Annotated in this window: 58 protein-coding genes (2 of these 58 running past the window's edge); 23 read left to right on the top strand and 35 right to left on the bottom strand. The window is 56.6% G+C overall.

What is annotated here, in order from left to right:
• The 10 genes in view from V7Z75_RS07235 to V7Z75_RS07190 are tightly spaced (at most 35 nt apart) and all read right to left on the bottom strand, a layout consistent with a single transcriptional unit that may run on beyond the window.
• A protein-coding gene (locus V7Z75_RS07235) for a hypothetical protein (RefSeq protein ID WP_334107959.1) crosses the window boundary here: on the bottom strand, positions 1–725 show its 5' portion. The gene continues 367 nt to the left of window position 1, outside the view; 725 of the gene's 1,092 nt are visible here — the first part of the coding sequence; the start codon lies at positions 723–725; its stop codon lies beyond the left edge, outside the window.
• Positions 726–760: 35 nt separating this feature from the next.
• Positions 761–3,250: a methyltransferase domain-containing protein gene (locus V7Z75_RS07230; protein WP_334107958.1), complete on the bottom strand. Its 2,490-nt coding sequence runs from the start codon at positions 3,248–3,250 to the stop codon at positions 761–763.
• Positions 3,247–4,374, bottom strand: a complete 1,128-nt coding sequence (locus V7Z75_RS07225) for an aromatic ring-hydroxylating oxygenase subunit alpha (protein ID WP_334107957.1) — start codon at positions 4,372–4,374, stop codon at positions 3,247–3,249. Before V7Z75_RS07225 ends, V7Z75_RS07230 begins: the two co-directional genes overlap by 4 nt.
• Positions 4,375–4,386: 12 nt before the next feature.
• On the bottom strand, positions 4,387–5,697 hold the full coding sequence (locus tag V7Z75_RS07220) for an FkbM family methyltransferase (RefSeq protein ID WP_334107956.1): 1,311 nt from the start codon (positions 5,695–5,697) through the stop codon (positions 4,387–4,389).
• 17 nt (positions 5,698–5,714) lie between these two features.
• A complete protein-coding gene (locus V7Z75_RS07215) occupies positions 5,715–6,365 on the bottom strand; it encodes a NeuD/PglB/VioB family sugar acetyltransferase (protein ID WP_334107955.1) in 651 nt (216 codons plus the stop codon).
• Positions 6,366–6,367: 2 nt separating this feature from the next.
• Complete coding sequence (locus V7Z75_RS07210) at positions 6,368–7,126, bottom strand: SDR family NAD(P)-dependent oxidoreductase (RefSeq protein ID WP_334107954.1); 759 nt, start codon at positions 7,124–7,126, stop codon at positions 6,368–6,370.
• A gap of 4 nt (positions 7,127–7,130) precedes the next feature.
• A complete protein-coding gene (locus V7Z75_RS07205) occupies positions 7,131–8,183 on the bottom strand; it encodes a ketoacyl-ACP synthase III (protein ID WP_334107953.1) in 1,053 nt (350 codons plus the stop codon).
• Positions 8,184–8,201: 18 nt separating this feature from the next.
• A complete protein-coding gene (locus V7Z75_RS07200; RefSeq protein ID WP_334107952.1) occupies positions 8,202–8,426 on the bottom strand; it encodes an acyl carrier protein in 225 nt (74 codons plus the stop codon).
• A 17-nt stretch (positions 8,427–8,443) separates the two neighbouring features.
• On the bottom strand, positions 8,444–9,589 hold the full coding sequence (locus V7Z75_RS07195; RefSeq protein ID WP_334107951.1) for a DegT/DnrJ/EryC1/StrS family aminotransferase: 1,146 nt from the start codon (positions 9,587–9,589) through the stop codon (positions 8,444–8,446).
• Complete coding sequence (locus tag V7Z75_RS07190; protein ID WP_334107950.1) at positions 9,586–11,244, bottom strand: O-linked N-acetylglucosamine transferase, SPINDLY family protein; 1,659 nt, start codon at positions 11,242–11,244, stop codon at positions 9,586–9,588. Before V7Z75_RS07190 ends, V7Z75_RS07195 begins: the two co-directional genes overlap by 4 nt.
• 322 nt (positions 11,245–11,566) lie before the next feature.
• Between V7Z75_RS07190 and thiS the strand changes: the two genes are divergently transcribed.
• From thiS to mltA, 4 genes are read left to right on the top strand one after another with little or no spacing between them, the layout of a single operon-like run.
• Positions 11,567–11,773 carry a sulfur carrier protein ThiS gene (thiS, locus tag V7Z75_RS07185; RefSeq protein WP_334107949.1) on the top strand — a complete coding sequence of 69 codons (207 nt, stop codon included), beginning with the start codon at positions 11,567–11,569 and terminating at the stop codon, positions 11,771–11,773.
• Positions 11,773–12,555, top strand: a complete 783-nt coding sequence (locus tag V7Z75_RS07180; protein ID WP_334107948.1) for a thiazole synthase — start codon at positions 11,773–11,775, stop codon at positions 12,553–12,555. The genes thiS and V7Z75_RS07180 overlap by 1 nt, the downstream gene beginning before the upstream one ends.
• A gap of 15 nt (positions 12,556–12,570) precedes the next feature.
• Positions 12,571–12,954, top strand: coding sequence for a Co2+/Mg2+ efflux protein ApaG (gene apaG / locus V7Z75_RS07175; RefSeq protein ID WP_334107947.1), 384 nt, complete (start codon positions 12,571–12,573; stop codon positions 12,952–12,954).
• 4 nt (positions 12,955–12,958) lie between these two features.
• Positions 12,959–14,200: a murein transglycosylase A gene (gene mltA / locus V7Z75_RS07170; RefSeq protein WP_334107946.1), complete on the top strand. Its 1,242-nt coding sequence runs from the start codon at positions 12,959–12,961 to the stop codon at positions 14,198–14,200.
• 181 nt (positions 14,201–14,381) lie between these two features.
• Here the strand turns inward: mltA and pqqA are convergent, their stop codons facing one another.
• The 5 genes from pqqA to V7Z75_RS07145 all read right to left on the bottom strand — a co-directional run bounded on the left by pqqA (position 14,382) and on the right by V7Z75_RS07145 (position 18,496).
• Positions 14,382–14,453, bottom strand: a complete 72-nt coding sequence (gene pqqA, locus V7Z75_RS07165; protein WP_081774944.1) for a pyrroloquinoline quinone precursor peptide PqqA — start codon at positions 14,451–14,453, stop codon at positions 14,382–14,384.
• A 142-nt stretch (positions 14,454–14,595) separates the two neighbouring features.
• Positions 14,596–14,730, bottom strand: a complete 135-nt coding sequence (locus V7Z75_RS07160) for an entericidin A/B family lipoprotein (protein ID WP_334107945.1) — start codon at positions 14,728–14,730, stop codon at positions 14,596–14,598.
• A gap of 106 nt (positions 14,731–14,836) precedes the next feature.
• On the bottom strand, positions 14,837–16,051 hold the full coding sequence (lplT, locus tag V7Z75_RS07155) for a lysophospholipid transporter LplT (RefSeq protein WP_334107944.1): 1,215 nt from the start codon (positions 16,049–16,051) through the stop codon (positions 14,837–14,839).
• A 2-nt stretch (positions 16,052–16,053) separates the two neighbouring features.
• Complete coding sequence (aas, locus tag V7Z75_RS07150; RefSeq protein ID WP_334107943.1) at positions 16,054–18,177, bottom strand: bifunctional acyl-ACP--phospholipid O-acyltransferase/long-chain-fatty-acid--ACP ligase; 2,124 nt, start codon at positions 18,175–18,177, stop codon at positions 16,054–16,056.
• Between the two features lie 13 nt (positions 18,178–18,190).
• A complete protein-coding gene (locus V7Z75_RS07145; RefSeq protein WP_334107942.1) occupies positions 18,191–18,496 on the bottom strand; it encodes an ArsR/SmtB family transcription factor in 306 nt (101 codons plus the stop codon).
• Between the two features lie 168 nt (positions 18,497–18,664).
• Here V7Z75_RS07145 and V7Z75_RS07140 point away from each other — a divergent pair, with 168 nt between their 5' ends.
• The 6 genes from V7Z75_RS07140 to V7Z75_RS07115 all read left to right on the top strand — a co-directional run bounded on the left by V7Z75_RS07140 (position 18,665) and on the right by V7Z75_RS07115 (position 27,380).
• A complete protein-coding gene (locus V7Z75_RS07140; RefSeq protein WP_334107941.1) occupies positions 18,665–19,396 on the top strand; it encodes a 2OG-Fe dioxygenase family protein in 732 nt (243 codons plus the stop codon).
• An 89-nt stretch (positions 19,397–19,485) separates the two neighbouring features.
• Entirely contained in the window at positions 19,486–23,181 is a 3,696-nt protein-coding gene (locus V7Z75_RS07135; protein ID WP_334107940.1) for an EAL domain-containing protein, read from the top strand.
• 82 nt (positions 23,182–23,263) lie between these two features.
• Positions 23,264–23,548 (top strand): DUF5666 domain-containing protein, encoded by a 285-nt coding sequence (locus tag V7Z75_RS07130; protein WP_334107939.1) that lies wholly within the window; start codon positions 23,264–23,266, stop codon positions 23,546–23,548.
• 249 nt (positions 23,549–23,797) lie between these two features.
• On the top strand, positions 23,798–25,600 hold the full coding sequence (locus V7Z75_RS07125; RefSeq protein WP_334107938.1) for a GGDEF domain-containing protein: 1,803 nt from the start codon (positions 23,798–23,800) through the stop codon (positions 25,598–25,600).
• A 104-nt stretch (positions 25,601–25,704) separates the two neighbouring features.
• Positions 25,705–26,067 (top strand): VanZ family protein, encoded by a 363-nt coding sequence (locus tag V7Z75_RS07120; protein ID WP_334107937.1) that lies wholly within the window; start codon positions 25,705–25,707, stop codon positions 26,065–26,067.
• A gap of 77 nt (positions 26,068–26,144) precedes the next feature.
• The gene (locus V7Z75_RS07115) at positions 26,145–27,380 is read left to right on the top strand and encodes an MFS transporter (protein WP_334107936.1); all 1,236 of its coding nucleotides are present in this window, start codon (positions 26,145–26,147) and stop codon (positions 27,378–27,380) included.
• Positions 27,381–27,393: 13 nt separating this feature from the next.
• Here the strand turns inward: V7Z75_RS07115 and V7Z75_RS07110 are convergent, their stop codons facing one another.
• The gene (locus V7Z75_RS07110; protein ID WP_334107935.1) at positions 27,394–28,302 is read right to left on the bottom strand and encodes a LysR family transcriptional regulator; all 909 of its coding nucleotides are present in this window, start codon (positions 28,300–28,302) and stop codon (positions 27,394–27,396) included.
• 179 nt (positions 28,303–28,481) lie between these two features.
• Here V7Z75_RS07110 and V7Z75_RS07105 point away from each other — a divergent pair, with 179 nt between their 5' ends.
• The 3 genes from V7Z75_RS07105 to V7Z75_RS07095 are packed head-to-tail and all read left to right on the top strand — an operon-like array spanning position 28,482 to position 32,251.
• Positions 28,482–28,943, top strand: a complete 462-nt coding sequence (locus V7Z75_RS07105; RefSeq protein ID WP_334107934.1) for a (2Fe-2S)-binding protein — start codon at positions 28,482–28,484, stop codon at positions 28,941–28,943.
• On the top strand, positions 28,940–31,243 hold the full coding sequence (locus V7Z75_RS07100; protein ID WP_334107933.1) for a xanthine dehydrogenase family protein molybdopterin-binding subunit: 2,304 nt from the start codon (positions 28,940–28,942) through the stop codon (positions 31,241–31,243). Before V7Z75_RS07105 ends, V7Z75_RS07100 begins: the two co-directional genes overlap by 4 nt.
• A gap of 3 nt (positions 31,244–31,246) precedes the next feature.
• Positions 31,247–32,251, top strand: a complete 1,005-nt coding sequence (locus V7Z75_RS07095) for an XdhC family protein (protein WP_334107932.1) — start codon at positions 31,247–31,249, stop codon at positions 32,249–32,251.
• A 527-nt stretch (positions 32,252–32,778) separates the two neighbouring features.
• Here the strand turns inward: V7Z75_RS07095 and V7Z75_RS07090 are convergent.
• The 4 genes from V7Z75_RS07090 to V7Z75_RS07075 form a co-directional block, all read right to left on the bottom strand.
• A complete protein-coding gene (locus tag V7Z75_RS07090; RefSeq protein WP_334107931.1) occupies positions 32,779–33,255 on the bottom strand; it encodes a type II toxin-antitoxin system RelE/ParE family toxin in 477 nt (158 codons plus the stop codon).
• A 271-nt stretch (positions 33,256–33,526) separates the two neighbouring features.
• Entirely contained in the window at positions 33,527–34,123 is a 597-nt protein-coding gene (locus V7Z75_RS07085) for a nucleotidyltransferase family protein (RefSeq protein ID WP_334107930.1), read from the bottom strand.
• Positions 34,124–34,126: 3 nt separating this feature from the next.
• Positions 34,127–34,561: an NUDIX hydrolase gene (locus tag V7Z75_RS07080; RefSeq protein ID WP_334107929.1), complete on the bottom strand. Its 435-nt coding sequence runs from the start codon at positions 34,559–34,561 to the stop codon at positions 34,127–34,129.
• Between the two features lie 49 nt (positions 34,562–34,610).
• Positions 34,611–35,150 carry a ProQ/FinO family protein gene (locus V7Z75_RS07075; RefSeq protein ID WP_334107928.1) on the bottom strand — a complete coding sequence of 180 codons (540 nt, stop codon included), beginning with the start codon at positions 35,148–35,150 and terminating at the stop codon, positions 34,611–34,613.
• A 168-nt stretch (positions 35,151–35,318) separates the two neighbouring features.
• Between V7Z75_RS07075 and V7Z75_RS07070 the strand changes: the two genes are divergently transcribed.
• Together V7Z75_RS07070 and V7Z75_RS07065 are read left to right on the top strand one after the other, a co-directional pair.
• A complete protein-coding gene (locus V7Z75_RS07070) occupies positions 35,319–35,675 on the top strand; it encodes an ArsR/SmtB family transcription factor (protein ID WP_334107927.1) in 357 nt (118 codons plus the stop codon).
• Positions 35,676–35,707: 32 nt separating this feature from the next.
• On the top strand, positions 35,708–36,061 hold the full coding sequence (locus V7Z75_RS07065; RefSeq protein ID WP_334107926.1) for a hypothetical protein: 354 nt from the start codon (positions 35,708–35,710) through the stop codon (positions 36,059–36,061).
• 257 nt (positions 36,062–36,318) lie between these two features.
• Here V7Z75_RS07065 and V7Z75_RS07060 read toward each other — a convergent pair whose 3' ends face one another.
• From V7Z75_RS07060 to V7Z75_RS07025, 7 genes are all read right to left on the bottom strand, one after another.
• Positions 36,319–37,140 (bottom strand): mechanosensitive ion channel family protein, encoded by an 822-nt coding sequence (locus V7Z75_RS07060; RefSeq protein ID WP_334107925.1) that lies wholly within the window; start codon positions 37,138–37,140, stop codon positions 36,319–36,321.
• A 48-nt stretch (positions 37,141–37,188) separates the two neighbouring features.
• Positions 37,189–39,141, bottom strand: a complete 1,953-nt coding sequence (locus V7Z75_RS07055; protein ID WP_334107924.1) for an alpha-amylase family glycosyl hydrolase — start codon at positions 39,139–39,141, stop codon at positions 37,189–37,191.
• Positions 39,142–39,181: 40 nt separating this feature from the next.
• Entirely contained in the window at positions 39,182–41,356 is a 2,175-nt protein-coding gene (locus V7Z75_RS07050; protein WP_334107923.1) for an HAD-IIB family hydrolase, read from the bottom strand.
• Complete coding sequence (locus V7Z75_RS07045) at positions 41,353–42,291, bottom strand: carbohydrate kinase family protein (protein ID WP_334107922.1); 939 nt, start codon at positions 42,289–42,291, stop codon at positions 41,353–41,355. The genes V7Z75_RS07050 and V7Z75_RS07045 overlap by 4 nt, the downstream gene beginning before the upstream one ends.
• Positions 42,292–42,709: 418 nt before the next feature.
• Entirely contained in the window at positions 42,710–43,444 is a 735-nt protein-coding gene (locus tag V7Z75_RS07040) for a dienelactone hydrolase family protein (RefSeq protein WP_334107921.1), read from the bottom strand.
• A 136-nt stretch (positions 43,445–43,580) separates the two neighbouring features.
• Complete coding sequence (locus V7Z75_RS07030; protein ID WP_442919893.1) at positions 43,581–43,988, bottom strand: PsiF family protein; 408 nt, start codon at positions 43,986–43,988, stop codon at positions 43,581–43,583.
• A gap of 184 nt (positions 43,989–44,172) precedes the next feature.
• The gene (locus V7Z75_RS07025) at positions 44,173–46,044 is read right to left on the bottom strand and encodes a sulfatase-like hydrolase/transferase (protein WP_334107920.1); all 1,872 of its coding nucleotides are present in this window, start codon (positions 46,042–46,044) and stop codon (positions 44,173–44,175) included.
• A 207-nt stretch (positions 46,045–46,251) separates the two neighbouring features.
• On the opposite strand from V7Z75_RS07025, the gene V7Z75_RS07020 reads away from it, so the two are divergent.
• Positions 46,252–46,497, top strand: coding sequence for a hypothetical protein (locus tag V7Z75_RS07020; RefSeq protein WP_334107919.1), 246 nt, complete (start codon positions 46,252–46,254; stop codon positions 46,495–46,497).
• 32 nt (positions 46,498–46,529) lie between these two features.
• On the opposite strand, the gene gndA is transcribed toward V7Z75_RS07020, so the two are convergent.
• The 3 genes from gndA to V7Z75_RS07005 all read right to left on the bottom strand — a co-directional run bounded on the left by gndA (position 46,530) and on the right by V7Z75_RS07005 (position 49,379).
• Positions 46,530–48,041, bottom strand: coding sequence for an NADP-dependent phosphogluconate dehydrogenase (gene gndA, locus V7Z75_RS07015; RefSeq protein ID WP_334107918.1), 1,512 nt, complete (start codon positions 48,039–48,041; stop codon positions 46,530–46,532).
• A gap of 156 nt (positions 48,042–48,197) precedes the next feature.
• Positions 48,198–48,608, bottom strand: coding sequence for a MerC domain-containing protein (locus tag V7Z75_RS07010; protein WP_334107917.1), 411 nt, complete (start codon positions 48,606–48,608; stop codon positions 48,198–48,200).
• A 123-nt stretch (positions 48,609–48,731) separates the two neighbouring features.
• On the bottom strand, positions 48,732–49,379 hold the full coding sequence (locus V7Z75_RS07005; RefSeq protein WP_334107916.1) for a laminin B domain-containing protein: 648 nt from the start codon (positions 49,377–49,379) through the stop codon (positions 48,732–48,734).
• A gap of 204 nt (positions 49,380–49,583) precedes the next feature.
• Between V7Z75_RS07005 and V7Z75_RS07000 the strand changes: the two genes are divergently transcribed.
• From V7Z75_RS07000 to V7Z75_RS06990, 3 genes are all read left to right on the top strand, one after another.
• Complete coding sequence (locus V7Z75_RS07000) at positions 49,584–49,991, top strand: hypothetical protein (RefSeq protein ID WP_334107915.1); 408 nt, start codon at positions 49,584–49,586, stop codon at positions 49,989–49,991.
• A 15-nt stretch (positions 49,992–50,006) separates the two neighbouring features.
• A complete protein-coding gene (locus tag V7Z75_RS06995; RefSeq protein ID WP_334107914.1) occupies positions 50,007–50,543 on the top strand; it encodes a YMGG-like glycine zipper-containing protein in 537 nt (178 codons plus the stop codon).
• A gap of 83 nt (positions 50,544–50,626) precedes the next feature.
• Entirely contained in the window at positions 50,627–51,157 is a 531-nt protein-coding gene (locus V7Z75_RS06990) for a hypothetical protein (RefSeq protein ID WP_334107913.1), read from the top strand.
• A 21-nt stretch (positions 51,158–51,178) separates the two neighbouring features.
• Here the strand turns inward: V7Z75_RS06990 and V7Z75_RS06985 are convergent, their stop codons facing one another.
• The 5 genes from V7Z75_RS06985 to V7Z75_RS06965 form a co-directional block, all read right to left on the bottom strand.
• Positions 51,179–51,868 carry a uracil-DNA glycosylase gene (locus tag V7Z75_RS06985; protein WP_334107912.1) on the bottom strand — a complete coding sequence of 230 codons (690 nt, stop codon included), beginning with the start codon at positions 51,866–51,868 and terminating at the stop codon, positions 51,179–51,181.
• Between the two features lie 197 nt (positions 51,869–52,065).
• Complete coding sequence (locus tag V7Z75_RS06980) at positions 52,066–52,263, bottom strand: DUF3008 family protein (protein WP_334107911.1); 198 nt, start codon at positions 52,261–52,263, stop codon at positions 52,066–52,068.
• A gap of 154 nt (positions 52,264–52,417) precedes the next feature.
• On the bottom strand, positions 52,418–52,654 hold the full coding sequence (locus tag V7Z75_RS06975) for a hypothetical protein (RefSeq protein ID WP_334107910.1): 237 nt from the start codon (positions 52,652–52,654) through the stop codon (positions 52,418–52,420).
• Between the two features lie 20 nt (positions 52,655–52,674).
• Positions 52,675–53,178 (bottom strand): MarR family winged helix-turn-helix transcriptional regulator, encoded by a 504-nt coding sequence (locus tag V7Z75_RS06970; protein WP_334107909.1) that lies wholly within the window; start codon positions 53,176–53,178, stop codon positions 52,675–52,677.
• A gap of 95 nt (positions 53,179–53,273) precedes the next feature.
• On the bottom strand, positions 53,274–53,870 hold the full coding sequence (locus V7Z75_RS06965; protein ID WP_334107908.1) for a TetR/AcrR family transcriptional regulator: 597 nt from the start codon (positions 53,868–53,870) through the stop codon (positions 53,274–53,276).
• 119 nt (positions 53,871–53,989) lie between these two features.
• On the opposite strand from V7Z75_RS06965, the gene V7Z75_RS06960 reads away from it, so the two are divergent.
• The 4 genes in view from V7Z75_RS06960 to V7Z75_RS06945 are tightly spaced (at most 26 nt apart) and all read left to right on the top strand, a layout consistent with a single transcriptional unit that may run on beyond the window.
• Positions 53,990–54,778, top strand: a complete 789-nt coding sequence (locus V7Z75_RS06960) for a quinoprotein dehydrogenase-associated SoxYZ-like carrier (RefSeq protein WP_334107907.1) — start codon at positions 53,990–53,992, stop codon at positions 54,776–54,778.
• Between the two features lie 26 nt (positions 54,779–54,804).
• Positions 54,805–55,080 (top strand): DUF4242 domain-containing protein, encoded by a 276-nt coding sequence (locus tag V7Z75_RS06955; protein WP_334107906.1) that lies wholly within the window; start codon positions 54,805–54,807, stop codon positions 55,078–55,080.
• A complete protein-coding gene (locus V7Z75_RS06950) occupies positions 55,080–55,430 on the top strand; it encodes a c-type cytochrome (protein ID WP_334107905.1) in 351 nt (116 codons plus the stop codon). Before V7Z75_RS06955 ends, V7Z75_RS06950 begins: the two co-directional genes overlap by 1 nt.
• Positions 55,427–55,799: the beginning of an NAD(P)/FAD-dependent oxidoreductase gene (locus V7Z75_RS06945; RefSeq protein WP_334107904.1), read on the top strand. 887 nt of this gene lie beyond the right edge of the window; 373 of the gene's 1,260 nt are visible here — the first part of the coding sequence; it begins with the start codon at positions 55,427–55,429; its stop codon lies beyond the right edge, outside the window. Before V7Z75_RS06950 ends, V7Z75_RS06945 begins: the two co-directional genes overlap by 4 nt.

The raw sequence follows: 55,799 nt of genomic DNA, 5'->3' as shown, positions 1-55,799 counted from the left end.
CCCGAACCATCGTGTTCCATGATGAGTAGTCCGATCTGGTCAGGGTGTGCTTCAATCCAGAGCTGAAGCAAATGATTGATTTCAAAAGGGCTAAACCCATGGTGGAGAAACCAGGCCATACCCCACTCCAACCCTTCCCACGGTGCCGGCATACGTATGACCGGCACTGATTCAAGTCGTAGCGCCAAGGCGGCAGAGAGCCGGTGCGCGCCACCGAGGATTCTGCCCGACGCATCGACTGGAATGGCAAATTCATCCTTGAAGCCTTCCATTTTGATCGACTCGATCAGCTTCATGAAGCAGGTTTCGTAATCTTCCAGTGACGATTTGGCGAGTGTTTCCGGCTCTTTCCCTTTTGTGCGCTGGAGTATGTGCTTGCGATAAAGGGCATGTACATCTGCCCTTTCATCAGGGGATGAGCCAAGAAAATGCCGGGCAAGCAGCAATTTCACGCTGATATCCAGGCGGTCTGGACGCCATAGCGCATGCGGGGGAAGATGTTCAATATGGCTGGCCTCGGCATACAGGGAGGAGGCTTCCAATATGGCGTTGGGGCTGCCCAATGACTGCGCGGCATCATAGGCTGTTCGGGCCAGAGCCGTATTATATGTCCGTTGAAGACGCGCGAGCTCCAAGTGCCATTGCGCGTTAGCCGGATCAAGGGAAATTGCCTCGCCCAGGCATGCTTCCGCTTGCCGATGCAAACCCTGACGCAGCAGTTGCATGGCATGGTGCGCGTATGCCAGGGCTGGGTCTGTCATTACCCATCCTTGGCGAGAATATAAAACCCGCGCTCGATGATGCCGTCATCCTTCACCCTGCCGCAGAAGCGGATCGAAAATCCTGCATCAATGAAATGGCGCACATTCTGGAAGAAATCCGGGTCGTTGGTATCCAGCCGGTTGCTTTCCCATACCAGGATACCGCCAGGTTCAAGCAGCGCATGCAAGGTGCGCGCATAGTCGGCAAGCGGCATGTCGATCCAGACATGCACGGCGAAGGAAAGCACGGTATCGAATCTGGCCCCCTGGTTGCGCGCGATGAATTCCTGGAAGCTTTCACATGTGAACAGGCAGTTGTCAATCTGGCGAACATTGGCCATCTGCCGGGCAATGTCGATCAACAATGGGTTGTTGTCAAAGCCGCGGTAGTGTTTGATCCGCGAGGACAAGGCCAGCCCGAACATACCAATATTGCAGCCTATATCCAGCACCCTGGTTTGCGCGAGCAGCCATCTCTCCAGCTGGTATTCGCCGATACGCTGGAGCGTGGGCCTTTGTCCTGGCACTCCCCATGTTTCATGACCCTGATATAGCGCTCCCCGCCCGAACTGTTGCGGATGGGCCTGAATTTTCTGCTGAATATCGTCCAGACACTGTGACCAGCGTGTGGCGGATGCATCATCCAGCGATTGTGCCTTAATGTTTCTCGCACTGCTCAAGTGCTTCCAGGTGTCCAATTCTGCTTGGGTGAATACATCTTTGGCATCACGGTGCCAGGTGATTCCTTCCTTGATTATTTTTGCAGGATTGCCCGCGAGGATGATTTGCTCCTGCAGAAAAGCGCGGTTGACCAAGGTATGGGCACCCACGATGCTGTTGTTCGCCACCTGCGCGCCTTTGAGGAAGAAGGCGCCTTTTCCGACCCAGACGTGATCGCCGATGAGAATGTCTTCGGGCAGATTGAGGCGGCAGCCGTTATCAGGATCCACAATGGAATGACCATCGGTGGTGCGCAGCTCGACATCGTAGGAGAACATGGCATCTTTGCCGATGATGATGCTTCTTCCTTCATGGCATTTGAAATCGGCCCGCGCAAATGTCGAATTACGGCCAATCTGCAAGCTGCCGCCGGAGCCCCAGAAATAGATTTTTCCTGCAAGACGCACATGGGGGTCGATCTGAATGACGTTATTGTCGCCGGTAATGCTGACCAGAACATTGATATCCGCACCCTCGGCGATGGTGATGCGATTGCCCTGGCCCCGGATGCTGATCTTGCCACGGATATTGGAACCCGGCGGCCATTGCAGGCTGTTGCCCTCATCGCAATCCAGGGTGAGGCCGCCGCTTTGCAATGATGCATGTTCCAATGCCTCGATACGCTGCCTGAGCACAATGCCGCCGGAACGCTCAAAGGATTCGATAGGTAGCGACTTTTCCCAGGTCATCACCTTGGCGTAATCCCACCATTGATCCAGCAGATGACGGGCATGGTGATGTTGGCGCGGCGGCAGTCTGGCTATTCTTGGCGCTGGCTGCTCAGGGGTGAATACCGCGTGCCAAAAACCAGGAGAAAGCCAGGTATCGAAATGCACTTGCTGATATGCGTTGAGATCTGGCTCGGCGCTATCGGCAAGTGGCGTAAACGGTTGAAACAGGATATGCGCGGGTTTGCCGAACCATGCCGCTTCTTGCAGCATGCCCGAAGAGATGCCAGCCAATACGACATCATGATGGCAGCTCAGGATTTGGTATGCATTCTGCCGGCAGGGCCGGACTTCGGTTTGAAGAATGTGCTGCAGCATATCCTGCTCCAGCTGGGCATGGTCAACGGCAAAGGGATGCGGTTTATGCAACACGCGGCGACCATGTGCCAGTTGACGCAACTGATTGGCAAAATCCGAGCAGTTCAGTGGGTTGGCCTTGCCTGGGCCCAGTAAGGAGGCATCGTAAGGTGCTTGGCCGATGAATATCAGGCTGCCATCAAGATCGAACGGATAGCGGTTGCTTTCTTCAAGGCGTTGCTGGTGCATGCGCATGCTGGCTGCGAGTTCTGCTGCCTCTAAGCGCAGCTCTTCTGGTAACACATGGTGGCTGCTGATGTGCTGGTAGAGAGATAAGTTATTTGTTCTCAGCGCAATGTAGAGGTCGCGCCCAAACCGTAAGGGAGAGGGGCGTATATCAATGAAATCAATGCCAGCAGAGTTGCATAACTGTGCTAGCCAGGGCGGCATTTCAAATGACAGCACCAGGCTGCCGGGCGGGATGTGCTGCTGCAGGTATGCCGCAGCAGCTTCCGGTATCGCATGGAAATATGGCTCCCATGCTGGACGCTCGTTGCTGTTGTTGATCAGTCGGTAGAATGTTTCCAGTTCGAAACCGGGGATGAGGTTGCTGGGTTGCCTGCTATCTGGAGGGTAAGCAATATCGAGACCACACCCTTGTAAGATTGGCTCACGCACGAGGTCGAAGAAACCATGCGGAAATGCTGTGGTGTCGCGTAATAGATCAGGTAAGCAAACGATCATGTTGGTGGCGGAGGGCTGGTTGGGTTCATACAGCGCTGATAGGCGCGCTGGAAATGCAGCACGCGGTCTTCAATACCGTTGCCGATGACAGCGGGGCGTTCGGCGCACTCAAGGCCTTGTTGCACGGCGCGGCAGATGGCGGCATCTTCAGCAAATACGCGCTCGGTGAAGCTTTTACTTTCCGCATAGATCTGTTCGACCATCTTGGCCCCGACCGGGCTTTGGCCGGTGAAGCCGACACTGACCGTGCGGGAATGCACTGTGGTAATGCCTACAGCACTGGGCTCGAAACGCTGGATGTGAAAGCTATAGCCCAGGAACGAGGTCACGGTGAGGTTAGGGAAAATCAGGTGATGGGTGTAATGCGGGAAACGCCATGCCCAACTGCCTATTTTGGGCGCTATCTTGCGCTCAAAGGTGACAAGCCAGTCCGCGGCGGCTGGGTGATCTATACTGCTGTGCAGGGGATGCTGCACGGTATCGACAGGAGCCTGGTGGCCACGCTCCATTCCTTCGACCTTCATAAATGTCTGGTTGTGTACTGCAGGCACATGGTAGCCCTCCAGCGAGTTCTCGATGACGGCTTTCCAATTTGCATGTACGTCCTGGCGGAACTCGTCGATCAAGCCATTCATGCCGGCGGAAGCATGCAACAGAAAATCGTATTCCGGGCCGAGGTAGTCCCGCAGGCTGGGGCCATCCGTGCTCAGGCGCACGAAGATGAATTGCCCGACGGTTTCGCAGGCGAACTCCTTGAGTCTGTGGGCGGATTTATCTGCAATGACTTCGGGAAAGGCTTGAGGTTGCGGGATACCCGCTGGTATGCCTTCCCGGTCATAGGTCCAGCTATGGTAAGGGCAGCGGATCGGGCCGCGATGCACACCCTGCTCGCAGAGTTGGGCGTGCCGGTGCGAGCAGACGTTGAGGAAGGCGCGCGGCCGGCCTTGCTTGTCGCACTGAATGATGAGGCTGGTAGCGCCAAGCTTGACGCCACGGTGCTGTCCGGCCTCTTGCTCAAATAGCAGGCCGACGAAGTTCCAGGTGCGTGCAAAAATCAAGGCATGCTCATCCGCCAGGGCTTGCGGTTCTCGATATTGGGCAGGGTTCAGTAATCCGTTACACATCGTGTTCATCGCCTAATAACAATAAAGCACCATGGCGTCTGGGCATAAGGAGTTATGCTGGCGAAAGCCGAGTTTATAGCCTTGCCCTGTTGCGATAACAAACTCGGTCAATGTCACCAAGTCTTCCGGCTTGTGATAAATAGATACAGCCATCTTGGGGCGATTGCGTTCAATTGTTGCACGGGCGCCATGCAAGGCTTGCAGTTCGGCACCCTCAATTTCGAATTTGATGAAAGTGGCTTCGAGGTTAGTGGCCTCATCAATAGTGACTACAGGTACCTTGATGGAAGCGGCGCGCTCGGTTTCCTGATCATAAATATGGTGGATAATGCCACTATCGACCATATGGGCAGATTTTGTTTGTACATGGTTGCTGGTGTCGAAATCATCCACTACCTGACTGGGGTTGAATTCAAGAGTGGTATTGTGATCCCACAGCCCGGCTTCATGCAGGGTGATACTCTTTGACAAGGGTTTGAGGAACTCCTGTTGCAGGTTGCGCAAACGGTTCCTGATCAGCTGGTTATGTTCCCTGGATGGTTCAAAAGAGTGGATATGGTGGAATTTCCCGCCACAGGCACGCAGGTACCACTCGATGGTATCTCCTGTGAAGGCGCCACCATCCACATAGACCTCATGGTCGGAAAACTGGAAGAATTGCTTGTTGATGGAATAGGCATTCAACGTATATTTTCCACCACCGGTACCTACGGCACAGGCTTCAAGGTAGAAGGGATTAAGTGTCATGCGATATAGCAACACGCATAGCCAGGAAATACGAGAATATTCATCTTCCAGCAATTCACCGAGCGCCAGTAACTTATCAAGCTGGTGCAGGGTTTCCAGAAAGAATTCATAGCCATACCAGAAGAAGCGTCCGGTTTCTCCCTGCTTGTCGATGTTGCCAGACTCAAGCAGGTGAATGAACTGCAAGGGTAGCAGTGTACGCAGCTCCCATTGCAAGGCGAGTTTGGTGAAATGCTGGAAGGCCCTGGCACCTGGCGTGAGGATGCATGACACAAGATGTTTGTCCTGGCGGGACAGCGCGATCCATTCGTCTGAACTGATGATTGGAATGTCAAAAATGGAGGCTTGTTTCTGACACAGGTGGTCATCTACGATAGCGGCGATTTGAGCATGTTGCGCTAATACTCTGATTTCGGAGCGGCATACTGAGCCACACACCACGAAGCGCGTTGTGGAGAAAAACTCGCGGGGCGACTGCGTGAGCCATGTTGGTAATATCCTAGCGGGATCCATATAGTGATCGCGCAAATCTAATAATTGCTGTTTCAGTTCGTGCTGATGAAGGAATGGGTACATGGTGTGTGATGTTAATCCTATCGAAATGAGAGCCGACGGGCTGGGTTGCCTAGGACTGTGATACCAGCAGGGATTTTCCCTATGACGACGCTGCCTGCAGCGACGGTGACGCCATCGCCGATGACGGCATTGGAAGTGATGACGCAGTTGGGGTGTATGGTGACAAAGTGGCCAATTCTGGCACCGCCTGCAATGACACAGTGAGCGTTGATCTGGCACCAGTTGCCGATGTTGGCGTCGTGCCCGATGACGGTGTACTCCTGAATGCAGGTGAACTCGCCGATACTGACATCACAGGAAATGCCGACATTGGGGGCGATGATGCAGCCATGTCGGATCTGGGTGTGAGCGGCAACGTGGGCACGTGGGTGCACCACGGTCGCAAAGTCCACGTGATGATGGTCGCGCAACGTGGCTGTGTATTTGAAGCGTTGCTGCGGATTGCCCAGTGCGGCCATGAATACGTCGTTTTCCTGTGGCTGATAAGTGAACGGGTTACCAACGACAGGGACGGTGCGGTGATAACCATCCAGCGCATCCGCTTTTTCATCCAGGAATCCCTTAACCGTGAACAGCGGGTTGTCATCCTGTATGTAAGTCAGCACTTCGCGACCAAAGCCGCGAGCGCCTACGATGAGTAATTGGCGATGCTGTTGGTTGGTGCTCATATTCAACTGATAGTGAGTCCACCATCCATGACGATGGTAGTGCCGGTGATCCAGCGGCTGGCATCTGAAAGCAGGAACACGGCTGCGTTGGCTACATCTTCAGGTTTGCCAAAGCCCAGCGGGTAGTTTTTACGCTCTTCCTCAATGCTGCCAGTGATTTCAGCGGTAGCTGTCAACATGGGTGTTTCGACCAGTGCAGGTGATAGGCAATTGGCGCGGATGCGACGTTTGACGACTTCCATCGCTAGGCAGCGGGTGATGGCGATCAGCGCGGCCTTGGTGCCGGAGTATGCTGCGACGCCAGCGACGCCGATATGCGCTGCAATCGAGGCGATGAATACGATGGAGCCATCAGGGGCCACCATGTTCTTTTTCAATAACGCCTGGGTGAGCAGGGTGGGCGCTTCGACATTGATCGCCTGCACTTCACGGAGGTGGGCCTCGGTGATCATGCGTATCGGGCTGAGGCGCGAGATGCCGGCGCCATGCAGCACGCCATGCACCGGCGCGTCCAGCGCAGCGATGATTTGGTTGCGATCTTCCGCGCTGGTCAGGTCTGCGGTCAGCATGCGGTGCGGCAGGCCGGAGATGGCTTGCAGGCTGGCCAGAGAGTTGGCTAGCCGCTCCGGGTCGCGACCTATTCCGATCACTTCGGCGCCCAGTTTGGCGCAATGCAGGGCGGTGGCGTGGCCGAGACCGGAGGTGGCGCCGGAGATCAGGATGCGCTTGCCTTGCAGGGAGAATGGATTGAAGCCGGACATGGATTTATACCTCGATCAATGCGGGAACGGCAGCCGGGCCGATATCCACAATACAGCTTGCCCAGGACAAGCCGACGCCAAAACCGCTCATGAGCAGGCGTTGCGACCCCTGTGAGATCGCCTCGCGCGCATGAACGGTAAGGGTGAGCGGAATGGAGGCGGAGCTGGTGTTGCCGAAATCATAGAGCGTGCTTGGGACGCGTTCGGGCGGAAGCGCCAGTTTTTTGCGTATGGTTTCGTTGATCATGCGGTTTGCCTGGTGGAATAGATACCACTGAATGTCCTCTTTCTGCATTCCTGCTTGTGTCAGCAGCGACTCTACAGCTGGCGGCACGCGAGAAGTGGAGAAGTTGAGGATGGCGGGACCATCCAGCACGATATCCACCTGACGGCGGATGACGCCGTCTTCTCCTGGTTTGGCTTCCAGGTATTCGGGCAGCAGCGGGTTGCGGTTGCCGCCTGCCGGGCAATAAATGGCCTTGTAGCCCGAGCCATCGGAATAAAGGTCAAAATAGGCAGGTGGCGCGGATTCGTCATACTCCAGCGCGGTGGCGGTGCCAGCATCGCTGAACAGCACGGCGAATCCCTGATCCTGCGAGTTGGGGTTGGTCGATTTGTCGCCGACCAGCAGCAGCGCCTTCTTGAGCTTGCCCGCAGAGATCATGCTGCCGGCAACATACAAGCCATAAGGATAGCCTGAGCAGCCCAGGTTGATGTCGAAGGCCAGGCAACTATTGGACAGGCCCATGCGATCCTGCAGGATAACGGCGCTGCCGGGATAGGGATAGTCTGGAGATTGCGTCACCACCACCAGGGCGTCAATCTCGTCCCTGGCCCAGCCAAGGTCGGCCATGAGTTTTTCCGCGGCATGCTGCGCGAGATCAGAAAAACAGAGGCCCGCTGGAGATTGCCGCCTTGAAGCAATGCCGATGTTGCGCACCAGCCGTTCGCGCATCGAAAGCTGCTCTGGCGGACAATCCAGGTTGGATACCGAGTTTTTAGGCACGCAGGATGCCACACCTGCGATACGGACATGATGCAAGACTGACTGAGCCATGGAAGTTCCTACGTAGGTTTAACTGCTGAGCTGGAGTAGATCATTGATGGTGCGGCAATTCTTGAGATCTTCACCGGTGATCGTCTTGTTGTATTCCATGCTGAACATGACGATGATGCCCAGTGCCGCAAGGGAGTCCCACTCGGGGAGCGAGGCAAGCTCAGTATCGGCTGTGATGGGCACAGGTTCCTGGAAGTCAACGGCTTCGTTAAATTTTTCGATAAATGTTTCAATGTTGTCCATATATATTCCCAATGAAGTTAATGGGGAGTGGTAACAGCCAGATTGACGGTATTCACTATTCGATTGATATCTTCATGCGTCATGAAGGGTGAAAACGGTAGACCGATCAGGCCCGAAGCTACAGCTTCTGCCACAGGCGTCGGCTGCTTGATGATGGGAGCCACTTTCGCGGCATGCTGGTGCAGGAGCGGCTGGTACCAACGCCGGGTGGCGATTTGCCGTTGCTGGCAGATTTTTTCCAGCCGGTCGCGCGCTTCCGCCGCCATGCGCAGACAGAAAATCGTTGGTGCGGCCAGTGTAATGCCTGCCTGCCATTGCAGGCGGTCGCCACAAGCTTCTTCCAGCGCCTGGCGATAAGCATGGTAAATGCCTTGTCTGCACCTGGCTTGTGCATCCCATTGGTCCAGGCTGGCATGGGCGACGGCGGCATGGTATTCGGACAGCTTGGCGTTACTGCCGACAAACGAGAGATGTCCGACCGGGAAACCGGCATTCGAGTCGAGGTTGATACCGAAATTGCTGAGCTGGCGGATATGGGCATTGATGACGCTGTTGCCGCTGACGACCAGCCCGCCCTCGCCTGCCGCGAGCGATTTGGTGGCATGCATGCTGTAGATGACCGGAATATCTGGTGCTTCCACCCACTGGCTGCCGAACGCGCCTGCGGCGTCGATTACGACATGGATGCCGGATTTGCGCTGGAAGCTGCTCCATTGCCGGGTATCTTGTGGCTGGCCGAATGCGGCGACGGCCAGCACGGCACGCGCGCCGGTCTGGATGGCTGCTTCTGTGGCTATTTCCGGCGTTATCAGCCAGCTTTGTGGGTCGATATCGGCAATCACCGGCGTATAGCCCGCACGGATGATGGCGGTGAGCGAGGCGACAAATGTCAGGGCAGGCACAATCACCTTGCTGCCCGGCGGCAGGTCGAGACTGCTGAGCGTCAGTTCCAGTCCGAGCGTGGCACTGCTGGTGGTAGTGACGTGAATGGAGTGCGAGCCATGTTTTGTAAATAGTGTCGCCAGGCGTGCTTCGAGCGCGGTATTGAGCGGGCCAAAGTTCGAGTAATGGCGATTGGCATCTAATTGAGCCAGGTAAGGCGCGAGCGCCTCCTGGTCAGGCAATAACGGCGTCAGCAGCGGAATGGCGGCGTGTGGATTCATACGGCTGGTGCCTGCTTCCGGGCATACGCGCTGCGCAGCTGCTCCAGATCGGCCAGACCCGGGGTCGTGAGATTGAGGAATTTGGGCGACCCCAGCAGATAATTGAGCCACATCCGGCGATAACTGGCTTCAAGATCGTGGCAGCGCCCGGCATAATCCATGAGTGCAGATTGCTGCAGTATCCGACGGGCGCTGGCGCGGTGTTCAGTCAATTGTTCGGGATTATCGAGCAGGTGCAATACCTTGGCGACGTAATCATCTTCGTTTTTGGCTACCCACTGACCTAGGCCCAAGCCCTTGAGCATGGCGGACGTGGATGCGGAGACAGCGTCCGTTGCATCCATGGCAATCACCGGTAGCCCCATCCATAAGGTATGCAGGCTTGTCGTGCCGCCGGAAAGAGGAAAGGTATCCAGCGCAATATCCACAAGCTGGCCACGCGTCATGAATTCCTCCATCGGTACCATGGGGGAAACGATGATGCGGTCCAGCGGCAGCTCCAGCCGCACCAGGCGCGGCTCTATCGTATTGACGGCATCTTCCACGCTTTGCTCCTGCACATGAAGCAGCAACTGCGCATCAGGCCGCGCTTCCAGGATGCGCTTCCAGAGCAGCAATACCTGATCGGTGAGTTTGCGCGAGCTGTTGAGCGAAGCCAAGGTTGGCGGGTTGCCTTGCAGCATGGGCGGCACAGGTTCCAGCGGCGCGTTCGCGGGCGGGATATAGCTGGCCATGCAGTTCAGGCGGAACAGCTTTTCCACATAGAATTGCTCGCTTCCCGCGGGGTCCATGCCGCTGTCGGTGAGGCGATAATCCATGGCCTGCATGCCCAGTGTGCCGCCCACATAGCCCAGCCAGGTGGCCTGCACGGGCGCGGCGCGGCGTGCGAACGTGAATAGGCGGTGCCCATGGGTGTGTCCGGAAAGGTCGACCAGGATATCTATCTTGTGTTTGCGGATCAGGCTGTGCAGCGCGTCATCGCTGAGCGAGCCTACATCGTGCCAATGCGGCACCAGCGTTTTCAGTCTTGCGGTGACAGCATCCTGCTGCTGGCTGGTGGAGTAAACGAATACTTCTACCCGCTCCGGGGAGTGGTGGGCGAACACCGGCTCCATGAAATAGGCGATGGCATGGTCGCGCATGTCGCCGGACACATAGCCGATGCGCAAGACCCGGTCGGGCGAGCGGTCATTGCCGAACGGGGCGGCATTCTTGCCCAGAGGGTCGGCAAAGCGCTGGCCCCATGTTTCATATAGCTGGCGCTTCAGGGCGGGGTCGGGCTTGGTGATCGAATGGATGTTGGCGCGGTCCAGCGCATACGTGGCATTGTCCGGCTGCATTTCCGCGGCGTGGTCGATGAAGGCGCGGGCTTCTTCGTGGCGGCCCAGGTAGAAGTAGGTGATTGCCAATCCGTAGATGGCCTCGATATTCTGCGGGTCCATGCCCAGCACGAACTCCATGGTTTCCGCCGCTTGCTGGTATTTCATGGTGCGCAGGAACAGGTTGCCGATCTTGATCCAAGTGGGGAGATGGCCCTCGCCCGGCTCCAGTGAAGCCGTGTATTTTGCCAGGGCTTCCAGGTAATTGTGCCCGGCCTCGGCAGCCAGGCCGGCCTTGAATAATGCCTGTGATTGTGCGGATGGCTGTTGCGACAATTTTCTGCCTTGTTCTCGTAATGTGCGCCCTGGATAAACTGTCGAAGCCTATATGTCGCCAGATTATCAGTCAAGCAGGGGTTGCGGGCTCAGTTCCATGCCTTGTGCATCTTACTATCGGCCTTCTGGTGGAGATATGACGAGCAGGAGGGGAAATAGCTGCCTGTTCAAGCATTTCAAAGAGGGAGCAAGCCAGGATAGATTGCTAATTGGCTATGAACCTACGTAAAATAACGGCTTGTAGGCGGCGAGGCCGCTGAATCCAACATTCGTTCATTTCACTTGTGCAATCTCGCTTGTGTCATTCATAGGGTAGTATCAATTGATTCATCTGACCATCAACGGAAATCCACGGCAGTTTGACATCGAGCGCCTGACGGTGGGCGAGCTGGTAGAAAAGCTGGGACTAGCCGGAAAGCGCCTTGCAATTGAACGCAATGGCGAAATCGTGCCGCGCGGCAGTTTTGTCGAGACGGTATTGAGCAGTGGCGACAAACTTGAAATCGTAGGCGCGGTAGGAGGCGGTTAATGGATACATTGAATATTGCAGGCAAGGACTACAACTCCCGCCTGCTGGTGGGCACGGGAAAATACAAGGATTTCGAGCAAACCCGCGCGGCAATTGACGCCAGCGGCGCCGAGATCGTCACAGTGGCTATCCGCCGCACCAATATCGGCCAGAATGCGGGCGAGCCTTCCCTGCTGGAATACCTGCCGCCGGAAGAGTTTACCTATTTGCCGAACACCGCAGGCTGCTACAGTGCGGAAGATGCCGTGCGCACCTTGCGCCTAGCGCGCGAGCTGTTGGACGGGCACAAACTGGTCAAGCTGGAAGTGCTGGGCGATCCCAACACGCTTTACCCAAACATGCTGGAAACCATCAAGGCGGCTGAAATCCTCATCAAGGACGGTTTCGACGTCATGGTCTACTGTTCGGACGATCCCATCATCGCCAAGCAGCTCGAAGAGATGGGCTGCGCTGCCGTGATGCCGCTGGCCTCGCTGATCGGCTCCGGCATGGGCATCCTCAACCCGTGGAATTTGCAGATCATCATCGAGAACACCAAGATTCCCGTGCTGGTGGATGCGGGCGTGGGCACGGCTTCCGATGCCGCCATCGCCATGGAGCTGGGTTGCCAGGGCGTGCTCATGAACACCGCGATTGCCGCGGCGAAAGACCCGGTGCTGATGGCGGGCGCCATGAAGAAAGCCATCGAGGCCGGGCGCGAGGCATTTCTCGCTGGGCGCATGCCGCGCAAGCTTTACTCCGCCTCGCCCAGCTCGCCCACCAGCGGCATGATCGGCAAATAAGGAGTATAGAATCTCATGGCCCAGGACAAGCGTTATGCTTTCTCAGTCAAGGTGGAAACCGCGTTTGTGCCTGAACAGTCGGATGTGGAACAGAACCGCTACGTATTCAGCTATACCATCCATATCGAGAACACCGGGAATGTAGCGGCGCAATTGATCAGCCGCCACTGGATCATCACCGATGCCGCAGGCAAGACGCAGGAAGTGCGTGGTCTGGGCGTGGTGGGTCAGCAGCCCTTGCTGAAGCCTGGCGAGCATTTCCAATACACCAGCGGCACCGTACTGGAGACTCCGGTAGGTGAAATGCGCGGTTTTTATCACATCACGGCGGAAGACGGCACGCAATTCGATAGCGAAATTGTGCCCTTCAAGCTCAATATGCCGCGGGTATTGCATTAAACTGATGAAAGCATTTCTTTCTGGATTGCGCCGCCGGAGTTGGCTGTTGGCTTTGTTGTTGGCGGCTTGTGGCGGACATCAGCACGTCAAGGTCGAGCAGCAACCCTGCCAATGCCCAGCTCAACCGGTGCCGGAGCAACCCAAGCAGCCGCCTGTAACACCCCCAGCCAGCAAGATTCCTGATTATGGCCTGCTCAAGCAGGCGCGTTGGCAAGACCTGGCCGGGTTCGACCAAGCGCAATTGAGCGCAGCCTGGCCTGCCTGGCTGTTGGGCTGCAATACCCTGAAAAACCGCCAGCCCTGGCAGGCAGCCTGCGATGCGGCAAGCCGTCTGCCGCAAATCCCCACGGAAGCGCAAGTGCTTGCTTACTATCAGCAGCATTTCAACGTGTATCAGGCGAGCAACCAGAATGGCGGCGATACCGGCCTGGTGACGGGATATTATGAACCCAGGCTGAAAGGCAGCCGAGTCAAGACGGCGCAGTATCGTTATCCCTTGTATTCCCGCCCTGACGACCTGATTACCGTGGAGTTGGCCAGCCTGTTTCCTGAGTTGGCCAACAAGCGCGTGCGTGGACGGGTTGTCGGTACCAAGCTGGTGCCTTACTACACCCGAGCGGAAATCGAGAATGGACAAGCGGTAATGGCAGGCCGTGAACTGTTCTGGGTCAATGATCCGGTGGAGTTGTTCTTTCTGCAGGTGCAGGGTTCCGGCCTGATACAGCTTGATAATGGCGAAGCGGTGCATGTGGGCTATGCCGACCAGAACGGCATGAGCTACCAGTCGATCGGCCGTACCCTGGTTGAGCGCGGAGAGCTGACGTTGGACAAGGCTTCCATGCAGGGCATCAAGCAATGGGGGCGTCAGAACCCCGGCAAATTGCAAGAGTTGCTGAATACCAATCCCAGCTATGTTTTCTTCCGTGAGTTGCCCCCCAACCTGCCGGGGCCATTGGGCGCATTGGGCGTGCCTATCCTGGCAGAGCGCGTGGTGGCGGTGGATCCAAAGTTTATTCCATTGGGGGCTCCGGTATTTCTCGCCACGACGTATCCCAACAGCAGCACGCCGCTCAACCGGCTGGTGATGGCGCAGGACACCGGTGGAGCGATCAAAGGTGGAGTGCGCGCAGATTTCTTCTGGGGAGCGGGCGATGCTGCTGGCCAGCAGGCTGGCGCCATGAAGCAGGAAGGCCGGATGTGGGTATTATTGCCCAAGGGCTTCCCATTACCCAATCAGGGCGACTAACAAAACTCTCTTGAGTTGTTGTAATTGGTCTTGTCTAACTACTGCTGCTGTGGCAGAGCACTTAATCAGGAGCAATTTGCTGAGTTTTGTTAATCACTTAAACTGCCTGGTAGTTTTATATGTGAGTTATAAAGAAAAGGGAGCTAAAAGCTCCCTTTTGACCATGTGTTGCAGTAATCGCTTAGCGATTGCAAACGTACATGGTGACTTCAAAACCAAAACGCATTTCAGTAACTTCTGGCTTGGTCCACATAATCAATCTCCTTGGCTGGCAATGTTGGGGTTGACGTTTTGCAAATGACAGAACGTGATGCCACTTTACGTCAGGTAAGCTGGATTGGCATGTGTGCCAGCCATTAAAACCTGCTCATGAAAATCATGAGCAGGTTTGGGAATCAGCTATGCTTTTCGGCAGCCTTTTCCAGTTTCTCTCCGCCCTTCTGTATATCCTGGCCCGCGCCCTTCATGGTGTTGCAACCGGTCATGGCGATCAATCCGCATAGCATCAGAAATGCTGTCAGCTTTTTCATGGTGTGCTCTCTTTCACAGAGTAATGATGATTGTTGTGCGGTCAATATAGTAGGTTCGGTTCAACAACAGATTCAGGCGCATGCTGAATCTTATGTAGGATATTTCCTACATGACATCTGATCTTGAGCGTAACCTGAACCAGGTTAATCCACCGATAGCTACTAAGACCAGCCCACCTATTGTTACAGTGATCGGGATGACGGGCAGTTGCTGTTTGCTCAGCAGGATGTAGATTCCCATCATCAGCAGCATGCTCAGGTTCTCGAACAGGTTCTGGATGGAAATGGCATGGCCCGCGCCGACCGATTCATGGCCTCTTTCCTGCAACAATGCATTGAGGGGCACGGCATAGAAACCACCCAGCAGCCCGATCAGCAGCAGGCAGGCAATGGCGGTGTAAATGTTGCTTGTATAGGCAAACATCATGATTGCCAGCCCGATCAATATGCCTGCAGGCAATGCGCGATTGACGGTGCGCAGGTCCACCCAGCGCGCGGCAGCAATGGCGCCAATGGCAATGCCAATTGCGACCGCGCCACTGAGGTTGGCTGGCGTGCTCAGGTCATTGATGTGCAATGCGACCGGTACCCAGGCCACCAGCAGGAAACGCAGAGTGCTGCCTGCTCCCCAGAAAATGCTGGTGCCGATGATGGAGAAACGCGCATCACGGTCTCGCATCAGGCGCATGGTGGTCTGGATAAAGTCGCGGCACATGACCGCCGGGGCGAATGTGGCCAGCGGATGCGAAGGCGGCAGGCGTGGGATCAATAGGTTGATGGCGGCTGCGAGCAGGTAGCCAGCCGCGATTGCATAGAGTGCGCCAGCCAGCCAGATATCAGCGAGCCAGCCGCCCAGGACTGCACCGAGCAGGATGGCGACGATGGTGGAGCCTTCCATCAGGCTGTTGGCCTTGACCAGCTTGTCCACGGCCACCAGTTCGCTAAGGATGCCGTACTTGGCAGGAGAATAGGCTGCCGCGCCCAGCCCGACCATGCCGTAGGCCAGCAAGGGATTGAGTCCAGTGAGCATGGCCGCGGCACCGAGGAACTTCATGCAATTGGCAATCAGCATGACTCTACCTTTGGGGAAGGTATCGGCAAACGGCCCCACGAACGGCGCCAGCACGATATAGGCGATCACAAAGAATTCCTGCAGCAGTGGAATCTGCCAGGCTGGCGCGCTGCCTGCCTTGAGCAGGGCTATGGCGGCGAACAGCAAGGCGTTATCGGCCAGCGCCGAGATGAACTGCGCGAGCATGACTGCCAGCATGCCGCGGCTGAGCAGAGAGGTATGAGCGGTCGAGATAGGATGGGCGGCCATGGTTATCTTTCTTTTTCTGCCATTTGCTTGAGGGTGACGTAATCGGTTTTTCCTGTACCCAGCAGCGGCAATGCCTTGACGATGACGATCTTGCGGGCAATCGCCAGTTCGCTGTCGCCAGTGCTGCGAGCGGCATGTGCCAGGGCATCGCGGCTGAGTGCGGGATCGGTAGTGTACAGCAGGATATTTTCACCGCGATGTGTGTCAGTTTGTGTAGTGGCGGCGTGCTGGTGCTCAGGAGATGCCAGGCGAGCCAGGGTTTCCACGGTTTCCAGTGAAACCATCTCGCCTGCTACCTTGGCAAAGCGTTTGACGCGCCCCTGGATGGTGACGAAGCCGCGCACATCCATGCTGACAATGTCGCCTGTGTCATACCAACCGCCCGGTGGCGGTTGCAGGTTGCCTGGGTTGTCGTAAAAATAATATCCCAGCATGACATTTGGCCCCTTGACCTTGAGCAGCCCTCCATTGTCAATGCCGGGAACCGGCTCCAATTGATGTTGCAAGCCGGGCAGCAGCATGCCGACGCTGCCGGCCTGGTATGCCATCGGCGTATTCACGGCCAGGACCGGTGCGCATTCGGTGGCGCCGTAACCCTCCAGGATACGGATACCGAACTTGTCCATCCAGAGTTGACGGACGTCGTTGCTGAGTTTTTCCGCACCTGCAACCACGTAGCGCGTCTTGTAGAAATCGTATGGATGAGCGAATTTGGCGTAATTGCCGAGGAAGGTGCTGGTGCCGAACAGGACGGTGCAGCCGCGGTCGTAGATGACTTCCGGGATGATGCGGTAATGCAGCGGTGACGGGTAGATGAATACCCGGGTGCCGCATACTAATGGCAGGATGCCGCCGCAGGTGAAACCGAAAGTGTGGAATAGCGGCAAGGCCATCATGAATTTGTCGCGGTGTGAAAAATCGATCACGGCGCGAATCTGCGCGATATTGGCAAGAATACTGCGATGGCTGTGCACAACGCCCTTGGGCTTGCCTTCCGAACCTGAAGTGAACAACACCACGGCAGGCGCATCGGGGTTATGCACGTGGGCGATACGCTTGGGGAAGCGCAGCGCATACAACACTAGCCATAGCTTGTCTGCCAGGGTAAATGTGCTGCGCATATCTTCCAGATACACGATATTGAGGTTTTCCAGTCTGGCGACAGTGTCTGTCAGCTTGGCGGTTTCGAGGAATTGACGTGAAGTGATGACAGTCCTGATGCCGGCGGCGATACAGGCATTCTGCATACCGCTGGCTCCTGCGGTGTAGTTGAGCATGGCCGGGATGCGGCCCAGTGCGCTCATGCCGAAGATCAGACATACCGTATTGGTGACATTCGGCATCAATACCCCTACGGTTTCACCCTCGCGGCTGATCTTGCCAGCAAGCCGTCCCAGCGCCAGGGTTTTCTTGAGGACAGTGCCGTAATCCTCTTCCACCTGCTGCATGTCTTCTATCAGCGTGCGTTTGCAGCCATAAGTGTCTATCGCATTGAGCAAGGCGCCATATAAGGTATTGGTCGGTTCGGAAGCAAACATCATTTCCTGCATGATGCCTTGCATCTTTTCGCCTGCGAGACGGCGCCTTTGCTTGGCGCTCGGCGCATCCGGCATGGGCAGCGAAGTGGCGGGCAGGATGGTCAATGAAATGCGGGGGAGCATTTGACGCGGAAAATCATGCTCCAGACGGCTGAACCAGCTCCTGGATGCGCCATGGATGCGTACCGGCAGGATGGTGGCGCCGGTCTTGGCGGCAACGAAAGCCGGGCCATCATAGACTTTCATGAGACTGCCGGTGAGTGTAATGCGGCCTTCCGGGAAGATCATCACTGATTCGCCGGCTTCCAGCAGGCGAATCACTTTCTTCATCGCCAGCGGGCTGTTGGTATCGACCGCCAGGTGGGAAACATGGCTCAATATCCAGCGGAAGAACCAGTTGTCGAGCACGGTGGTATGGACCACGAAGGTGGTGCGCACCGGCAGGAACAAGCCGAGCAGAAAACCATCGAGCAGGGATTCGTGGTTGCTGATGATCAGGAGCTTTTCTGCAGGGGGAATGTGTTCCTGCCCCCGTATCTGGATGCGGAATAACAAACGGGTGATGGCTTTGGTCAACGTCAACAGCATGCGTGGTTTCCTGTCAGATTTCTTGTTGGATGTAATCAAGCACGTTTTGCAAAACAGCCTGCATATAGTCCTTGTCAATGGAAAACAGGACTTCCTTGCCGACCTTTGCGCTTCTTAGTGCCCCGCCTTGCTCCAGCACCTTCAAATGGTGGGTAATGGCAGTACGGCTCAGGTCAAAAGCAGCGACAATCTGGCTGATGCTCAGGCGCTCGCCAGATTCAAATGCAAGCAGAATGCGCTGTCGATGCGCATCTCCCAATGCAACGAACAGGTCGGAAATACGTTGCCATTCGTCTGGGATGGTGATGGATGTTTTCATGACTAAATAATTAGTTATTTAGTTTTTTCAGTCAACAAGTTTTTTTCAAAGATGCTGCGTGATTCGCTAATATGCCGGATAAATCACAGGAAATGCTTGGGATGCCTGCGGTATTGGAAATGTCCTTGATGAAGAACCGGCCTCGACTATTTGAATGAATGGCGTTGCATGCAAGAAGTAAGAGACACAACAAGCCTTTGCGAGAAAATTACCGCTGACGGCTTTAGTTTTATCGCGGGACAGCAGATAAGGGAATGGTTGCTGGCAGAAAATCCGCAGGCATTGTCGGATTGGGATGTTTTCGATGGCAGTTGGGATGGCATGCCGCTGGATGCCTATATGGCGGATGGAGGGCGTTACCGCCGCCGCCGCTTCGCGACGCTGAGTGCGGAAGCTACCGGCCCCATCACACTGGAGCCGCACCAGCCGCATTATCAGAGCCGGGAATACAATGCATTGAATGGCGGGATTGCCCGCGTTTACGAGCCCATACCCGATTCCTTGATTCAGGGAGCCACCATGCAGGGTGTGCTGCAGCTCAGCCGTGATTTATTCAGTCGCTTGCGTCCGCAGGCAAGCTGGCATATCGAGGTGCACCAGTTCAGGATTGAGGCGAGTCAGCAGGAGCATGGTCATCCTGCGCCTGAAGGCATACACCGCGATGGGGTGGATTATGTCCTGGTGATGATGGTCAAGCGCGTGAATATTTCCAGTGGCACCACGACATTACATGATCTGGATAAAGTAGTGCTGGATAGCTTTACGCTGACCAATCCGCTGGATTGGGCCATGGTGGACGACAGGCGTTGCATGCATGGAGTGACGCCGGTCGAGCAGATTGATCCTAAGTTGCCAGCCTATCGTGATGTGATGGTGGTCACGTTCAGGAAGAAGACGTGAGCGTGTGGATATCAGCAAGGCATGCTGATCGGGAGTTAGGGATATCCACACGTCTATGTTTTGCTTGCCATGGTGTGGGATAAAGAGAGATGAATCATTCAATACCCATAATCCGCATGCTGTTGCTGACCCTGCTCTTGGCGAGCGGGCACGGCGTTGCCGAACCACTGGAGAAGATCAGCCTGCAACTTAGGTGGTATCACCAGTTTCAGTTTGCTGGTTATTATGCGGCACAAGCAAAAGGCTACTATCGGGACGAAGGCCTGGATGTCGAGATCAGGGAAACCGACATGCAGCGCACTGTTATCGGCCAGGTGGTCTCAGGAGCGGCGCAATATGGCGTGGATGATGCCGGTATTGTGCTGGCACGGCTCCAGGGCAAGCCGGTCGTGGCGCTGGCGGCTATCTTCCAGCATCCTCCCTATGTACTCCTGAGCAAGAAATCCACGGGCATTAGCAGCCCGGCTGATCTGGTTGGCAAGCGTGTCATGTTGACCAACGTAGATTGGGTGAGTGCACAGCATAACGCCCTGTTGCTCAAGCATGGCATTAATCCCCAGGATGTCACTGTCCTGCCACGTGGCAAGCTGGAAGACTTGCTGGAAGATAAAGTGGACGCCATGTCTGCTTATGCAACGGTGGAGCCGTTGCGCATGATGGAACGGGGTTTTGAGCCTGCAATATTGGCGGCGATGGATTTCGGCGTCGATTTCTATGGCGACACCCTGTTTACCAGCGAAGTAGAGTTAAAGGGGCATCCGCGGCGGGTGGAGGCATTTGTACGCGCTAGCCTCAAAGGCTGGAAATATGCCCTGGACAACCCGCACGAAGTCGCCCAGATCATTCAGGCTATGCCATCCGCGAGAAAACCTGTCCCGACTATCAGGGAATTGATGTATGAAGCCAAGGAAATGGAGCGTTTCATACAGCCCAGTCTGGTCGAGCTTGGTCATATGTCGCGCGTGCGCTGGGAATTCATTGCCCACACTTTTGCCGAACTTGGCATGGTGCCGGCTGGGTATTCTCTGGATGGATTCCTTTGGCGGGAAGAAGTTGACCATGCAGCCTTGATCAAATGGTTTGCTAGCGGATTGGTGGTGATCGGGCTGGTTGCGTGCCTAATCGTGCTCTGGAACCTGCAAATTCGCAGGCAGGTGCGTGTGCGCACCCATGCGTTGCACACGGAAATTCGCCAGCGGCAACGAGTTGAGCAAGAGCTGAAATCCAGCCAGGAGCAAGTCAGGCTAATTTTTCATACCGTGTCCGCCGGGATCGCCATGACCACGATAGATGGACGTTTTCTGCTGGTCAATCCGGCTTTCTGCGACATTGTGGGCTACTCGGAACAAGAACTGGAACACCTGTATTGTCACGATCTTGGGGATGCGCAGGATGAGCAGCACAGCAGGCAGAAACTGCTGAATGGCGAGGTGGCCTGCTCTGTCACGGAAGGGCGCTACAAAACCAAGTCGGGTAGCCTAGTCTGGGTGCGCGTTAGTTCAACCCTGATTCAGGATCCGGACGGTACGCCGTCCAGCCTGATCAAGGTGGTAGAAAACATCGAGCAGCAGAAGCGGCAAGAGGGATTGCAGGCGCAGCAGCAATATTTGCTGGAGCGTATTGCCGCTGGTGCCGAATTGGACGATGTATTGCTGGCCACTGTGGAACTGATGGAAAAGCAATTCCCGGACATCATGTGTTCGATCATGCTGCTCGATAATTCAGAGAGGTTCAGCAAGAGCATTGCGTCGCGGCTGCCGCCAGCCTATCTGGACAAGCTCAAGGGATTGCAGATCGGCCCAGCTGTGGGTTCGTGCGGCACGGCGGCTTACGAGCGTCGCACTGTCGTCGTCACAGATATCCAGCGGGATGCGCTTTGGGAAAATTATCGGGATGTTGCCCGCCAGTTTGGCCTGGGCGCTTGCTGGTCCATGCCGATATTCTCAGGCAGCCAGCAATTGCTGGGCACTTTTGCCGTATATCGTGCCGCGCCCCATGTTCCCGGACCATATGAGATGGAAATGGTGAGCACATGCTCCCATATCGTTGGCATCGCGATTGAGCGGCATTTGGCTGAAGAGCATCTCAAACTGCTGGAAACCAGCATTGCCCGCCTCAATGATATTGTCCTGATTGTCGAGGTCGATCCTGGCGGTGTAAAAGCCCCGCATATTATTTTTGCCAACAAGGCCTTTGAACGGCTGACCGGCTACGCTGCAGAAGAAGTGATTGGCAAGGATCCAGCCCAGCTCAATGGCCCGGTAGCGCAGATGGATGAAATGCAGCGAGTGCAGTCAGTGCTGCTCGAAGGTCACTCTGTGCGCACGGAACTGACTCATTACACAAAAAATGGGGAGACCATCTGGCTGGAGATGGATATCTTGCCGATTGCGAATAGTGCTGGCGAATTCATGCATTGGGTGTCGGTCGGCCGCGATGTGACCGAGCGCAAGGCGGCCGAGAGTAGAATCCAGCACCTGGCTTTCTACGATATGTTGACCAATCTGCCGAACCGGCTGCTGTTGCTGGACCGCTTGGATCAGGCCCTGCTCAACAGCATACGGCTGCGCCGTTCTGGTGCGCTGCTGTTTCTCGACCTGGATAATTTCAAGACGCTCAATGATACGCATGGTCATGATTTCGGCGACATGCTGCTGGAGCAGGTGGCGCAGCGTTTGCTAGACAGTGTGCGTATTACCGATACCGTGGCGCGTCTGGGCGGGGATGAGTTTGTGGTGGTGGTGGAAAACCTGAGCGAACAACACAATGAGGCAGCCCACGAAACCACAATGATTGCCGACAAGATATTGTTCGCCTTGAGCCAGCCATTCAAATTGGCGGAGTATGAGCATTATTCATCATGCAGCATCGGCGTGGCGTTGTTCAGCAATACGCAGCAGGCGACGGTAGACGAGTTGCTGAAACGGGCAGACTTGGCGATGTACCAGGCGAAGGCTGCTGGCCGTAATACGTTCCGTTTCTTTGATCCTGCCATGCAAGCCTTGATTACCAAGCGCGCAGCCATGGAAGAAGATTTGCGCCAGGCATTGCGGCGCGATGAGATGCGGCTTTATTACCAGCCGCAGGTGAATAGCCGTGGCCAATGGCTGGGGGCGGAAGCCTTGTTGCGCTGGGAGCATCCGCAGCAGGGCGTGCTTTCTCCTGTGGCGTTTATTGAGCTGGCTGAGGAAACCGGCCTGATTCTGCCGATTGGGGAGTGGGTGCTGCAAACTGCCTGCAAGCAATTGGTGGCATGGTCTGAGCGCGAAGAGACAGCAAATTTAAGCTTGTCAGTGAATATAAGCGCCCGCCAGCTTCACCAGCATGACTTCATCGACCAGGTGTTTTCCATCCTCAAGCAGACGGGAGCCAATGCGCAATATCTCAAGCTGGAACTGACGGAAAGCATCCTGGTGGAGAATGTCGAGGAAACCATCGTCAAGATGAATACGCTCAAGAACATGGGCGTGAGTTTCTCCATGGATGATTTCGGCACGGGCTATTCCTCGCTGACTTACCTGAAACGTTTGCCCTTGTCGCAGCTCAAGATAGACCGCTCTTTTGTGCGCGATGTGCTCGATGACAGCAATGACGCTTCCATTGTGCAAACCATCATTGCACTGGGCCAGGGGCTGGGGCTGGCAGTGATTGCCGAGGGTGTGGAAAACCGCGAGCAGCAATTATTCCTGGAGGAGCATGGATGCCGGGCCTATCAGGGATATCTATTTGGCAAGCCGCAGCCGGTGGAACAGTTTGAGCAGGAGATGAAGAGCCGGCGAATTTGACAGATAGGTGTTTTTTGGGAATTATTCCTTCAATAACATGAATTTCTTCATGTTTTAAACACATGACTGGAGGAGTAATGCCATGAAAAAAGCATTGTATTTAGGTTTGGCCGCACTTGCTTTTTCGAGTGTCACATTCACTGTACAGGCAGCAGAAGAAGAATTTTATGGTGTGATCGAAAGCCGACCCGAGGGAACGAATGTGGGTACCTGGGTAGTTTCCGGGCGTACGCTGGAAGTAACCAATGCCACTGAGCTCGAACAAAAGCATGGACCGCTGGTAGTGGGCGCCTGTGTTGAAGTCGAGATCGAAGGCGGCGTGGTGGAAGAAATAGAAAGCAAGAAAAAGGATAAATGCGCTCAATAAACGCATATATTCAATTAACGATATTGATTTCAAAACCAGCCAGCCCACAGTCTTGTGGACTGGCTGGAATCTTTGAAAAAGATGTTCTCCAGATAGTTTCTACGGCGGCGTCTGCCCCTCTCTTGGCATGATGGGGTGGAAAGTTGACTAGCCATATACTGCATCTTCTTGATTAGCGATATGCTACTACCTTGGACTGCATAAGGCAGTTCAAGAGCTCCTTTTCCTTATTCCTCTGAAGATGTCGCTATGATGCAAGAATCCGCTTCTGCCATTGAAATTGCGCGTCAGGCCCTGATGCAGCTTGCCTCGCGCAAGATTCCCCCCACACCTGACAACTTTCGCACCGTCTATGATGAAATTGCCGGGGTGGCGTCGGTAGACCGCTCGGCCGAGCTTGCCAATGCGCTAGATGAAACCTTGCTGGTCGCCGGCCTGCAGAACCCCAAGTACATTGCATCCGCCCAGGCCATCAAGCAATCGATAGAGGCAGGAAACTGGACGCGGTTCAAGGAACAATTGGGTGGATTGCTGCCACAAGCCACAGGCGCGGGCGAAATCAGCTGGCCGACAGCGTTGCGCCATTTGCTCAAGCAAATGGAAGCTAGCCATAAGGGCGTGACCTTGAGCCGCAAACGTGAAGGGCTGCAACGCCTGCTTGGCAATTTCGAGCATGACCCCGCCTTGCCGCAGAAAATTCATGCCTTGGCGGATTCATGGGGAACAGCGGGTACGGATGTCCTGGCAGTTGGAGACGAGGCTGAGGAAGAGGCTGCCATGATGTCACCCACCGGACAGCCTGACACGGGGCGCGAACCTGCACGCGCCTACTATGCGCGTATTGCCGACCACTGGCGCAATATGCTGATGCGCATGGTCAACCTGATCGTGATTCCGCAACTGGCAGCCTGGCCGGAAATGGAAAAGAAAGCAGAGGCCTTGCTGGAGGATATCCGCCTGGCTTATGCGGAAAACGATGTGCTGAAACAGGCGGAAAACCTGAAATCCGTCCTCTTCACGCTGGAAATGCATGGCGATACCCAGCAGCGTACACAGGAGGGCCTGCTGCAATTGCTGCGGCTGCTGATGACCAGCATGAACGAACTGATCATGGAGGATAAATGGCTGCATGGCCAGGCGACGATTGTGCAGGAAATGCTGCAAAGGCCTTTGTCGCTGGATATGCTGTATGACGCGGAAAGTAGCCTGAAGGAGCTGATTTTCAAGCAAGGGCAGCTCAAGCCCCGCTTGCTGGATGCGCGGGATTCCGTGAAGAAAATGGCGGAAGTCTTTGTAGCGCGGCTGGCCGATCTCGCCGATAGCACCAGCGAATACCAGGAAAAGATCGATGGCTACAAGCAGAAGATCACGGAGACTGAAGACATCGTCGAGCTTAATACGCTAATCGATGGCATGCTGGAAGACACGCGCAGCATCAGTTTCAATATCCGCCAGTCTCGCGAGGTGCTCGTGGAAACCCAGCAGCGGGTGGTCGAGTCCGAGCGGTTGGTGCAGGAACTGACCGCCAGGCTGGAGCACGTCAATGAAGTCGCGCATGAGGATTTCCTAACAGGCACCCTGAACCGGCGTGGCATGGAGCAGGCGCTGGAGCGTGAATTCGACCGTGCCAACCGCCATGGCACTTCATTGAGCGTGGCCATGATGGATATCGACCATTTCAAGCGCCTGAACGACCAGTTGGGGCATGCCACGGGCGACAAGGCGCTGGTGCATCTGGCCAAGGTCATCAAGGAGTCGCTGCGTAGTACGGATGTGTTGGCGCGCTACGGCGGGGAAGAGTTTATTATTATCCTGCCAGGCACGGCAGAGAGTGAAGGTGTGGATATCGTAAAGCGTGCCCAGCGCGATCTCACCCGCAACTTTTTTATGCTCAATAACGAACGGGTTCTGATCACCTTCAGCGCTGGTGTTGCGCAGCGTGAGCAGGATGAAAGCGCCGAGGTGCTGTTGCCCCGCGCGGACAGGGCGCTGTACCGCGCCAAACAGGCTGGGCGCAATCTGGTGGTAGGGGCGTCCAGCCTCGATAAATGATGTCGTCTGTACCGTTTTGTTCACGACCGACGGGTGGATGCTGTTGGCGATGCGTGCTAGCATGGCTCCCTTGCCATGCTGGCTAATCTGAATATTCATTTATCTTGATCACACCTGAACGCCTGAAATACCTGTCCCTGGGCATGCTCATCCTGCTGGTTGCAGGTATCTTTATCGGGGGAGAGGCACCGGGAGCCGGTTCCCTGTTTCCGCCGCCTTGGGATAAAGCCGTACATTTTCTTGCGTTCGGTACGATAGGCGTGCTGACCGGGTTGGCGTTTCCTCGCTTGCCATTGTGGGGAGTCTGGATCGTGGTGGTGGTGCTGGGCGCGGCGGATGAACTGCACCAGATGTTTATTATCGGGCGCCAGGCTGGCCTTGACGATCTGCTGGCGGATGCCGCAGGCGGCCTGGCTGCGATGCCTGTGATCATCCTGTTGCGGCGCTGGCTTATGTTGCGCAATTGAGCGTTGACCACATCTCTGTGGGTTAACCTTGGTAGTGACATGGTGTAATCCCATGGACGCATTGTTTACAATACCGCATGACTCCTGATGTTCCGTCTTACCCCCTGCACAATCCTGCATTCCTGAAACTGCTGGCCTTCCGCGTCAGCATCACGTTTTCCTATCAGATCATGGCTGTGGTTGTGGGCTGGCATATCTTCCAGATCACGCGTGATCCCTTGTCGTTAGGGCTGATTGGCCTGGCGGAAGTAATTCCTTATTTTTGCACCGCCCTGTTTGCCGGATATGCGGTGGATCATTATTCGCGGCGCATGTTCGGCGTGATGGCGAGCGTGGTGCTGGTCATCAATGCGCTGGTGCTGGCGGCGATTGCCGCGGGATGGCTGCTGCGTGCCAATGAATCCTCGTTGTTTATTTATGCCTCGATTGCCTGTGTGGGGTTTGCACGCGCCTTCATCGGCCCTTCTTATAGCGCCCTCTTCGCCCTGGTGTTGCCGCGGCAGCAATTTGCACGTGCCGCCAGCATAGGCAGCGTGGTGTTGCAGACCGGCCTGGTGCTGGGGCCCGCGATTGGCGGCGGTGTGATCGCCTTGGCCGGAATCAGCGCCGCCTATGCGGTATCGGCCCTGTTTGCGCTGGCAGCCGCTATCGCCATGCTGGCGCTCAAGGTCAAGCAGCCTCCTGCCACGGATAGCACCCCTGTCTTTGCCAGCATTGGACAGGGACTGAGATTTGTCTTCAACAACCAGATCATGCTGGGCGCGCAGGCGCTGGATATGTTCGCCGTGCTGTTCGGCGGCGCGGTCGCCATGCTGCCGATGTTTATCCATGACGTATTCAATTACGGCCCGGAAGGGCTGGGCATATTGCGGGCCGCCCCTGCGGTGGGGGCGATTGCGACAGGGCTATGGCTGACCCGCCACCCAGTCAACCGGCACGCTGGCCGCATATTGCTGATCGCCGTCGCCGGGTTTGGCTTCAGCATCATCGCCTTTGCCTTGAGTGGCAATTTCTGGCTGGCGGCTTTCCTGTTAATGATTTCCGGCATCTGTGACGGCGTATCCGTGGTGGTGCGCAGCACCATCATGCAATTGGTTACGCCGGACGAATTGCGCGGCCGCGTGTCTGCCATCAACGGCATCTTCATCGGCTCGTCCAATGAGCTCGGCGCCTTTGAATCCGGGGTGATGGCGCGCCTGCTTGGCCTGGTGCCCTCGGTGATTTTCGGCGGAGTGATGACGATCACTGTGGTGGGCGTGGTTGCCAAATGGGCGCCGAAATTGCGCAGACTCAGTATGCGTGATCTGTATTGATGCTGCTCCGGCGTTATATCAGCATCAAATCCGGGTCGGTAAGCGTCCGGGCAATCTCATCATAAACGATACGGATGCGCTCAGGCACCGGGCCGCGCCGCGGACGATAGACATATACATTCCATGAAGGTGCAACAAACTCATCCAGGACGGTAACCAGCTTTCCGCTTCGCAGATAAGGAGTGATGAAGGTAGAGCCCAGATGGGCGAATCCCAAGCCGTCCAATGCAAGCTGCATCTCCACGGCAGAGTCGTCTGTAATGAAGCTGGGGTTCCTTGGCGCCAATTGCTGTCCGTCGGCAAAAAACCAGGGCCAATTTTTACCGCTGCTTTTGTCCACCAGCGCGATGGTAGGCATCTCATGCAGATCCTGCAGGCTGTGAGGTTTCCCAACCCGCGCAATCAGCTCCGGCGTGCCTACTACCCAGAATGACACCTTGGCCAGGGATCGCGCCACGAAGCTGCTGTCACGCAGAAAACCCACCCGCACGCCGATATCAATTTGTTGCTCCACTACATCGCTATGCGTATCCGACAGGCGCAGGTCTATCGTAATTTGCGGATATTCCCGGGAAATCCGGCTGAGGATAGGCAGCAGGAAATGCCGTCCAATCACCACGGGCGCGGTGATGCGCACCACGCCGCCAATATCGTGCTCATGCTGCTTGCCTGCGGTGAGAAACAGCTCATCCACGCTGATAATCGCCTCGCGCGCGCGCAAGGCCAACTGCTCCCCGAATTCCGTAATGCGGATCTGCCGCGTATTGCGGTAGAACAACGGCTCGCCTAGCAGCTGCTCCAGCTCTTTCACCGCGCGCGTGACGGCCTGCGGCGAGATGCTGAGCCGAGCGGCGGCCTCCTTGAAGCTGGCAGCTTCGGCAGTGGCGCAGAAGATGCGCATCATTTCCAATCGGTTGAGCATGACGATTCCAGGTAAATGACGATCACTTATTATTCCATAAAATGAAATTCTAAAATGATTATATTTCCATTTATAGAGTAGGGTGATTCCCGCATACTATTTGTATCTTATTGAAAATAAACGATATATATTAAAATATATAACGCATCACCAGTATTCTGGGAAAGAAAGGAAGCAGGATGGTAACGCTGGAAATCAACGGCAAAACCCGACAGCTCGATGTGCCAAATGACATGCCCTTGCTCTGGGCGATCCGCGACGTGGCGCAATTGACTGGCACCAAATTCGGCTGTGGCATGGCATTGTGTGGCGCTTGCACGGTGCACCTGGACAACGAGCCGGTACGGGCTTGCGTCACCCCCGTCTCCGCAGCGGTGGGCAAGAAGATCACTACCATCGAGGCGGTCGGCGAGGACAAGGTCGGACAGTCCGTGCAGAAGGCCTGGCTGGAGCTGGGCGTGGCCCAGTGCGGCTATTGCCAGGCTGGGCAAGTGATGTCAGCCACCGCGCTGCTGCGCGCCACTCCCAACCCGACAGACGATGAAATCGACGAAGCCATGAGCGGCAATATCTGCCGTTGCGGCACCTATCCCCGCATTCGTGCTGCGATCAAACTGGCCGCCAAGGGAGTCGCAAAATGAATGACATCGTGAAGGATTTGCCTGATCTCGCCCGCCGCAATCTGCTCAAGGGCATGGGCTTGGTGACCGGCCTGGCGCTGACCATCGGCGTCAACGGGCTGGTGCGGGCTGCCGCCGTGGAAGAGCCCAAGAAATACGGCGGTGACGCCATGCCGGGCGGCCTCAAGGAAGACGTGCTGGTGTTCGTCTCCATCGGTACCGATGGCATCGTCAACATTGTCGCGCACCGCTCTGAAATGGGCCAGGGCGTGCGCACCAGCCTGCCGCTGGTGATCGCGGATGAAATGGAGGCCGACTGGGCGCGCGTGAACGTGGTGCAGGCGGAAGGCAACGAAGCCAGGTACGGCAACCAGAATACCGACGGTTCGCGCAGCATGCGCCACCACTTCGATCCCATGCGTCGCATCGGCGCCACGGCCCGCATGATGCTGGAAGCGGCAGCGGCTGCCCAATGGGGTGTGCCGGTCGGTGAAGTGCAGGCGAGGCAGCACCAGGTGATACACAAGCCCAGTGGCAAGACGCTGGGCTACGGCGAGCTGGCTGCCGCTGCAGCCAGGATGCCCGTCCCTGCACGCGATAAACTCAGGCTCAAGACGCCTGCTGAATTCCGTTACATCGGCAAGCAGAGTACCCGCAATGTGGACGGACGGAAGATCGTCACGGGCAACACCCATTACGGTATCGACACTCAATTAAAAGGCATGCTGTATGCTGTGATCGCTAGGCCGCCCGTGTTCGGCGGCAAGGTGAAAACCTTCGATGCTAGCGCCGCTCTCAAGGTGCCGGGGGTGGTCAAGGTGCTGGAGCTGAAGAGCAGCAGCCTGCCGCCAGTTTTCCATCCGCTGGGCGGGGTTGCAGTCCTTGCCAGCAACACCTGGGCGGCGATCAAGGGTCGCGAAGCGCTCAAGATTACCTGGGACCTGGGCGAGAACGCTGCTTATGATTCGCAAGCCTACCGCAAGACCCTGGAAAATGCCGCGCGCAAACCGGCAAAAGCCGTGCGTAATACCGGTGATGCGGCAGGCGTACTGGCGAAAGCCAAGCAGAAATTCTCCGCCGAGTATTACCAGCCGCACATCGCCCACGCCACCATGGAGCCGCCCGCTGCCACGGCGCAGATCGTCAACGGCAAGTGCGAGGCCTGGGCCTGCGTGCAGGATCCGCAAGCCACGCTGGATGCCGTGGCCACCCATCTTGGGTTCAAGCCTGCCAATGTCAAAATCAACGTCACCCTGCTCGGCGGCGGTTTCGGCCGCAAGTCCAAGCCGGATTTCGTCGTGGAAGCTGCCCTGCTCTCCCAGTCCTTGAACGGCAAGCCGGTCAAGGTTACCTGGACGCGCGAGGACGACCTGCACCACGACTATTTCCATACCGTTTCCCTGGAGCGTATCGAAGCGGCGCTGGATGCCAAGGGTATGCCTAACGCCTGGCTGCACCGCACCACAGCACCTACCATCGCTTCTACTTTCGTCGCCAATGCCAAAGGTGGCGCACCGTTCGAGCTCGGCATGGGCGCGGTGAACCTGCCGTTCAACATTCCCAACATGCGTGTTGAAAGTCCGGAAGTTGCGGCGCACACCCGTATCGGCTGGTTTCGTTCCGTCGCCAACATTCCCCATGCCTTCGCGGTACAATCGTTTGTGGCCGAGTTGGCCCACAATGCCAAACGCGATCATCGCGACTACCTGCTTGATTTGTTAGGTCCGGCACGTAAGGTCAACCCGGACAGTATTGATGACAGCTGGAACTATGGCGAATCGCCGGAACGCTACCCGCTCGATGTGGGCCGCATGCGACACGTGGTCGAGCTGGCTACGCAAAAGGCAGGATGGGGGCGCAAACTACCCAAGGGACATGGTCTGGGTCTGGCGTATTGCTATAATTTCGTCACCTATATCGCCACGGTGGTGGAAGTGGCGGTCGACGACAATGGCGAGATCAGCATCCCGCGCGTGGACATCGCGGTGGACTGCGGCCCGCAGATCAATCCCGACCGTATCCGCTCACAGGCCGAAGGCGCATGCATCATGGGCGCCAGCCTCGCCTTGACGGGCGAGATCAGCTTCAAGAACGGCGTAGCGCAGCAGAGCAACTTCCATGAATACCAGGTCATGCGCATAGAAGAAGCGCCACGCGACATCCGCGTCCACATGGTCGAGCACACGCTGGATGTGCCGCTGGGTGGCATGGGAGAGCCAGTTACGCCTACCATCGCCCCGGCCATCTGCAATGCCATTTTCGCCGCAACCGGCCAGCGCATCCGCACCCTGCCCGTGCGCGGCCAATTAAAGAAAGCATAAGCCATGCATGCGCCTGAGCAGCAAGTGTTGGAGCATGCCATTGCCTGGCTGCAGGCCGGACACCGCGTGCATCTATGCAATGTGGTGAAAACCTGGGGCTCGTCGCCGCGCTTGCCCGGCGCCATGCTCGCCGTGCGCGAGGATGGTCAACTGCTTGGCTCCGTGTCCGGCGGCTGTATAGAAGACGACCTGATCGAACGGGCGCGCGAAGGCCGCCTGCCGGCAGTCAATGGCCTGCTGGAATACGGCGTGAGCCGCGACGAGGCCCAGCGCTACGGCATCCCCTGCGGTGGGCAATTGCAGATATTCGTCGAACAGGTGCAGGCTGCCACCCAACTACTGCCGGTGTTGGAAAGCCTGCAACAGCGCAAGCTGCTGCGCCGCTCCGTGCGGTTGGGCAGCGGCGAGGCCGTGCTCGGCGAGGCCATGCCAGGTGCGGTCGCCAGTCTTGAAGACGGCTGGTTTCACCACTATTTCGGCCCGCAGTGGCGTCTGCTCATCATCGGCGCCAACCAGCTCGGGGCCATGCTCGCCAGCATGGCCCAAGCGCTGGAATTCCACGTCCTGCTCTGCGACCCGCGCGAGGAAATCCGCGCCCAGTGGCAGGTGGAAGGCGTGCAATGGTGTGACGGCATGCCAGACGACGTCGTGCTGGAAACCGCTGCGGACAGCTATACCGCCATCGTCGCCGTTACCCACGATCCCAAGCTGGACGACATGGCCCTGCTGGAAGCGCTGCGCTCGGAGGCGTTCTACGTTGGCGCGCTGGGTTCCCGACTCAATCAGGAAAAGCGTCGCGAGCGCCTGCGCATGTTCGACCTGAACGAAGAAGAAATCAGCCGACTGCACGGCCCGGTGGGCTTGCAGATCGGTAGCCGCACGCCTGCGGAAATCGCAGTTTCCATCCTGGCGGAAATCATCCAGATCCGCTCTCAGCAGCGGGATGCAGCGCGTACCAGCAAGTCGATCGCGCATGCGTTGTCGGCGGGAGGCGTTTGCGCGAGTTGAAGTCGAGGCACCTTGAGCGTTTGTCATGCCGGATTGTCACGTTCAGCATCGTAAGTCGTAATGACTTACCAGCGCTCGTGAAGTTGAATTGGATTTAGATCCTTGGATCAGCGATGGTCTTAACCCTTATTGCAAGCCATTGAGCGGTTGCCTTTCGCTTGCCAGCGAGTCACTTTCATTTGCTTCGCCAAATAAAAGTAACCAAAGCAAAGGCGACCCCGGAGTCAGCGCCGGGAGCTGTGCTTCCGGTACCCTGCGTTGCTCAATCTGTCTGGGCGCTTGCTGAACTCGTTGCACTCGAACAGACGCAAGCGCTTTATCCAGACAGATTTGCGCTACTCGGCGCAGCCAGACGGGGAATTCAAAGTCAAACCCACACTTGGCATCGCTGCGCTCGCCCTTGGGATTGGAGCAAGGGCAATGAGGGTTTGAAATGGCAGTGAAAATACTCTGCTTTTCAAACCATGTTGTCGGTCATCCTGATTTCCAACTATCACACCCTGTAGACGGTCTGAGATACGCATGACCTATCTCTTATCGGTACTCTGCGGAGGCCATTGTCTGGCTGCATGCAACACTCGCAGCACACGTACTGATTTTCCAACCACGTCATAGATCAAGATGTAATTTTGATGCGCAACCAGTTCGAGCGTGCCGGTCACGCGGCCACGACGGCCAAGGTGTGGATGATCGGCAAGTTGTCCGGCCTTTTCTTCAAACAGTTCATCAAGGGCCAAGGCGGCCATTAGATTATCGGCCTCGATGTAATCATAGATCGCGCTTCGCGGTCCTGAATGGCTTCCGGCGTCCAGTACAGTGCCATCATTCGGATGATTCAAGCTGCTGGCGCGTGGCAGCGCGGCGGGCGGCGAATTTTTGGCTTCCACATCGGCTGCCGGTACCAGACGGCCAGCATTGGCCGAATCCAAACCGGCCTGCACTTGGCTGCGAAACCAGGCGTCATGTTCGGCTGTTGCCTGTTGTTGCTGTACAAACTCGTACATGAAGTCGCGCAGAGGCTACGCGCCGGTGCGGTCATGGACTTTCGCAGCCGTAGCAAATTCGTTTTTCAGGGCTTCATCGACGCGGAAGGTAAAAGTGGCTTCACTCATGGTGCTATCCTCATGTATTGCATGGTAAGTGCATGGTAGCGCGTCGTGGTTTACGCTGAAACCGGTATGGAGTATCTATCCAGGAGTGCTTCGCTGAGTTTTATTGGTCGTTTTTCGCAGGGGATAGATCGGGAATAATTGATGGAGGTTTGTAATCTTTTCCCTATTCATCCGGCAGATAGCGTTGCAATTGTTCCCAAGTATCAATGTCCTGCAGGATGCCGGGGTCGTCGCATTCCAGCAGTTCCATTTCCTCGACATGGCGGCGCAGCACGGAGCGGGCGCCTTCGTCGCCGGTCAAGGTGGCGAGGGCGGGATAGAAGCGTTTGTTGAAGCCAACCGGGTGGCCGCGCATACCTTGGTAGATTGGCGCGACGATGGAGGCGTTTGCCGAGAGCCGTTCGGCGATAGTGGTAATGGTGTGCGGGAGGATAAAAGGCATGTCGGCCAAGGCTACGACGATGGCATCGGGCGGCGTTTGGCTGAACACCAGATGGCGTATTGCAGCGGACAGACTATCTGCCATTTCCTGTTGCTCGGGCTGGCAAGCCAGTAATTCCAGCCCGGCGGCCGATAGGCGTTCAGCCAGCTCCGGGGTTTCCGGGCGTACTACGGCCAGGCTATGTGGCAGCGCTGCGACGAGGTTGCGGGCGGCAATCAGGGCGGTGGGGAGGCCGTCCTGCAGGGGGTACAGCAGTTTGTTGCCGTGGCTGAAGCGGCGGGAGTGACCGGCGGCGAGCAGGATGCCTGCGATGCGCATGGCCTAGCCCAGAGTCTCCGAAGCCGCCAAGGCAAAGCCCATGCCGGCGACCCTGGCAACGTCCTGGCTCAGCAATAGGTCCGGAGCATGCAGTTTCGGCAAGGTGAACCATTGTGCTTCGAGCGCGTCGTCGCCTGCCTCCGGGGAACCTGAAATCCAGCGGCACAAGACGGCGATGAGGATGAAATGCGGCGTGGCGGGAGTGGCTGGCGCCTGGGAGAACGCATCCAGCGCAGTGATAATTTGCAAAGCCTCGCCCCGGACGCCGGTTTCCTCGAACAGTTCCCGCACGGCGGCTGCCTGCAGGCTTTCGCCACGGTTGATCTTGCCGCCGGGAAAGCCCCAGTAACCGGCATCGGGAGGATTGGCGCGCTTGACCAGCAGTACCTGCTGGTCGCAGATGACGACGGCGATTGCGGCAGGGACGGGATAAGTCATGGTACGGAGATCGTCATGCCCTGGGAGGCCATCCTGCCGCTGCTGCGGTTCAGGCCGAAGGGTCGTCGGGCGCTGCCGCGTCGGCGGGTAGCGTGGGGTCTGTCGCCTGGACAGCTTGTTGGGCTTCCGTCCCAGCGCCTGCTTCAGCCTTGGGTTTGCGCGGCTGGCGGCGGCGCGCTTCGAGCGACCGGGCTTGCGCCGCGTCGCGCGCGCTCACCTCGCCTGCCGTGTTGCCTTCGAGGTCGATGCGCGGCGCGCCTTCAACGATACTGGCCCAATAGCGTGTGCCGCGGCACCAAGTTTTCACGGCTTCCGTGATCGCCGCTTCCTCCAGGCCGATCTCGCCGGCTTTGCCCAGCAGTTCCTTGTGGATGCCGATCTTGAGCGGCAGCTTGGGCGCGGGGTTCTTGGGGAATGCCTTGGGAAAAAGCCTTTGCAGCTTGCCGATGGTCAGCACCACGGGATCAACCGGGTTTTCCTGCTGTCTGCGCGGCGCGGACTTGGGCTTTGCCTGCGGCTGTGCGGGGCGCTCCGTCTTGGCCTTGGCTGCCAGTTGTTTTTTCAGATCTGCGAGTTGTTCGAAGCCCATGATGGTATGCGGAAATGACAAAAACGGGATTCTACTACCGAACGCTGGTAATTCATAAGATGCATGCCGCGATTCGTTCATCATCATATCGGCAATTGCGTGATAACGATTGCTTGACGCGGGGTGATAAATCATTCCATAATTCAATGGAATATTGGAGTGATGAACATGATGGAACATCCAGACGCTTCATGCAGCCACAATGGCGAGGTATTGGATTGCACGCCGGTGGATGCAAAGCAGCTCGACGTGGCGGCCGCCATGTGCCATGCGCTGAGCGACCCCGCTCGCCTGCGGCTGCTGCTCTGGCTTGTCCAACGTGAAATGTGCGTATCGGAACTGGTTGCCTTGGAGCAAGGCAAGGTCAGCAGCATTTCGGCACGGCTGCAAATGCTGCATGCTGCCGATCTTGTGACCAGGAGGCGGGATGCGAAGCATATTTTCTATGCGCTCGCAGATGAGCATGTGCATCGCTTGCTGCGCAATATTCTTGATCATGCGGCCGAGGCAGTCGTCGGCCGTTAACGCGTTGCTTTTTAATACAGAAGGAGTTTGATATGTCCACCTGCAAACATCCCCACCATAATGACCACGCGCACCAGCATGGCCCGGACTGTGGCCATACCGCCATTTTGCATGAAGGGCATGTCGATTATCTGCATGACGGGCATTTGCACCATCCGCACGGAGACCATGTGGATGAGCACGTGATTGCCGTCTCCGCAACCAATCCCGACGCCTGCACGCCGACCCACACTTGCGCAGGACATGCACCAGACCACGTCCATGGTCCGGGATGCGGTCATCAGGCGGTGCCGCATGGCGACCATGTGGATTATCTGGTGGACGGACATTTGCACCATCCGCACGGTAGCCATTGCGATGACCACGGCCCGGTGAAATTGGCTTAGAGCGGCCAACACATACTCCTGGCATTGTTGCTCTGCCTTGCCGCATGACTTGTACTGTCTGCGGCAAAGCACCTGGCCAGGAGCGTTTCGCTGAGTTTTTAGCGGCTTTTAATGCTCTTATCCTTGAGTTTCCGTTTACCGGACGGCTCAAACGCCGATCGGTGAAACACCAGCGGCTTGCCGCTGCCGATATTGCCGCGCTCTGCGTGCCTGGCTTCATGAAGCCAGGCACGCAGTTGCAGTGCTCCGGCAAACGGTCAACTGGCTTCTTGCACCGGCGTATCCAGTGCCTGTTTCAGGCGGTAAACAAATTCGCGTCGCACGCGGCCTTGTTCCTGCGGCTTGACTTGGAACCTGGCCCGCAGCACGGCGGTTTCGTGGTCCATCTGGTCTACCCCGGCAATTTCCAGCTCATTTTCTATCTTGTGTTGATAGATATCGTCTGCCCGTAACTCCTGGCCGATCCTGCGCATGGTTTGCAGGATATGGTTCAGGTCGCTGGCGATGGCGACCTTGATGTCGATCACGGCGTAGACGAAATCGCGGCTCATATTGCTCACGGTGGTGATGACACCGTTGGGGATGAAGTGAACGGTGCCTTCGTAATCGCGCAGGCGGATATGGCGCAGTGTGACCTCTTCCACCGTACCGTTCTTGCCAGCCGCCTCCACGGAATCTCCCTGGCGAATCTGGTTTTCCAGCAGCATGACCAGGCCGTTGAAATAGTCCTTGACCAGGCTTTGAGCGCCGAAGCCGACGGCAAGGCCGACTACGCCAGCTGCGGCGAGGATGGGAGCGATGGAGATACCTAGCTCAGATAGCACCTCGATCACGGCAATGATGCCGATCACGGTGGTGACGATGTAGCTGATGACGCGTCCCAGGGTTTCGATGCGTTTGAGTTCTTCAAGGTTTCGCTGCGCATGTTGCCGCAACCTGCTCTTGAGCAGGCGGATTGCGTTGTTGCTGAGCCGGATCAGGATAATGGCGGCGATGATGATGAGCAGGATGCGCAGCCCCGATTGAATGAGGTGGATGATGGGTTCGGAGATACCGAATGAGGCGAGAAATGTTTGCATAGGTACCCTTTCCTGTCAGTTGAAAAAATAGAGGCTGGAGCAAGTTCGTTAGAGTTGCAGCCAGTAAAAACTCAATGGTGGGATATCGATATGCCCCGCGCTGGTGGGAACAGGCTGCCCGGAATAGAGATCCTTCAGTGCGTGACTCCCCGCTAGGTTGATTGGCTCCAGCTCGTTCAGATTAAGCGCCTGCGGCGCGGTGTCGAAATTGGCGATAGCAAGCACGCGTGAAGAGGTCGGCTCCGGCGTGAAGCGCAGGAAGCTGAACAGGTGCGGGTTGCTGGTTTCCAGGATTTCGCGGTTATTGAGGTCGGCGAAGGCCGAAATCTGGCTGCGGGTGGCGAGAATGCGCTTGATGGCATGGAAGATGCGGTATTCGACCATGCCGGGTTGGTGGCGGCGTTCAGCCTTGCTCCAATCCAGGGTTGGGCGATGCACCCAGCGGGTGTCTTGATGCTTGAGCTCATCGGAGAGGTAGGTATTGTCGTTGAGCGTGCCGATGGCATCGCCGTAATACAGCAAGGGAATGCCGCCGAAAGAGGCGATCATGCCGTGCAGCAGGATGATGGTGTTCACGCTGGTATCAATGGCTTGCGCGTCCTGGTGGAACAGCGCGGACTCCAGCCCGGCCAGCGAGGCAAGCGAGCCCGAGATGCGGGCGTCGCCGGTCTTTGGGTTGACGCCGAAGGCGACGCCTGTTGCCGGGGAGCCGGGGAATTTTCCGGTGTAGTAATCCACTAGGAAGCGGCGGTGCGACTTGGGGTCATAGCCGGCGGCGTGGATATCGTTATCGTCGAACCCGAGCCCGATGTCGTCGTGGCAGCGGATATAGTTGAGCCAGGTGGCGCCGTTCAGTTTGGTGGGCAGGCTGCGCAGGCCGTGGTTGAGCAGCACGGTCTTCTTGGTGGCGATGGCATCCCAAAGCAGGGCCATGAAAGTGGCGTTATAGGCAATGTCGCATTCCTTCGCGTTTACCGCGTCCTCGCCGAAATACTTGATGATCTCCAGCGGTGCCACGATCGCTTCGGCAATGAATAGCGTGCCGGGCGCGGTGACTTGGCAGCAGTCCTTCATGAGCTGCAGGATCAAGTGGGCTTCGCGCTCGTTCTGGCATGAGCTGCCGATCTTTTTCCATAAAAAGGCCACGGCGTCGAGCCGCACGACGTCCGCGCCGTGGTTGGCCCAGAACAGGATGATGTCTATCATCTCGGTGAACACGGCGGGATTCCGGTAATTAAGGTCCCATTGGAAAGTATTGAAGACGGTCATGACCCAGCGCCCCATTTCCTCGTTCCAGGTAAAGTTGCCGGGGGCTGTTTCGGGGAAGACCTCGGGCATGGTCTGTTCGAACAGGTCGGGAATCTGGCGGTCGGGATAGGTATAGTAATAGTCCTGGTATTCCTTGTTGCCTTGCTTGGCCTGCTGAGCCCACTCGTGTTCGTCCGAGGTGTGGTTGACGACCACGTCCAGCACCAGCAGCATGTCGCGGCGGCGCATGTCGGCGCTCAATGCATCCAGGTCAGCCAGCGTGCCGTATTTTTCGTCTATCTTGCGGAAGTCGCGCACGGCATAGCCGCCGTCGTTGCGGCCCTTGGGGCCGTCGAGCAAAGGCATGATGTGAACCAGGTTGATGCCCATATCCTGTAAATACTCCAGCTTCCCGTGCATACCCTGCAGGTTCCCTGCATATTCCCGGCAGTACAGCGTATAGCCCGCCATTTTCTGGCTGAGGAACCAGCCATGATTTTTCTCGCGCTCGAGGTCGCTTTGGCGAAATTCTTCAGGGCGGAGCACGTAGTGCCTGGCCATGACTTCCACCAGCCGCTGCAATTGCTGCCTGAAATCGTGGCGCTCGCCGTACAGTTGCTGGAACAGGGAGTGGATGGCGTAGAAATTGGCGCCCAGGCGGATATAGAAATGCTTGAGGTTCTCGCAATCGATCTTGGGATCGAGATCGATCAGGATATCGTTCAGTAACGAATGGGAAACTTGTTCATACATGCCGGTTCACTTTCCTTGCTGATGATGCGGTGTTGTCTCGCTATTCCTGCGGCGCGGCGGACTTGATCTGGTCGAAGCGGTAGTGCGCGATGCCTTCCAGGATGCCTGCGGCATAGTGCGCCTGTGCAAAGTAGATTTGCTCCATGCCGCGTAGCGGCTCCAGCTCCGGGCTGTGGTTGCCGACCACTACGCCCAGCGTGTCGCCGACCAGCATTTCGTGGTCGTTGCCGGAATCCCCTGCCACGAGAAAATTCCGTAACGGGAATCCCCATTTATAGGCTAGGTAGCGGATGGCGTGTCCTTTGGAAGCACGGATGGGCAGTAGATCGAGGAATTCGTTGTGGGAGTAAATCAGCTGGGCGTAGAGCTGCTGCTCGCGCAGGTAGCGGTTGATATCTTCCAGCGGCGGCATCTGGTCGGGATCGACAATGTAGCTGAGCTTGAACTCCCGCTGGTTTTCCGCGGACTGCAAGGTAAGGCCGGGTAGGGATTGCATGAGCTGTTCCAGTGCGTCCCGGCGCCATTTGTGGCGGATATGGTTGGCCCAGCCGGAATCGGGGATGCGGCGGATGCCATAATGAATTTCACTGCCTACCGAGGTGATCCAGACTTCCGGCGCAGGCACTTGCCATTGCTTGAGGATTTCCACTGCGCTATCGATGGTGCGGCCGGTGGCGATACCGAAAGCCAGTTTTCCCTTGTGTTCCTTGAGCCAGCCGACCAGTTGGCGCAACGCGCGCTTGTCGCCGATCAGGGTATTGTCGATATCGCTGATGAGGGCGGAAGCGACCATGGGCATGTAGGATTCGCCGGTGTCCAGCTTGATGACCAACTGTCGCCGCCAGCGCTTGCGGTCGCGCCGCAGCACCTGGCGCACCTGCTTCATGTAGGCGTTGACGTGGGCGGGCCAGTTGTAATGGCGGTTGATGCCGTTCAGCCCGTTCTTGGCCCAGTTGCGCCAGCGCTTGCGATCTGAGAGGACTGTTTGCAGCACCTGGGCGATCACATCGCTTTCCAGAGTATTGGCCAACAAGCCGCTGCGGCAGTTGCGCACAATATCGCGCGGTCCGCCATCGTCGGGCGCGACGAAGGGCAGGCCGCTGGCGGCCGCTTCGATCAGGGTCAGCCCGAACGGTTCGGTCAGCGCCGCATTGACGAATACCCCGCGCCGGCGGGCCGCCAGGCGGTACAGCTCGGGAATATCGTCCTGGGAGATATGCTTGGGGATGGCGACCTTGCCCCAGAGATCATAACGGTCGATATCCAGCAGCAGTTCCTGCATGACCTGCTGCTGGGATTCCTCCAGGGTGCGGATATCCTCGCGCATGCCTGCCACGATCAGCAGGTTGGCCTGCTGCTGCAGGTCTGGGTTTTTGCCGAATGCTGCCACCAGGCCCTTGAGGTTTTTGCGCATTTCAGGGCGGCAGATGCTGAGGATGAGCGGCTTGTCGGGGTCAGAAAAGAAGCGGTCTATGTTTTGCTGCAGGACGGAGGACATTTTCCTGCGCCCAGGTGGGGAAAAGCGCGTGGTGTCGGTACCTGGGGGGATGACGCGGAAGCGCTGGTGGTCGAAGTGGTGGTACATGCTGTATTGCTCATCGATCTCTTGCTGAGTGCTGGTGATGATCAGTGAGGCGTGCTCCAGCACAGCTTCTTCAGCCGCGATGCGGTGTTCAAAATTGAATTGGCGCTCTATCGCCGTGGCCTTGCGTCCTGACGCAAGCAAGCGCTCACGTTTTGGGTGGCCGAGGGAGTGCCCGGTATGCACTTGCGGGATGCCCAGCAGCAGCGAAAGCTGCTTGCCCACATAGCCCGCGTCTGCGTAATGGGTATGCAGCAAATCCGGCAGGCGGCCGCCTTGCTGGCGCAGGAAATGTAAACATTGGTCCACCATCTGGTCAAGGTGCGGCCACAGCAACTCCTTGCGCAGGTAGCGCCTGGGGCCGCATGGCAGGCGGATGATGCGAGCCTGATGGCCGAGCGGTTCTTCTGGCAGGTTGTAGTCGTCAGACAGTTTGTCGTCGTCGATTTTGCGCGTAAGCAGGTCGACTTTTTCCACCAGCGAATGCTTGCCCAGCGCGCGCGCCAGTTCCACGGCATAGGTGATCTGCCCGCCGGTATCGGCATCGCGCCCCAGTTCCAGGTCGTGGGAGCGGATCAGCCCGTGCAGGCTGATCATCAGGATATAGATTGGCCGTTCGCTGGGATTGCTCATGCCAGTGTCCATTCCCGCTTGAAAGGGGCATAAAACGTCGTATCGCTGGGTGCCGCACCACGTACTCTGCACAGGGCGGCGGCGAACTGGTTGGCGCGGGACAGGGTTAGTTCTATGGGCCATTCCTTGAGGAAGCCGAGAATGAAAGCTGCGGCGAAAGCGTCCCCTGCCCCTACGGTGTCGACGAACACTTGGGGCGGCTTGGCACCCTGCACAGCACTGACACGCCCGTTGTTCTCCATGAGCCAGGCACCCTGTTCGCCTTCGGTCACCAGCAGCATATCCAGGTTGAAGCGCTTGATCAGGGCGGCGGCATGCTCCTGCGGCGTGTGACCGGGCAGGCGCAGCATGGTGACCAGAGTGGCAAGCTCTTCGTTGTTGAGCTTGACGATATCCGCGCGCAGCAGCGAACGGCGCACGGTGTGCTTGTCAAACCACGGCTCGCGCAGGTTGATATCCAGAAAGCGCGGGCTGGTGCCATAGTTGAGAAAATTGTCCACTGCCAGGCGCGATTCCATATTGCGCTGCGCCAGCGTGCCGAAATACACCAGCGCTGGCTTGGTGGCCATGGTCACCATGTGGGTGACGCCGGCATTGATGTAGTCGTAGGCCTGGGACGGCAGGATCTCGAATTTGTGCCCTTGCTCGCCCAAATGTACCTTGACCTGCCCAGTCGGGTGGTTAGGGTCGACCTGCACGCCGCTGGTATCCATCTCTAGCCGCTGCATGGTATCCAATAATTCGCGCCCGAGGTCATCCTGGCCGATGCGCGTGATCATGACAGGGCGCAGGCCAAATGCCTGAAGATGACGGGCGACGTTGAACGGCGCGCCGCCCAGCACGCCGCCGTCGGGAAAGATATCGGCCAGCACCTCGCCGAAAATGGCAACCGCAAGGCGGTTGTGAGACTTCAAGTCATATTGAGGGAGTGCCACTGTTGCTCCTTTATTTTTCTTCAGGAACACAAGGCACCTCCAATAGTCGTCAGCTCAGTGCCATCGGGCCAAGGGAATTTGCTTTAGTCGATGCTTATTTTCTCTCAAACAGCCGCGCAAGTGTCTTGCCCTTGCGGCGGTGATTGTCTGCATGGCATTCCCGGTGCTGGCTGGGTGACTTATGAACAGGCCCGGAGATGGTGTGGATTACTCTTCGCGGGCCAGAGTAGGTGCCGTTGCGTTCATTGTGTTGCTGGTTATGTGCATCAAGTTGGATGGCATTCTTGATGCGAGGTTCAAAAATTGATGCGGTTGGCTGTGTGCTGCATCTTGTAACAGGGGTCTGCGCCAGTGTTAGGCGCTGGTCGCGGCAGGGTGAAAAAACCCGCAGTTGCCTGCGGTTCTATCGTGTGCTGGTTTATAGTGTGTTGCTGAACAACTGCAAGGCCAATTGGTAGCCGATGGCGGCCAGTTGCGGGTCGTAGCGCTCGCCTTCGTCGCGCATGAAGGCGTGTTGGCCGTTGAATTCATGCCAGGTGAAGCTGAGGTTGGCGTCGGTTAGTTGCTGGTAGATCTGCTGGCGGCCTGCAGTCGGGATGTGGTTGTCCTGTTTGCCCCAGATCATGAGCAGTTCGCCCTTGATGTCGGAGAGGCGCTCCATGCTGTGCTGGCCAGGCTTGTTGGGGATGACTTGGGTATGCAGGTCGGTAGCATAGAAGCAGGCGGTAGCCTTGATCTCTGGTTGCAAGGCGGCGCGGAACGCGAGATGGCCGCCGATGCAGAAGCCTGCGGCGCCGATGTTGCCATTGCACCAGGGTTGTTGTTGCACCCATTCGATCATCGCGCGGTTGTCGCTGTCGTAGCCTTGCACATCCTTGGCGGATTTGTCGGCATTGCCCTTATCGCGGCCCGCGTCATCATAAGCGAGCACAGTGCCGATCTGGTTGAGCTCGTGGAAAACTTCCGGTACCAGAACGGCGTAGCCGTGGCCCGCCAGGAAGCGCGCGGCGCGTTCGATCGGACCGGTTTGCTGGAAAATTTCGGAGTAGAACAAGATGACCGGGAAACGGCCTTCGCCCGTGGGACGATGCACATAAGTGCGCATGGGGCCAGTTGGGGTGTTAAGGTCAACGATATGGCTTTGGATCAGCATGATGGGGCTCCTCCCGGGAAGTGATAGTGATAATCATGGATGGCCCTATTTTAGCGCGTTGGAGCCGATCCAGTCAGGGAAAATCCCAAGAAGCCAGCCTGGAACAGGCTGGCTGGGGGTGCAAAAGGCTGTGACTTTAGTTGCCGGAGAGGCAACTCTTCATGAAATCCTTACGGGCGTCACCAGTCAGATTTTTCTGCCCAGCCTCCGCGTTGCAGGTTTTCATTTTCTGTTGCTGGGTATTGCCGCTGGCTTCGGGAGTGCCGGACAGGCAATTTTTCATGAATGCCTTGCGCTCATCGCCCTTGAGGTTTTTCTCGCCTGCTGAAGCATTACATGATTTCATGCGCTCCTGCTGGGTATTGGCTGGTGTGGCGGCGGTGGCAGAGAGGCAGCTTTTCATGAAGTCCTTGCGGGCATCGCCGCTCAGGTTCTTGGTAGCGGCTTCTGCGTTGCAGGTTTTCATTTTTTCCTGCTGCGGTGTGGCCTGGGCGGTGCCGATAAAGAGGCAGGAAAGCAGTAAGGCACTGATCAGCGTTTTCATCGAGAAAATCTCCTGAGTGGGTTAAGTTGGTTCTGACCGGGAATGGGCCTGCTTATCTTATTCCAATATGTCCCGAAAAGCGTGGCCCACGTATTTACCGCTAACAATTGTTGACCAAGAGGCATGTGGCAATGACCAGAGCATGCGCAGGCGCAATGTTCTGGCATAAGGTGATATGGCCAGCCTAGGATTTCTTGTCCAGAAAGCGCGTCAGATCCTGCATGATTTTCAGCATGATGCCAGCCTGGCGTTTTTGCGCTTCCGCTTGGGCTGCAGGATTCAGCGGCTCGTCATTGGCGCTGCTGATCTTGCTCTTGGCATAGCCGCTGATATTCATGGAGAGCTTGATGTCATGATCCATGTAGGCGATGCGGCTCCAGTCCGACATATAGAGATACTCCCTCTCCGGACCATGCAGCAGGTCGCTGCCCATCGCATAGTCGGTGGCCGGGTTCTGCACGCCGAGATAAGGCATGAGGGTGGGAATGACGTCCATGTGGCTGGTGAGCTTGTCGTGCACCTTGGCCGTTGTACCAGGTATCCACAACACCAGCGGAGTACGCACCTGTTCATCCACAAAAGTGGAGTTGTGGCCCCAATAGCCGCGCTCCATGAACTCCTCGCCATGGTCACCTGCCAGGATGACGATGGTGTTATCCAGTAACTGATGTTTTTCCAGGTAATCGAGAATGCGGCCAAACTGGCTGTCGAGATGGTGCACTGCATTGATGTAGCGGTTCTTGATCTGCCCCATGTCGTTCTTCAGGGCCTCACGGCTCAGGGTGGCGTAATTGATGTCGTCCTTGTACGGGCGGCGGATGACGCTTTCTTCCGGGAAGTAATAGCGCGCGTGCGGCGATTCGAAGAACAGGAAGCCGAAGAATGGCTTGGTTTGGTCATGCGTGTCGATGAAACGCAGCAGATCGCTGACGTTCTGCCTGTCGTTCACCCAGCCGGGTTGGCCATTTTTTTGCAGGGCCTGCATGCGGTCAGCAGGCACATGGCTGAAAATGGTGCGGTCGAACTCGGGGTAGCTAAACAGGGCGCTGGTATACAGGCTGATGTCGTAACCCTGTTCTTGCAGCACGTCGATGATGGCGGCCCCGCGGTGATCGCGCAGGAAGGGAAACCAATAGTTACCGGGCAGGCCCGTGAACATGCTGAAGACGCCCATGCGGGTGCCGTTGCCGCCGCTGTAGTTGCGGGTGAAATTTTGGGCTTGTTGTGCAAATTTCCAGGTGCGTGGCATGACATCGGGATTGAGCATGTCGGCCCGCCAGGATTCAGCAATCAACCAGACAATGTTGTAGGGTTTGGCAGGCTCTTGCACAGATAATGGCTGCAAGGGGTAATTCAGCCGTCCATCAATGCGCAGCTTGGGGCGCTCGGCGATATGCATGCCCAGTTTCTTGAACAGGCTTTTGGCGGTCACGGTCTGGAAGAACGGTATTTGCTCAGCTATTTCTGTGGTGGCTGTTTTGCCAGTGGCATCATGCGCGGCATAGCCCAGATGGATGCCTATGGTTAGCACCAGCAACGCGAGCCAGCCCCATTTCAAGCTGCATGAGGATTGCTCCTTGCGTCGACCGACGAAGCGGATGGCGAGGAATAACAGGATAGCCTGCAAGGCAAGAAAGCCCAGCGCAATCAATGCAAAGCCTATGCTGGATTCTGTGCTGCCTCCCAATGATTCTATGCCACCAGGTGTGGTGACCAGGTTGATGATGAAGCCATTGATGAAGGTGCCATACAGGGCATAGAGCTTGGCATTGGCATACAGTAACAAGGTAGTGAGGCCGCTGGAGACAACTGCTGTGATGTAGGTTGGCCAGGCGCGCTGGCTGCTCAGCCGGTAGGTCAGCCAGGTCAACAGGGCGCTGGGCAGGAGATAATAGGCGCTGTAGCAAAGCCAACTTGCCAATACAAAGATAAAACCAATCGCGCCGCTTTGCCAGGCTTGTTGCAGCTTGATGCTGTCGGAAGCAAGTAAGGCAATGGGTAAGTAGCTGAGCAGGTAGAAATAGATCAGGCCGTTGGAAATCTTGGGGTTGCGCATTGAGGATGTCGGAATGATAAAAAGGTTCGGCATTCTAGCAATTGTGGTGTCAACTGGGTAGGTTATTGATAAAAGGCAGAAAACTAGATGTCAGCCATCATTTCTCTTGGTGGCTGCAATGGCAAATAGCCTGGGAATATTGCAGGTATTGGGCTGAGTTTTCTGCAAAATGTGCATTCATTCACATGATTGGGCAAGGATAGCGAAATGGAGCAGCGATTACTGCGGGCGGTTGAATTGGCATTGCAGGGAGATTGGGATGGCGCGCATGAGATTGCCCAGGCGTCCAATGACCCGGTTGCGCACTGGATACATGCGGTGCTGCACAAGATTGAAGGTGATGAATGGAATAGCCGGTATTGGTATCGGCGCGCTGCGCATGAATATGAAGACTATGCCGACTCACAGGAGGAGCTGCGGGCGATTGCCGCCACATTGAAAGGCGGGAGCTGAGGGCCCCCACCTTTGTAGCTCAAAAGAGCTGTTTACACTTCAAGTTGCGGACGGCCAGGTTCTGGCCAGTCGGTGTGGAAGAACTTGCCACGCGGCTGGTCTACACGCTCATAGGTATGGGCGCCGAAGAAGTCACGTTGTGCCTGCAACAAATTGGCGGGCAGCGAAGCGCTGCGGTAAGCGTCGTAATAGGACAACGCAGCGCAGAATGCCTGGGTCGGGATGCCGTTGCGGACTGCCAGCGATACCACATCGCGCCAGCTTTCCTGCCCTTCATGGAGCGCCTCGGTGAAGTAAGGGTCCAGCATCAGGTTCTTCAGGCGAGAGTCCAGCGCGTAGGCGTCGGTGATCTTCTGCAGGAAACGGGCGCGGATGATGCAGCCGCCGCGCCAGATTTGCGCAATCTCGCCGAAATTGAGCTTCCAGTTATAGGCAACCTGTGCCTTATCCATAAGCTGGAAGCCCTGGGCGTAGGCGCAGATCTTGGAGCAATATAGCGCGTTGCGGATGGCTTCGATCAGTTTCTCGCGGTCGGATTCCTGCTTGATTACCGGCCCCTTGAGAATGGCACTGGCTTCCACCCGTTCTTCCTTCAAGGTGGAAAGCGCGCGGGCGAATACTGCCGCAGCGATGGCGTTGGCGGGAGAGCCCAGTTCCAGCGCATTGGCGGCGGTCCATTGCCCAGTGCCCTTCTGGCCTGCGGCATCCATGATCTTGTCCACGAGGAAGCCTTCGCCAGCCGGGTCTTTCTGTTGCAGAATGTCGCCGGTGATTTCGATCAGGAAGCTGGAGAGTTCGCCCTTGTTCCACTCTTCGAATACCTTGCCGATTTCGTCGGCGCGCATGCCCAGCAGGTTCTTCATGAGCCAGTAGGCTTCGCAGATCAACTGCATGTCGATGTATTCAATGCCGTTATGCACCATCTTCACATAATGGCCAGCGCCATCAGGGCCGATGTATTCCGCGCATGAGAAACCGCCTTCCACTGGCTTGCCGGGTTCGGCGCCTTCAAGTGGCTTGCCAGTAACAGGGTCTACCTTGGCGGCAATGTCGCGCCAGATGGGTTCCAGCGAGGCCCAGGCGTTGCGTGTGCCGCTAGGCATGAGGGATGGGCCGAAACGGGCGCCGGTTTCGCCGCCGGAAACGCCGGAGCCGATAAATTCCAGACCCTTGGCGCGGAGTTCCTTTTCGCGGCGGATGGTATCTGTCCAGAGCGCGTTGCCGCCGTCGATGATGATGTCACCTTCTTCCAGGAACGGGATCAGGGCATTGATGGTAACGTCAGTGGCGCTGCCAGCCTTCACCAGCAGAACGATCTTGCGCGGGCGCTTGATGCTCAATACGAAGGTGGCGAGATCTTCGAAGCCTTTCAGGCGTTCTGCCGAAGGCTCGTTTTCATTGCAGTGGGCAATGAATTTGCGTGTCTTCTCAGGATCGCGGTTATAGACGGAGATCGTGTAATTGTGATCTGCGATGTTTAATGCCAGGTTCTGCCCCATGACTGCTAAACCAATGAGGCCAATATCTGCGGTATTTGTACTCATATCTGATTGCTTCTTGTGAATTGATGGTGAAAGAAATGAGAGCCAGGCTAGCCCGTGTTATGCAGCTCGGTAAAACGACCCCCAGCCCGGCACTATAGACCTTTATGGGAAAACCTAAAAGGGCCAGTCTCCCGGACAGCGGGAAAGGCGTGAGAATCAGGAACTGAGTCCGGCAGGGCTTGCCATGTGCGCGATACGCTGCAAGCGGCGGTTCAGCGTGTGACCCGTAATCAGCAGCAGGCTGCCGGGTATGGTGAGCGCCACTTCAGCAGTGGTGCTCATGGGAATGAAGGTGGCGCTGCCCACCAGCACCAAGCCGGCAGCCAGCAACAGGCTGGGTTTGCCGTTGCCATGCTGGCGCCAGCCGGACCACGCGCCAAATACGGCGGCGGGGAACAGCGCGAAGAAGAGCCACAGATGCACGCTCTCATCCAGCAGGAAAGATAAGGGCATGCTGATGACCAGCCAGGGCAGGACGGTGCAATGAACCAGGCACAGCCAGGAAACAATATTGCCGAATTTATCCCAGTTGATGAGTTTTGAAGTGGAATAGGTAATGAGATGCACCAAGGTTGCAGTTCTGTACGACAGGGGGTGGATTCTAGCTTAATGCTGGTTGCCGGGCAACTATGTTGCATTTCCGGGTCGGCGGGCACTGCAATTCCCGCCGAGCGTGATCTGACCAGCTTGTTAAGCCTGGTTGCGTCTGCGCCTGCCGAGCGCGGCGAAGGCACCCAGGCCGATCAGCAGCATGCCGTAGGTGCTGGGCTCAGGCACCAGGGTTACATTGTCCAGCAGGCCGATATCCGGACCGGTGCGGTATTCTGCGCGAATTTTCAACGCACTCAGGTCGGACAGGACTGCAATGAATTGCTCGTCGCTGGCAGCTGCACCCGAAAGCGAATTCAATCGCCATCCATCTGCAATCAGCGGTACGGAGTATGAAGTCCATGCGCCATTGGCAGGGTGGTCGCCGATATCAAAGACCAAGGTTAGCCCTGCTCCCTGCAGGATGACATCCGCATCGTCGAATTGGCTGGGGGAGCCGGAGTAGATTTGCTGTAGGTCGAAGGTCAGGTTGCTGCCGAGCGCTGCGCTTTGGTTGCCCAGGAATTTGGCAGGAGCAATGAAGAAAGTAACGCCGCCGATCGTCAGATCATCAATGCTGACATGGCCCCCCGGGTTACCGCCATTGGCCTGCCAGCTTAGCGGGCCGTCGGCATCACCCGCTGCCCTCCAGCTGTCATCACCGGTAGAAAAATCGCTGCTTGCGGCAAATGCCGCTGAGTTCAGGAGGGTCAGGCTGAGGATGCTGATCAGGATATTCGTTTTAAGCATTTGTCTCTTACTCCCTTGTTTATAAAGTTGATCTATTTGCACGACGCTATGCTTCACATGTCGCCAATGCAATAGCCCGATTGGACTAAGGGTGTGCCGATGATGATTACCCAGAATTACCAAACTTTACATTGATCCTACAAACTTGGACTCAGCCTTGCCAGTCTTATGATTAATTTCCAAACAAGGGATGAAGCGAGGTGTATGGTGGCAATCTCTAAGCGCTCGATGATACTTCTGGCATTGGCAGGCAGCTTGCTTGCAAGTGTCAGTGTCCAGGCCAACCCATGGCGGGGCGGGCATCGCCATGGCGGCCCCAATATCGGTTTTTATTTTGGCCCCGGTTTTTATGGTCCTGGCTGGGGGCCTTACTATCCACGCCCATACTATGCAGTGCCTACCTACCCCTATTATCCGCCTGTAATTGTTGCGCCGGCGCCAGCCCCTGTGCCGCCGCCGGTCTATATCGAACAGCCTGCCCAGCAAAGCGCAGCGCCACAGGCTGCGGAAAACGCTTATTGGTATTACTGCAACCAGCCAGAGGGCTATTACCCCTATGTGAAGGAATGCCCTGCCGGTTGGCAGAAGGTCACTCCGCAACCTGCGCAGTAAGGTGAGGGAGAAATCATGAAAGCTGTAATTTTATTGACCCCCGTCTTGTTGTTGAGCGCGTGCGCCACCCTGCCGCCGGATGGGCCAAGCCGTATGGCCTTGCCAGGCACTGGAAAATCGTTTGACCAGTTTCGTTACGATGACAGCATCTGCCGCCAGTTTGGGCTGGAACAAAGCGGTTCCGCCAAGGCATCCGCCGAGAACAGTGCAGTTACTAGCGCTGCGGTCGGCACGGTTGTTGGCGGTTTGCTGGGTGCTGCTGCCGGTGGGCATCAGGGCGCGGCAGTCGGCGCAGGTTCGGGTTTGCTGGTGGGGACAATGGCAGGTTCTGGCATGGCTTCTGACTCTTATTACACCGCCCAACAGCGTTTTGATAATGCTTATACGCAATGCATGTATGCCAAAGGGCACAAGGTGGCCGTATCGGCAAACATGGCACAGACACGCCAGCAGGTTGTGCCTGCACGCTCCAGTGTTCCGCCGCCACCTCCCCCGCCCGGTTATCGTGGAGCGCCATTGTCTTCGAGCGTGCCACCAGATTACCGGGAATGAATCAAGAATAATAAAGCGATCAATATCTAGCAGTACAGGCATCGGGGTAGTTAATGGGTGAGACTATTCACCGGGAGAGCAAGATGAATCAGGCAGTGAAGAAAACCATATGGTCAGCCTTGGGCGCGGTCGCCATAACTTTGATGCTGGGCCAGAGCGCGGCATATGCAGATCGGGATGACAGACATCAGCGTGGTCAGGACCGTGGTCCACGTCAGGAGCAGCGCTGGGATAATCATCGCCATGATGAGCGCGGCGGTCAATGGAACCGGCAGCGACACGATGACCGCAGGGGTTGGCAGGCGCAGCAACGCCCTGTGATCGTGCAGCATAATGTCCAATACCGTTTCGGCGATCACGATAGGGTGCGCCTGCAGCATAACTATGCACGTAGCCTGGGAGCAATCCGAGTAGACCATCGGCCTTATTTCCAGCCTGGATATGCGATGCTGCCTGCTTACCGGCCCTATATCACGCCAGTACCCATGCATGTACTGCGCACCTTGCCACCACCACCGCCTGGATATGTTATCGGCTATTACCAAGGCTACAACGTAGTCTATGACCCGGCTACCTATGTTGTTCTGGCCGCGATTGATCTGCTGGTGAGATAGATCTCAAGCGAGGTGTGTTGCTTACACGCCCCAATGAACTTCCTCAAGGCCAATGCTGCGCAATGCGGCATTGGCCTTGCTGTATGGACGGCTGCCGAAAAATCCGCGATGTGCCGAGAGCGGCGATGGGTGGACGGAGCTGATGACGACATGCTGTTTGGCAATCAGTGGGCGGAACTGTTGCGCATGCGCTCCCCAGAGGATGAATACTAATGGCGCAGTATGCTGTCCCAGATACTGTATCAGTGCATGGGTAAAGCCTGTCCATAGCTTGCTGTGTGCCCCTGCCACCCCGCCGCGAGTCGTGAGCGAAGCGTTAAGGAGCAGCACGCCCTGCTGCGCCCAGGACATGAGATTGCCGCTGGTCAGGCTTTGCCCGATATCGAACTGCATTTCCTTGAGCATGTTGCGCAATGAAGGCGGTGGCCGCACGCCTTCCGGCACAGAGAATGATAGACCGTGCGCCTGCTGAATGCCATGGTCCTCGCCATGATAAGGGTCCTGCCCAAGCAGGACGACCTTGACATTCTTCGGTGAAACCTGGCGCAAAGCCTCGAACCACAAGCCGCGGCGCGGGCGAATATCCGGTTCAGTCTCTAGTGTGGCGCTGATGTTGTCGTAGAGTGTTTGTAAGCCGGGAATGGCTTCTGCCCAAGCAGGGGGCAATGGTTCCGGGGTGGTGGTGTAATCTGGCATGCTGGTGATGGTCATGTTAAGTACTGCAGGGGTCGGGTAGCCTACGGTACTAAATTCATTGCTACTGAGCAAGGGAAAAGCCACGGCTACGTGTGCCAGCGCATGATGAAGGGATGGCGCTATCATTTTAGCTACAGGAGATAATGCAGGCTTGCAGCTTCCTACAGAACTGGTCGCGGTATCAGGAAAATAGCGCTCTTGTCATTCAAGGTTCAATCGTGTTTATCTTTATCTACTTTGTAGGGCTTGCCTTTGCGCTTGGTTGAGGCGAGTTCTTCCAGCTCACGTTCGGTCATGCTATCTACCATGGAGAGCGAAGCGCCTTTGAGGTCTTGCTTGCGGATTTCGCCGCGTTTGGCCGCCAGCGCGGCGCCAGCAGCCATTTGCTGGGCTTTGGATTTGGCAGGCATGGTGTTTCTCCATTGGATGAAAGTGCCATCCAGTATGCGCTGTCAGGGATGATTCAACAGTCAGCGCATTTCGCCTGGTATTGTCAGAAAAATCAGACAGGCGGCGGCTTGGTTTCCGCGTTCTGGAGAGCAGGGCGCACAATCACGGTACAGGTCATCCCCGCACCAGTACAGTATTGTCGGGAATCTCGTCGATATGCACCCCCACCGGCACGCGTTGCGCCAACCGCACCCAGTTAAAGCTCGGGTTGACATTGGCCAGCAGTCTGACATCCATGGGGTTGTCTCGCTCAGTGATGCCGGCAGAACTAATGCAGCCAGACAGTGCGGCTCCAACCAGCAAGCCGGATGTGCCATGCAAAAAGGCGACAAGCCAGCGGGAGGGGTGCATGCTGTGTCCTGATTGCGCGATTATTTCAGGATGCTTGCATTTGCACCCAGCGCTTGCATGTGGCGCACCACATCCTGGCGATTTTGTGGGGATAATGTGGTCATTAAGGCGGTGACGTTGGTGTAGTACACCGGCATGACTTCATCCAGCTTTTTGCGCCCTGCGGCGGTCAGCTTGATCTTGAGTTTGCGTCTGTCCTTGCGGTCGGTGAGGCGGGTGACCAGCCCTTCATGCTCCAGTCCGTCGATGAAGCCGGTCATGGTGGCCTTGGTGACTCCGGCTTTTTCCGCCAGCAGCGATGGCGACGAGGTGAAGTTTTCTTCCCGTAGCAGCAGTACCAGCACCCACCAGCGGCCCTGCAGTAAGTTGTGCTGCGCCAGCATCTTGTCCAGTGCATCCGACATGTCGGATGCGGCGCGGAGGATGTTGACGAACTCCCAAATTGCCACAATATCGGCATCGGGATAATGACCGGCAAATTTTTTCAGCGACTCCGAGGTCGGCAATTCTTTTATCAGTAGCATGGTGCGAGCTATGATAGTTAGGAGCCGTAATGAGAGTCAATGGTCCGAACGGATATTTCCATAAATAAATTATGGATTTTTGGTATTTGGGAGGATCAGGCGGCGATGGCACGCAGTAATTGCTGTTTGTACAAGGTCAGTGTGCGGGCAATCACTAGTGGGTCGGCATTCGCTTTTGCCAGTACCAATGCTCCTTCCAATGTTGCAATATACAACTCGGCCCAGGCAGCAGTATCCAGGGACTCCTGTCCTTGTTCCTCCTGGAGTTGCTTGAACATATCAGTGAGCTCCAGCCGCCATTGGTTGAAATAATCGCGCGACACTTGAAACAGGCCGGGATTGGTGTCGGCCAGGCCCATGGTGAAGACGGCCAGCATGCAACCCTGGCCCAGTTGTGGATCCTGGTAGGTGGCGATGGCGTGATCGAGGTAGGCGACGATTCTATCCAGTTGTCGCGCATAGGGCGCTTGAGTGACGCGGGCCTGCCGTTCTGTTGCATCCTGCCAGAATTGTTGCAGCACGGCCTCTCCCAGCACTTCCTTGTTGTTGAAGTGATGGAAGAAACCTCCTTTGGTGATATTGGCTTGCGCGCAGATCATGTCTACCGTCATGGCCGAAAAGCCGCGGGAGAGGATCAGGTTCGCGCTGGTCTGCAAAATGCGTTCGCGCGTTGATAATGCTGGGCTGCTCATAAGCACTTTCCGTGATGTTCCTGATGCTGGATGGATTGCGTAAAATCAGTTGACAAATCTGTATACTGGCATAACATACCAACCAGTCGGTATTCTACAGAATGAACAGGATAAATCAAATGATGAAGCGCTTATTATTGGGTGGCATCCTGCTCGCAGCGATGTCTTTGAATGCTGGGGCAGAGGTCAATGAAAAAATATGGCCGAGCATGCAACGGGACATGTTCCCGGGCAAAACCCTCCAGCAGGCTGATTTCATCAGGATCACCGCGCCCAAACGTGCAGAAAGTGGCGCGCAGGTGCCTTTTGCCTTTGCCGTGGATTACCCCATGACTGCAGGGCAATATGTCAAGGCGGTCACGGTGATAGTCGATGCCAATCCGGTACCGATGACAGCCGTGTTCCACTTCAATCCGAACAGCGGCCGCGCGGAAATTGCGACCCGTATTCGCCTGGAAACCGATTCGCTTGTGCATGTAGTGGCAGAAACCAGTGATGGAAAACTCTACGTCAATGCAGCGCCTGTGCGGGCCTCCGGCGGCTGCGGCGGCACGATAGATGGCGACGAAACCGAAGCCAGGAGCAACGCAGGCAAGATGCGCCTGGCGCTGGATAGCGAAGCCAGTGAAGGTAATATGCGTTATGCCAGGTTGCAGATCAAACATCCCATGTTCACCGGCTTGCAACGCGATTTGGTATCGCAGGGCTTCCGTCCGGCGTTTTATATCAGCAAGATCGATGTCCGCTATAACGGCGAGCCGGTATTGCTGGCCGATACCTATATCGGCATCAGTGAAGACCCCAATATCCGCATTCCCTTCGTGGCCAAGGGTGATGGTACGCTGACGGTCACCATCCACGACAATGAAGAAGGGGAATTTACCCAGCAACTTTCCGTCAAGCTTTAGTCAATTCATTTAACCGAGGAGAAAACATGCCTAAATTTATCATTGAGCGCGAAATTCCTGGCGCGGGCAACCTGACTGCTGCCGACCTGCAGGGCGTTTCCGCCAAGTCGTGCAGTGTGCTGAAAAATCTGGGCCCGCAGATTCAATGGGTGGAGAGCTATGTCACGGACGACAAGATTTACTGTGTCTATATTGCTCCTTCCGAAGAGTTGATCCGCCAGCACGCCAGTGAAGGCGGCTTCCCTGCCAACCGCATTTCACAAATCAAGCGCATGATAGACCCCACCACTGCGGAATCCTGATGCCTGGTTCTTCGGGTGCTATCGGCACTATCCTGCTGGGTATATGCCTGTCTGCATCCGCCATGGCTCAGACAGGGCTGGTAAACCACCATCTCCGCGTGCTGGCTGCCTCATGTGCAGCCTGTCATGGCTATGAAGGCATCAGCCGTGGAGAGATTCCTGACCTGGCAGGGATCAGCGCTACGCGTTTCCTGCAGAAAATGCAGGAATACCGCGAAATGCCTGATGATGGCAGCGTCATGAACCAGCATGCCAAGGGGCTGACGCAGGAGGAAATCAGCGGATTGGCTGTTTATTTCTCCGGCATCCCGGTTGCAGAAAGCCAGCAGAAGGGAATAAACGCACAATGAAGCGCCGTGACTTTGCCAAGCTGGCGCTGGCGAGCCTGGTCTTACCCAGCGCCTGGCGCAATATTGCCCAAGCAGCCAATGCCCCGCGTGTGGTCGTGGTCGGCGCGGGGTTCGCAGGCGCCACATTGGCCAAATACCTGCGCGTCTGGAGCAATCATGGCATCGAAGTCATCCTGATCGAGCCTGGGCGGAGTTTTATTTCCTGTCCCGTCAGCAATATGGTGCTGGGCGGCAACAGGAAAATGCAGGACCTGACCCATTCCTACGCCTCGCTGACGCAGAAATACGGCGTGCAAATGCGGCATGCCAGCGTGACCAATATCGATAGGGACAAACGCCAGTTACGGCTGGATGATGGCAGCCGTCTTG

The organism is Methylobacillus sp., assembly GCF_036844465.1.
Lineage (GTDB): Bacteria > Pseudomonadota > Gammaproteobacteria > Burkholderiales > Methylophilaceae > Methylobacillus.
The sequence above is the reverse complement of the archived record's forward strand: the minus strand, read 5'-3'. Positions and strand labels throughout refer to the sequence as shown.

What these genes read in the sequence shown, in the direction of transcription:
- V7Z75_RS07230 (WP_334107958.1), bottom strand. Translation starts at nt 3,250, where the DNA reads ATGATCGTTTGCTTACCTGATCTATTACGCGACACCACAGCATTTCCG.
- V7Z75_RS07225 (WP_334107957.1), bottom strand. Translation starts at nt 4,374, where the DNA reads ATGTGTAACGGATTACTGAACCCTGCCCAATATCGAGAACCGCAAGCC.
- V7Z75_RS07220 (WP_334107956.1), bottom strand. Translation starts at nt 5,697, where the DNA reads ATGTACCCATTCCTTCATCAGCACGAACTGAAACAGCAATTATTAGAT.
- V7Z75_RS07215 (WP_334107955.1), bottom strand. Translation starts at nt 6,365, where the DNA reads ATGAGCACCAACCAACAGCATCGCCAATTACTCATCGTAGGCGCTCGC.
- V7Z75_RS07210 (WP_334107954.1), bottom strand. Translation starts at nt 7,126, where the DNA reads ATGTCCGGCTTCAATCCATTCTCCCTGCAAGGCAAGCGCATCCTGATC.
- V7Z75_RS07205 (WP_334107953.1), bottom strand. Translation starts at nt 8,183, where the DNA reads ATGGCTCAGTCAGTCTTGCATCATGTCCGTATCGCAGGTGTGGCATCC.
- V7Z75_RS07200 (WP_334107952.1), bottom strand. Translation starts at nt 8,426, where the DNA reads ATGGACAACATTGAAACATTTATCGAAAAATTTAACGAAGCCGTTGAC.
- V7Z75_RS07195 (WP_334107951.1), bottom strand. Translation starts at nt 9,589, where the DNA reads ATGAATCCACACGCCGCCATTCCGCTGCTGACGCCGTTATTGCCTGAC.
- V7Z75_RS07180 (WP_334107948.1), top strand. Translation starts at nt 11,773, where the DNA reads ATGGATACATTGAATATTGCAGGCAAGGACTACAACTCCCGCCTGCTG.
- apaG (WP_334107947.1), top strand. Translation starts at nt 12,571, where the DNA reads ATGGCCCAGGACAAGCGTTATGCTTTCTCAGTCAAGGTGGAAACCGCG.
- mltA (WP_334107946.1), top strand. Translation starts at nt 12,959, where the DNA reads ATGAAAGCATTTCTTTCTGGATTGCGCCGCCGGAGTTGGCTGTTGGCT.
- V7Z75_RS07160 (WP_334107945.1), bottom strand. Translation starts at nt 14,730, where the DNA reads ATGAAAAAGCTGACAGCATTTCTGATGCTATGCGGATTGATCGCCATG.
- lplT (WP_334107944.1), bottom strand. Translation starts at nt 16,051, where the DNA reads ATGGCCGCCCATCCTATCTCGACCGCTCATACCTCTCTGCTCAGCCGC.
- aas (WP_334107943.1), bottom strand. Translation starts at nt 18,177, where the DNA reads ATGCTGTTGACGTTGACCAAAGCCATCACCCGTTTGTTATTCCGCATC.
- V7Z75_RS07145 (WP_334107942.1), bottom strand. Translation starts at nt 18,496, where the DNA reads ATGAAAACATCCATCACCATCCCAGACGAATGGCAACGTATTTCCGAC.
- V7Z75_RS07140 (WP_334107941.1), top strand. Translation starts at nt 18,665, where the DNA reads ATGCAAGAAGTAAGAGACACAACAAGCCTTTGCGAGAAAATTACCGCT.
- V7Z75_RS07135 (WP_334107940.1), top strand. Translation starts at nt 19,486, where the DNA reads ATGAATCATTCAATACCCATAATCCGCATGCTGTTGCTGACCCTGCTC.
- V7Z75_RS07130 (WP_334107939.1), top strand. Translation starts at nt 23,264, where the DNA reads ATGAAAAAAGCATTGTATTTAGGTTTGGCCGCACTTGCTTTTTCGAGT.
- V7Z75_RS07125 (WP_334107938.1), top strand. Translation starts at nt 23,798, where the DNA reads ATGATGCAAGAATCCGCTTCTGCCATTGAAATTGCGCGTCAGGCCCTG.
- V7Z75_RS07115 (WP_334107936.1), top strand. Translation starts at nt 26,145, where the DNA reads ATGACTCCTGATGTTCCGTCTTACCCCCTGCACAATCCTGCATTCCTG.
- V7Z75_RS07110 (WP_334107935.1), bottom strand. Translation starts at nt 28,302, where the DNA reads ATGCTCAACCGATTGGAAATGATGCGCATCTTCTGCGCCACTGCCGAA.
- V7Z75_RS07105 (WP_334107934.1), top strand. Translation starts at nt 28,482, where the DNA reads ATGGTAACGCTGGAAATCAACGGCAAAACCCGACAGCTCGATGTGCCA.
- V7Z75_RS07100 (WP_334107933.1), top strand. Translation starts at nt 28,940, where the DNA reads ATGAATGACATCGTGAAGGATTTGCCTGATCTCGCCCGCCGCAATCTG.
- V7Z75_RS07095 (WP_334107932.1), top strand. Translation starts at nt 31,247, where the DNA reads ATGCATGCGCCTGAGCAGCAAGTGTTGGAGCATGCCATTGCCTGGCTG.
- V7Z75_RS07090 (WP_334107931.1), bottom strand. Translation starts at nt 33,255, where the DNA reads ATGTACGAGTTTGTACAGCAACAACAGGCAACAGCCGAACATGACGCC.
- V7Z75_RS07085 (WP_334107930.1), bottom strand. Translation starts at nt 34,123, where the DNA reads ATGCGCATCGCAGGCATCCTGCTCGCCGCCGGTCACTCCCGCCGCTTC.
- V7Z75_RS07080 (WP_334107929.1), bottom strand. Translation starts at nt 34,561, where the DNA reads ATGACTTATCCCGTCCCTGCCGCAATCGCCGTCGTCATCTGCGACCAG.
- V7Z75_RS07075 (WP_334107928.1), bottom strand. Translation starts at nt 35,150, where the DNA reads ATGGGCTTCGAACAACTCGCAGATCTGAAAAAACAACTGGCAGCCAAG.
- V7Z75_RS07070 (WP_334107927.1), top strand. Translation starts at nt 35,319, where the DNA reads ATGATGGAACATCCAGACGCTTCATGCAGCCACAATGGCGAGGTATTG.
- V7Z75_RS07065 (WP_334107926.1), top strand. Translation starts at nt 35,708, where the DNA reads ATGTCCACCTGCAAACATCCCCACCATAATGACCACGCGCACCAGCAT.
- V7Z75_RS07060 (WP_334107925.1), bottom strand. Translation starts at nt 37,140, where the DNA reads ATGCAAACATTTCTCGCCTCATTCGGTATCTCCGAACCCATCATCCAC.
- V7Z75_RS07055 (WP_334107924.1), bottom strand. Translation starts at nt 39,141, where the DNA reads ATGTATGAACAAGTTTCCCATTCGTTACTGAACGATATCCTGATCGAT.
- V7Z75_RS07050 (WP_334107923.1), bottom strand. Translation starts at nt 41,356, where the DNA reads ATGAGCAATCCCAGCGAACGGCCAATCTATATCCTGATGATCAGCCTG.
- V7Z75_RS07040 (WP_334107921.1), bottom strand. Translation starts at nt 43,444, where the DNA reads ATGCTGATCCAAAGCCATATCGTTGACCTTAACACCCCAACTGGCCCC.
- V7Z75_RS07030 (WP_442919893.1), bottom strand. Translation starts at nt 43,988, where the DNA reads ATGAAAACGCTGATCAGTGCCTTACTGCTTTCCTGCCTCTTTATCGGC.
- V7Z75_RS07025 (WP_334107920.1), bottom strand. Translation starts at nt 46,044, where the DNA reads ATGCGCAACCCCAAGATTTCCAACGGCCTGATCTATTTCTACCTGCTC.
- V7Z75_RS07020 (WP_334107919.1), top strand. Translation starts at nt 46,252, where the DNA reads ATGGAGCAGCGATTACTGCGGGCGGTTGAATTGGCATTGCAGGGAGAT.
- gndA (WP_334107918.1), bottom strand. Translation starts at nt 48,041, where the DNA reads ATGAGTACAAATACCGCAGATATTGGCCTCATTGGTTTAGCAGTCATG.
- V7Z75_RS07005 (WP_334107916.1), bottom strand. Translation starts at nt 49,379, where the DNA reads ATGCTTAAAACGAATATCCTGATCAGCATCCTCAGCCTGACCCTCCTG.
- V7Z75_RS07000 (WP_334107915.1), top strand. Translation starts at nt 49,584, where the DNA reads ATGGTGGCAATCTCTAAGCGCTCGATGATACTTCTGGCATTGGCAGGC.
- V7Z75_RS06995 (WP_334107914.1), top strand. Translation starts at nt 50,007, where the DNA reads ATGAAAGCTGTAATTTTATTGACCCCCGTCTTGTTGTTGAGCGCGTGC.
- V7Z75_RS06990 (WP_334107913.1), top strand. Translation starts at nt 50,627, where the DNA reads ATGAATCAGGCAGTGAAGAAAACCATATGGTCAGCCTTGGGCGCGGTC.
- V7Z75_RS06985 (WP_334107912.1), bottom strand. Translation starts at nt 51,868, where the DNA reads ATGACCATCACCAGCATGCCAGATTACACCACCACCCCGGAACCATTG.
- V7Z75_RS06980 (WP_334107911.1), bottom strand. Translation starts at nt 52,263, where the DNA reads ATGCCTGCCAAATCCAAAGCCCAGCAAATGGCTGCTGGCGCCGCGCTG.
- V7Z75_RS06975 (WP_334107910.1), bottom strand. Translation starts at nt 52,654, where the DNA reads ATGCACCCCTCCCGCTGGCTTGTCGCCTTTTTGCATGGCACATCCGGC.
- V7Z75_RS06970 (WP_334107909.1), bottom strand. Translation starts at nt 53,178, where the DNA reads ATGCTACTGATAAAAGAATTGCCGACCTCGGAGTCGCTGAAAAAATTT.
- V7Z75_RS06965 (WP_334107908.1), bottom strand. Translation starts at nt 53,870, where the DNA reads ATGAGCAGCCCAGCATTATCAACGCGCGAACGCATTTTGCAGACCAGC.
- V7Z75_RS06960 (WP_334107907.1), top strand. Translation starts at nt 53,990, where the DNA reads ATGATGAAGCGCTTATTATTGGGTGGCATCCTGCTCGCAGCGATGTCT.
- V7Z75_RS06955 (WP_334107906.1), top strand. Translation starts at nt 54,805, where the DNA reads ATGCCTAAATTTATCATTGAGCGCGAAATTCCTGGCGCGGGCAACCTG.
- V7Z75_RS06950 (WP_334107905.1), top strand. Translation starts at nt 55,080, where the DNA reads ATGCCTGGTTCTTCGGGTGCTATCGGCACTATCCTGCTGGGTATATGC.